This is a genomic window from Pseudomonas sp. D3 (assembly GCF_029320995.1).
In the GTDB taxonomy this organism is placed as follows: Bacteria; Pseudomonadota; Gammaproteobacteria; order Pseudomonadales; family Pseudomonadaceae; genus Aquipseudomonas; species Aquipseudomonas paraveronii.
This window is the reverse complement of sequence record NZ_CP119772.1, coordinates 5,537,571-5,595,000: the sequence shown is the minus strand read 5'-3', so window position 1 is coordinate 5,595,000 and position 57,430 is coordinate 5,537,571. Positions and strand designations below refer to the sequence as shown.

Annotated in this window: 48 protein-coding genes, 2 rRNA genes and 1 pseudogene (1 of these 51 running past the window's edge); 34 read left to right on the top strand and 17 right to left on the bottom strand. The window is 61.0% G+C overall.

Annotation, left to right across the window (positions count from 1 at the left end):
* Positions 1-241 precede the first annotated feature (241 nt).
* The 8 genes from P3S72_RS25865 to P3S72_RS25830 all read left to right on the top strand — a co-directional run bounded on the left by P3S72_RS25865 (position 242) and on the right by P3S72_RS25830 (position 15,206).
* Positions 242-3,133, top strand: a 23S ribosomal RNA gene (locus P3S72_RS25865).
* A gap of 157 nt (positions 3,134-3,290) precedes the next feature.
* Positions 3,291-3,406 (top strand): 5S ribosomal RNA (rrf, locus tag P3S72_RS25860).
* A 136-nt stretch (positions 3,407-3,542) separates the two neighbouring features.
* Positions 3,543-6,995, top strand: a complete 3,453-nt coding sequence (gene recC / locus P3S72_RS25855) for an exodeoxyribonuclease V subunit gamma (protein WP_276194890.1) — start codon at positions 3,543-3,545, stop codon at positions 6,993-6,995.
* A complete protein-coding gene (recB, locus tag P3S72_RS25850) occupies positions 6,992-10,666 on the top strand; it encodes an exodeoxyribonuclease V subunit beta (RefSeq protein ID WP_276194889.1) in 3,675 nt (1,224 codons plus the stop codon). The genes recC and recB overlap by 4 nt, the downstream gene beginning before the upstream one ends.
* Entirely contained in the window at positions 10,663-12,732 is a 2,070-nt protein-coding gene (gene recD, locus P3S72_RS25845) for an exodeoxyribonuclease V subunit alpha (RefSeq protein ID WP_276194888.1), read from the top strand. Before recB ends, recD begins: the two co-directional genes overlap by 4 nt.
* A gap of 143 nt (positions 12,733-12,875) precedes the next feature.
* Positions 12,876-13,451 (top strand): YfiR family protein, encoded by a 576-nt coding sequence (locus P3S72_RS25840; RefSeq protein WP_276194887.1) that lies wholly within the window; start codon positions 12,876-12,878, stop codon positions 13,449-13,451.
* Positions 13,448-14,710, top strand: a complete 1,263-nt coding sequence (locus tag P3S72_RS25835) for a diguanylate cyclase (RefSeq protein ID WP_247404242.1) — start codon at positions 13,448-13,450, stop codon at positions 14,708-14,710. Before P3S72_RS25840 ends, P3S72_RS25835 begins: the two co-directional genes overlap by 4 nt.
* A 4-nt stretch (positions 14,711-14,714) precedes the next feature.
* Positions 14,715-15,206 (top strand): OmpA family protein, encoded by a 492-nt coding sequence (locus P3S72_RS25830; RefSeq protein ID WP_247404240.1) that lies wholly within the window; start codon positions 14,715-14,717, stop codon positions 15,204-15,206.
* 144 nt (positions 15,207-15,350) lie between these two features.
* On the opposite strand, the gene P3S72_RS25825 is transcribed toward P3S72_RS25830, so the two are convergent.
* Entirely contained in the window at positions 15,351-15,641 is a 291-nt protein-coding gene (locus P3S72_RS25825; protein WP_247404237.1) for a DUF3077 domain-containing protein, read from the bottom strand.
* Positions 15,642-16,470: 829 nt separating this feature from the next.
* On the opposite strand from P3S72_RS25825, the gene P3S72_RS25820 reads away from it, so the two are divergent.
* Positions 16,471-16,626, top strand: coding sequence for a DUF1508 domain-containing protein (locus P3S72_RS25820; RefSeq protein WP_276194886.1), 156 nt, complete (start codon positions 16,471-16,473; stop codon positions 16,624-16,626).
* Positions 16,627-16,699: 73 nt separating this feature from the next.
* Here P3S72_RS25820 and P3S72_RS25815 read toward each other — a convergent pair.
* The 3 genes and pseudogenes from P3S72_RS25815 to P3S72_RS25805 all read right to left on the bottom strand — a co-directional run.
* A pseudogene (locus P3S72_RS25815) lies at positions 16,700-16,815 on the bottom strand (LysR family transcriptional regulator); the annotation flags it as partial.
* 23 nt (positions 16,816-16,838) lie between these two features.
* Positions 16,839-18,164, bottom strand: a complete 1,326-nt coding sequence (locus P3S72_RS25810) for a hypothetical protein (RefSeq protein WP_276194885.1) — start codon at positions 18,162-18,164, stop codon at positions 16,839-16,841.
* Between the two features lie 383 nt (positions 18,165-18,547).
* The gene (locus P3S72_RS25805) at positions 18,548-19,495 is read right to left on the bottom strand and encodes a LysR family transcriptional regulator (RefSeq protein WP_276194884.1); all 948 of its coding nucleotides are present in this window, start codon (positions 19,493-19,495) and stop codon (positions 18,548-18,550) included.
* Between the two features lie 131 nt (positions 19,496-19,626).
* Between P3S72_RS25805 and P3S72_RS25800 the strand changes: the two genes are divergently transcribed.
* Positions 19,627-21,144, top strand: coding sequence for a CoA-acylating methylmalonate-semialdehyde dehydrogenase (locus P3S72_RS25800; RefSeq protein WP_276194883.1), 1,518 nt, complete (start codon positions 19,627-19,629; stop codon positions 21,142-21,144).
* A gap of 15 nt (positions 21,145-21,159) precedes the next feature.
* Positions 21,160-22,047: a 3-hydroxyisobutyrate dehydrogenase gene (gene mmsB, locus P3S72_RS25795; protein WP_276194882.1), complete on the top strand. Its 888-nt coding sequence runs from the start codon at positions 21,160-21,162 to the stop codon at positions 22,045-22,047.
* Positions 22,048-22,094: 47 nt separating this feature from the next.
* Here the strand turns inward: mmsB and P3S72_RS25790 are convergent, their stop codons facing one another.
* Positions 22,095-22,439 (bottom strand): cupin domain-containing protein, encoded by a 345-nt coding sequence (locus tag P3S72_RS25790; protein ID WP_003230905.1) that lies wholly within the window; start codon positions 22,437-22,439, stop codon positions 22,095-22,097.
* Positions 22,440-22,839: 400 nt separating this feature from the next.
* Between P3S72_RS25790 and kynB the strand changes: the two genes are divergently transcribed.
* On the top strand, positions 22,840-23,490 hold the full coding sequence (gene kynB, locus P3S72_RS25785) for an arylformamidase (protein WP_247403642.1): 651 nt from the start codon (positions 22,840-22,842) through the stop codon (positions 23,488-23,490).
* Positions 23,487-24,344, top strand: coding sequence for a tryptophan 2,3-dioxygenase (gene kynA / locus P3S72_RS25780; RefSeq protein WP_247403640.1), 858 nt, complete (start codon positions 23,487-23,489; stop codon positions 24,342-24,344). Before kynB ends, kynA begins: the two co-directional genes overlap by 4 nt.
* A gap of 145 nt (positions 24,345-24,489) precedes the next feature.
* Here the strand turns inward: kynA and P3S72_RS25775 are convergent, their stop codons facing one another.
* The 4 genes from P3S72_RS25775 to antA all read right to left on the bottom strand — a co-directional run bounded on the left by P3S72_RS25775 (position 24,490) and on the right by antA (position 29,008).
* A complete protein-coding gene (locus P3S72_RS25775) occupies positions 24,490-25,893 on the bottom strand; it encodes an amino acid permease (RefSeq protein WP_247403638.1) in 1,404 nt (467 codons plus the stop codon).
* 73 nt (positions 25,894-25,966) lie between these two features.
* Positions 25,967-26,974: an anthranilate 1,2-dioxygenase electron transfer component AntC gene (antC, locus tag P3S72_RS25770; protein ID WP_276194877.1), complete on the bottom strand. Its 1,008-nt coding sequence runs from the start codon at positions 26,972-26,974 to the stop codon at positions 25,967-25,969.
* 151 nt (positions 26,975-27,125) lie between these two features.
* On the bottom strand, positions 27,126-27,617 hold the full coding sequence (gene antB / locus P3S72_RS25765; protein WP_276194875.1) for an anthranilate 1,2-dioxygenase small subunit: 492 nt from the start codon (positions 27,615-27,617) through the stop codon (positions 27,126-27,128).
* Positions 27,617-29,008, bottom strand: a complete 1,392-nt coding sequence (gene antA / locus P3S72_RS25760) for an anthranilate 1,2-dioxygenase large subunit (RefSeq protein ID WP_247403630.1) — start codon at positions 29,006-29,008, stop codon at positions 27,617-27,619. Before antA ends, antB begins: the two co-directional genes overlap by 1 nt.
* Positions 29,009-29,320: 312 nt before the next feature.
* On the opposite strand from antA, the gene P3S72_RS25755 reads away from it, so the two are divergent.
* Positions 29,321-30,313 carry a helix-turn-helix domain-containing protein gene (locus P3S72_RS25755; protein WP_276194873.1) on the top strand — a complete coding sequence of 331 codons (993 nt, stop codon included), beginning with the start codon at positions 29,321-29,323 and terminating at the stop codon, positions 30,311-30,313.
* 148 nt (positions 30,314-30,461) lie between these two features.
* Here the strand turns inward: P3S72_RS25755 and P3S72_RS25750 are convergent, their stop codons facing one another.
* The gene (locus P3S72_RS25750; protein ID WP_276194872.1) at positions 30,462-31,337 is read right to left on the bottom strand and encodes a LysR family transcriptional regulator; all 876 of its coding nucleotides are present in this window, start codon (positions 31,335-31,337) and stop codon (positions 30,462-30,464) included.
* Positions 31,338-31,451: 114 nt separating this feature from the next.
* Between P3S72_RS25750 and P3S72_RS25745 the strand changes: the two genes are divergently transcribed.
* From P3S72_RS25745 to catA, 3 genes are read left to right on the top strand one after another with little or no spacing between them, the layout of a single operon-like run.
* A complete protein-coding gene (locus tag P3S72_RS25745; RefSeq protein ID WP_276194869.1) occupies positions 31,452-32,579 on the top strand; it encodes a muconate cycloisomerase family protein in 1,128 nt (375 codons plus the stop codon).
* 12 nt (positions 32,580-32,591) lie between these two features.
* The gene (catC, locus tag P3S72_RS25740; protein ID WP_247400137.1) at positions 32,592-32,882 is read left to right on the top strand and encodes a muconolactone Delta-isomerase; all 291 of its coding nucleotides are present in this window, start codon (positions 32,592-32,594) and stop codon (positions 32,880-32,882) included.
* Between the two features lie 41 nt (positions 32,883-32,923).
* A complete protein-coding gene (gene catA, locus P3S72_RS25735) occupies positions 32,924-33,853 on the top strand; it encodes a catechol 1,2-dioxygenase (protein ID WP_247400147.1) in 930 nt (309 codons plus the stop codon).
* 130 nt (positions 33,854-33,983) lie between these two features.
* Here catA and P3S72_RS25730 read toward each other — a convergent pair whose 3' ends face one another.
* Entirely contained in the window at positions 33,984-34,457 is a 474-nt protein-coding gene (locus P3S72_RS25730) for an Lrp/AsnC family transcriptional regulator (protein ID WP_247400149.1), read from the bottom strand.
* Positions 34,458-34,601: 144 nt separating this feature from the next.
* Here P3S72_RS25730 and kynU point away from each other — a divergent pair, with 144 nt between their 5' ends.
* Both kynU and P3S72_RS25720 read left to right on the top strand, forming a co-directional pair.
* Complete coding sequence (kynU, locus tag P3S72_RS25725) at positions 34,602-35,852, top strand: kynureninase (RefSeq protein WP_276194865.1); 1,251 nt, start codon at positions 34,602-34,604, stop codon at positions 35,850-35,852.
* A 295-nt stretch (positions 35,853-36,147) separates the two neighbouring features.
* The gene (locus P3S72_RS25720) at positions 36,148-37,554 is read left to right on the top strand and encodes an amino acid permease (RefSeq protein ID WP_276194864.1); all 1,407 of its coding nucleotides are present in this window, start codon (positions 36,148-36,150) and stop codon (positions 37,552-37,554) included.
* Here the strand turns inward: P3S72_RS25720 and P3S72_RS25715 are convergent.
* Entirely contained in the window at positions 37,500-38,396 is an 897-nt protein-coding gene (locus P3S72_RS25715; RefSeq protein ID WP_276194862.1) for a LysR substrate-binding domain-containing protein, read from the bottom strand. The two genes, P3S72_RS25720 and P3S72_RS25715, sit on opposite strands and share 55 nt — an antisense overlap.
* Before the next feature lie 184 nt (positions 38,397-38,580).
* Here P3S72_RS25715 and P3S72_RS25710 point away from each other — a divergent pair, with 184 nt between their 5' ends.
* From P3S72_RS25710 to P3S72_RS25690, 5 genes are all read left to right on the top strand, one after another.
* Positions 38,581-39,345 carry a sulfite exporter TauE/SafE family protein gene (locus tag P3S72_RS25710; RefSeq protein ID WP_276194861.1) on the top strand — a complete coding sequence of 255 codons (765 nt, stop codon included), beginning with the start codon at positions 38,581-38,583 and terminating at the stop codon, positions 39,343-39,345.
* A 123-nt stretch (positions 39,346-39,468) separates the two neighbouring features.
* Positions 39,469-40,059, top strand: coding sequence for an NAD(P)H-dependent oxidoreductase (locus P3S72_RS25705; RefSeq protein ID WP_276194859.1), 591 nt, complete (start codon positions 39,469-39,471; stop codon positions 40,057-40,059).
* A gap of 30 nt (positions 40,060-40,089) precedes the next feature.
* Complete coding sequence (locus tag P3S72_RS25700) at positions 40,090-40,986, top strand: LysR family transcriptional regulator (RefSeq protein ID WP_276194858.1); 897 nt, start codon at positions 40,090-40,092, stop codon at positions 40,984-40,986.
* A 103-nt stretch (positions 40,987-41,089) separates the two neighbouring features.
* Positions 41,090-41,983: an NAD-dependent epimerase/dehydratase family protein gene (locus P3S72_RS25695; RefSeq protein ID WP_276194856.1), complete on the top strand. Its 894-nt coding sequence runs from the start codon at positions 41,090-41,092 to the stop codon at positions 41,981-41,983.
* Between the two features lie 127 nt (positions 41,984-42,110).
* A complete protein-coding gene (locus tag P3S72_RS25690) occupies positions 42,111-43,556 on the top strand; it encodes a SulP family inorganic anion transporter (RefSeq protein WP_276194854.1) in 1,446 nt (481 codons plus the stop codon).
* A 10-nt stretch (positions 43,557-43,566) separates the two neighbouring features.
* On the opposite strand, the gene P3S72_RS25685 is transcribed toward P3S72_RS25690, so the two are convergent.
* On the bottom strand, positions 43,567-43,947 hold the full coding sequence (locus P3S72_RS25685) for a lysozyme inhibitor LprI family protein (protein WP_276194852.1): 381 nt from the start codon (positions 43,945-43,947) through the stop codon (positions 43,567-43,569).
* Between the two features lie 248 nt (positions 43,948-44,195).
* Between P3S72_RS25685 and P3S72_RS25680 the strand changes: the two genes are divergently transcribed.
* Genes P3S72_RS25680 through P3S72_RS25665 form a run of 4 tightly spaced genes read left to right on the top strand, consistent with a single transcriptional unit; the run spans position 44,196 to position 48,281 of the window.
* Entirely contained in the window at positions 44,196-45,545 is a 1,350-nt protein-coding gene (locus P3S72_RS25680; protein ID WP_276194850.1) for a gluconate:H+ symporter, read from the top strand.
* A 12-nt stretch (positions 45,546-45,557) separates the two neighbouring features.
* Positions 45,558-46,418, top strand: coding sequence for a MurR/RpiR family transcriptional regulator (locus P3S72_RS25675; RefSeq protein WP_247399689.1), 861 nt, complete (start codon positions 45,558-45,560; stop codon positions 46,416-46,418).
* 1 nt (position 46,419) lies between these two features.
* Complete coding sequence (locus tag P3S72_RS25670) at positions 46,420-47,883, top strand: D-aminoacylase (protein WP_276194848.1); 1,464 nt, start codon at positions 46,420-46,422, stop codon at positions 47,881-47,883.
* Positions 47,884-47,912: 29 nt separating this feature from the next.
* Positions 47,913-48,281: a glyoxalase superfamily protein gene (locus tag P3S72_RS25665; RefSeq protein WP_247399685.1), complete on the top strand. Its 369-nt coding sequence runs from the start codon at positions 47,913-47,915 to the stop codon at positions 48,279-48,281.
* Positions 48,282-48,616: 335 nt separating this feature from the next.
* Here the strand turns inward: P3S72_RS25665 and P3S72_RS25660 are convergent, their stop codons facing one another.
* A complete protein-coding gene (locus P3S72_RS25660) occupies positions 48,617-50,536 on the bottom strand; it encodes a methyl-accepting chemotaxis protein (protein WP_247399684.1) in 1,920 nt (639 codons plus the stop codon).
* A 282-nt stretch (positions 50,537-50,818) separates the two neighbouring features.
* On the opposite strand from P3S72_RS25660, the gene P3S72_RS25655 reads away from it, so the two are divergent.
* Positions 50,819-51,436 carry an FKBP-type peptidyl-prolyl cis-trans isomerase gene (locus tag P3S72_RS25655; RefSeq protein WP_192300611.1) on the top strand — a complete coding sequence of 206 codons (618 nt, stop codon included), beginning with the start codon at positions 50,819-50,821 and terminating at the stop codon, positions 51,434-51,436.
* A gap of 60 nt (positions 51,437-51,496) precedes the next feature.
* Here the strand turns inward: P3S72_RS25655 and P3S72_RS25650 are convergent, their stop codons facing one another.
* From P3S72_RS25650 to P3S72_RS25640, 3 genes are all read right to left on the bottom strand, one after another.
* Complete coding sequence (locus tag P3S72_RS25650; protein ID WP_276194846.1) at positions 51,497-51,754, bottom strand: hypothetical protein; 258 nt, start codon at positions 51,752-51,754, stop codon at positions 51,497-51,499.
* Between the two features lie 159 nt (positions 51,755-51,913).
* Complete coding sequence (locus P3S72_RS25645; RefSeq protein ID WP_046382089.1) at positions 51,914-52,255, bottom strand: zinc ribbon domain-containing protein YjdM; 342 nt, start codon at positions 52,253-52,255, stop codon at positions 51,914-51,916.
* Between the two features lie 195 nt (positions 52,256-52,450).
* A complete protein-coding gene (locus P3S72_RS25640) occupies positions 52,451-53,419 on the bottom strand; it encodes a polyprenyl synthetase family protein (RefSeq protein WP_276194844.1) in 969 nt (322 codons plus the stop codon).
* Positions 53,420-53,658: 239 nt separating this feature from the next.
* Between P3S72_RS25640 and rplU the strand changes: the two genes are divergently transcribed.
* The 5 genes from rplU to P3S72_RS25615 all read left to right on the top strand — a co-directional run.
* Positions 53,659-53,973 (top strand): 50S ribosomal protein L21, encoded by a 315-nt coding sequence (gene rplU / locus P3S72_RS25635; protein ID WP_007901869.1) that lies wholly within the window; start codon positions 53,659-53,661, stop codon positions 53,971-53,973.
* A 33-nt stretch (positions 53,974-54,006) separates the two neighbouring features.
* Positions 54,007-54,282, top strand: coding sequence for a 50S ribosomal protein L27 (gene rpmA / locus P3S72_RS25630; protein ID WP_017340859.1), 276 nt, complete (start codon positions 54,007-54,009; stop codon positions 54,280-54,282).
* A 193-nt stretch (positions 54,283-54,475) separates the two neighbouring features.
* A complete protein-coding gene (gene cgtA / locus P3S72_RS25625) occupies positions 54,476-55,699 on the top strand; it encodes an Obg family GTPase CgtA (protein ID WP_247399679.1) in 1,224 nt (407 codons plus the stop codon).
* A gap of 139 nt (positions 55,700-55,838) precedes the next feature.
* Complete coding sequence (gene proB, locus P3S72_RS25620; protein ID WP_253400441.1) at positions 55,839-56,957, top strand: glutamate 5-kinase; 1,119 nt, start codon at positions 55,839-55,841, stop codon at positions 56,955-56,957.
* 16 nt (positions 56,958-56,973) lie between these two features.
* Positions 56,974-57,430 carry the 5' portion of a CreA family protein gene (locus P3S72_RS25615; RefSeq protein ID WP_017847751.1) on the top strand. The gene runs 8 nt beyond the window's last position, so the window shows 457 of its 465 coding nt (coding positions 1-457); it begins with the start codon at positions 56,974-56,976; its stop codon lies off the right edge, out of view.

Below are 57,430 nucleotides of genomic sequence, written 5' to 3'. Positions count from 1 at the left end.
TCTGAAGTTTGAGAGCTTAGAAATGAGCATTCCATCGTGATGATGGTGAATGTTGATTTCTAGTCTTTGATTAGATCGTTCTTTAAAAATTTGGGTATGTGATAGAAAGATAGACTGAACGTTACTTTCACTGGTAACGGATCAGGCTAAGGTAAAATTTGTGAGTTGCTCTTAATTGAGTATTATCGAATTTTCGGCGAATGTCGTCTTCACAGTATAACCAGATTGCTTGGGGTTATATGGTCAAGTGAAGAAGCGCATACGGTGGATGCCTTGGCAGTCAGAGGCGATGAAAGACGTGGTAGCCTGCGAAAAGCTTCGGGGAGTCGGCAAACAGACTTTGATCCGGAGATGTCTGAATGGGGGAACCCAGCCATCATAAGATGGTTACCTTACACTGAATACATAGGTGTAAGGGGCGAACCAGGGGAACTGAAACATCTAAGTACCCTGAGGAAAAGAAATCAACCGAGATTCCCTTAGTAGTGGCGAGCGAACGGGGACTAGCCCTTAAGTGGCTTTGAGATTAGCGGAACGCTCTGGAAAGTGCGGCCATAGTGGGTGATAGCCCTGTACGCGAAAATCTCTTAGTCATGAAATCGAGTAGGACGGAGCACGAGAAACTTTGTCTGAATATGGGGGGACCATCCTCCAAGGCTAAATACTACTGACTGACCGATAGTGAACTAGTACCGTGAGGGAAAGGCGAAAAGAACCCCGGAGAGGGGAGTGAAATAGATCCTGAAACCGTATGCGTACAAGCAGTGGGAGCCTACTTTGTTAGGTGACTGCGTACCTTTTGTATAATGGGTCAGCGACTTATTTTCAGTGGCGAGCTTAACCGAATAGGGGAGGCGTAGCGAAAGCGAGTCTTAATAGGGCGTCTAGTCGCTGGGAATAGACCCGAAACCGGGCGATCTATCCATGGGCAGGTTGAAGGTTGGGTAACACTAACTGGAGGACCGAACCGACTACCGTTGAAAAGTTAGCGGATGACCTGTGGATCGGAGTGAAAGGCTAATCAAGCTCGGAGATAGCTGGTTCTCCTCGAAAGCTATTTAGGTAGCGCCTCATGTATCACTGTAGGGGGTAGAGCACTGTTTCGGCTAGGGGGTCATCCCGACTTACCAAACCGATGCAAACTCCGAATACCTACAAGTGCCGAGCATGGGAGACACACGGCGGGTGCTAACGTCCGTCGTGAAAAGGGAAACAACCCAGACCGTCAGCTAAGGTCCCAAAGTTATGGTTAAGTGGGAAACGATGTGGGAAGGCTTAGACAGCTAGGAGGTTGGCTTAGAAGCAGCCACCCTTTAAAGAAAGCGTAATAGCTCACTAGTCGAGTCGGCCTGCGCGGAAGATGTAACGGGGCTCAAACCATACACCGAAGCTACGGGTATCACTTAGGTGATGCGGTAGAGGAGCGTTCTGTAAGCCTGTGAAGGTGAGTTGAGAAGCTTGCTGGAGGTATCAGAAGTGCGAATGCTGACATGAGTAACGATAATGGGTGTGAAAAACACCCACGCCGAAAGACCAAGGTTTCCTGCGCAACGTTAATCGACGCAGGGTTAGTCGGTCCCTAAGGCGAGGCTGAAAAGCGTAGTCGATGGAAAACAGGTTAATATTCCTGTACTTCTGGTTATTGCGATGGAGGGACGGAGAAGGCTAGGCCAGCTTGGCGTTGGTTGTCCAAGTTTAAGGTGGTAGGCTGGAATCTTAGGTAAATCCGGGATTCTAAGGCCGAGAGCTGATGACGAGTTAACTTTTAGTTAACGAAGTGGTTGATGCCATGCTTCCAAGAAAAGCTTCTAAGCTTCAGGTAACCAGGAACCGTACCCCAAACCGACACAGGTGGTTGGGTAGAGAATACCAAGGCGCTTGAGAGAACTCGGGTGAAGGAACTAGGCAAAATGGCACCGTAACTTCGGGAGAAGGTGCGCCGGTGAGGGTGAAGGACTTGCTCCGTAAGCTCATGCCGGTCGAAGATACCAGGCCGCTGCGACTGTTTATTAAAAACACAGCACTCTGCAAACACGAAAGTGGACGTATAGGGTGTGACGCCTGCCCGGTGCCGGAAGGTTAATTGATGGGGTTAGCTAACGCGAAGCTCTTGATCGAAGCCCCGGTAAACGGCGGCCGTAACTATAACGGTCCTAAGGTAGCGAAATTCCTTGTCGGGTAAGTTCCGACCTGCACGAATGGCGTAACGATGGCGGCGCTGTCTCCACCCGAGACTCAGTGAAATTGAAATCGCTGTGAAGATGCAGTGTATCCGCGGCTAGACGGAAAGACCCCGTGAACCTTTACTATAGCTTTGCACTGGACTTTGAATTTGCTTGTGTAGGATAGGTGGGAGGCTTTGAAGCGTGGACGCTAGTTCGCGTGGAGCCAACCTTGAAATACCACCCTGGCAACTTTGAGGTTCTAACTCAGGTCCGTTATCCGGATCGAGGACAGTGTATGGTGGGTAGTTTGACTGGGGCGGTCTCCTCCTAAAGAGTAACGGAGGAGTACGAAGGTGCGCTCAGACCGGTCGGAAATCGGTCGTAGAGTATAAAGGCAAAAGCGCGCTTGACTGCGAGACAGACACGTCGAGCAGGTACGAAAGTAGGTCTTAGTGATCCGGTGGTTCTGTATGGAAGGGCCATCGCTCAACGGATAAAAGGTACTCCGGGGATAACAGGCTGATACCGCCCAAGAGTTCATATCGACGGCGGTGTTTGGCACCTCGATGTCGGCTCATCACATCCTGGGGCTGAAGCCGGTCCCAAGGGTATGGCTGTTCGCCATTTAAAGTGGTACGCGAGCTGGGTTTAGAACGTCGTGAGACAGTTCGGTCCCTATCTGCCGTGGACGTTTGAGATTTGAGAGGGGCTGCTCCTAGTACGAGAGGACCGGAGTGGACGAACCTCTGGTGTTCCGGTTGTCACGCCAGTGGCATTGCCGGGTAGCTATGTTCGGAATAGATAACCGCTGAAAGCATCTAAGCGGGAAACTAGCCTCAAGATGAGATCTCACTGGGACCTTGAGTCCCCTGAAGGGCCGTCGAAGACTACGACGTTGATAGGTTGGGTGTGTAAGCGCTGTGAGGCGTTGAGCTAACCAATACTAATTGCCCGTGAGGCTTGACCATATAACACCCAAGCAATTTGACTACTCGAAAGAGCATCAGATTGCGGTGTGTGAAGACGAAACGAACCGAAAGTTCGAATCTCACAAAACACCGAAAGCTATCACATACCCAATTTGCTGAAGCGAGGCCAGCTGGCCACGACTCAGTACCCGAATTTCTTGACGACCATAGAGCATTGGAACCACCTGATCCCATCCCGAACTCAGCAGTGAAACGATGCATCGCCGATGGTAGTGTGGGGTTTCCCCATGTGAGAGTAGGTCATCGTCAAGATTAAATTCCAGAACCCCTGTTTGCTTACGCAGACAGGGGTTTTGTTTGTCCGCTCGAAAAGTGCGAAGAGGCTCATCGCGATAGTCTTCAGTGCTAAAGTCCACGCCTCGATTTTGCTTTTGCCAAGGAAGCCGTTATGCCGGATGCGACGCCTCTCAGCGCAGGATTCATGGTGGTTCACGGCAACCGCCTGGACGAATTGCGCAGCCTGGTGGTCAGTTGGATGCGCCGTTATCCCCTGGCCCCTCTGGAAAATGAAATCGCCCTGGTACAGAGCAACGGCATCGCCCAATGGCTCAAACTGGCCCTGGCCGAAGATCCGGAAGATGACGACATGGGCGGCTGCGGCATTGCTGCGGCGATCGACGTGCAACTGCCCGGTAGCTTCATGTGGCAGCTCTATCGCATGGTCCTGGGGCGCGACGAAATCCCGCCCAAGTCCCTGCTCGATAAAGCCCCGCTGACTTGGCGCCTGATGCGCCTGCTCCCCGAGCTGATCAATCAACCGTACTTCGAGCCGCTGCAGCGCTTCCTCACGGACGACAGCGACCTGCGCAAACGCTACCAGCTCGCCGAACGATTGGCAGACCTGTTCGACCAATATCAGGTCTATCGCGCCGACTGGCTGGAAGATTGGGCCGCTGGCCGCCATCAACTGCGTAACGGCCGAGGCGAATCCAAACCCCTCGACGCCGCGAACTGCTGGCAAGCCGAACTATGGCGTGCCCTGCTGCTGGATGTGGGGGAAGCGGGCATGGCGCAAAGCCGCGCCGGTGTGCATCAGCGCTTTATCGAACGGATCAACAGCCTTGAGCAAGCGCCGCCAGGGCTGCCTTCTCGAGTGATCGTTTTTGGCATTTCCTCATTGCCCGCGCAAGCACTCGAAGCGCTCGCCGGCCTGGCGCGCTTCAGTCAGGTCCTGCTCTGCGTGCACAACCCCTGTCGCCACCATTGGTCCGACATCGTGGCCGACAAAGATTTGCTGCGTAACGAATACAAACGCCAAGCACGCAAAGCCGGCATGCCGGTCACCATCGATCCGCAGACCCTGCACCAGCATGCGCATCCGTTGCTCGCCGCCTGGGGCAAACAGGGCCGTGACTACATTAGCCTGCTCGACAGCTACGACGATCCCAACAGCTACCGCGCTGCATTTCGCGACGGCCGCATCGACCTGTTCAGCGACAGCGAACCGACCACACTGCTCAACCAGCTCCAGGACGATATCCTCGAACTGCGCCCCCTCAACGAAACCCGTGACGTATGGCCCGCCGTCGATCTGCAGCGCGATACCTCCATCCGCTTTCACATCGCCCACAGCGCCCAACGCGAAGTGGAAATCCTCCACGACCAACTGCTCCAACGCTTCAGCGCCGACCCCGCGTTGCGTCCCCGCGACATCATCATCATGGTCCCCGACGTCGACAGCTACGCGCCGCACATTCGTGCAGTGTTCGGCCAGTTGGACCGCAGCGATCCACGCTTCATCCCCTTCACCCTCACCGACCAAGGCCAACGCGGCCGCGACCCGCTGCTGATCGCCGTCGAACACCTGCTCAAGCTCCCCGACAGCCGCTTTCCGGTCAGTGAAATTCTTGACCTGCTCGACGTCCCGGCTCTGCGCGAGCGCTTCGCCATCAAGGAACGCGACCTGCCCACGCTGCATCGTTGGATCGAAGGCGCCGGCATCCGCTGGGGCCTCAACGCCGAGCAGCGTGCCGGTCTTGGCCTGCCCCACGAACTCGAGCAAAACAGCTGGCGATTTGGTTTGCGGCGGATGCTGCTGGGTTATGCCGTGGGCACGGGTGTCGCCTGCGACGGTATCGAGCCCTACGACGAAATCGGTGGCCTCGACGCGGCCTTGATCGGTCCGCTGGTCGCGTTGCTCGACGCACTCAGCGACGCCCATCAAGCCTTGTCACAACCTGCGGTTCCGCAAGAATGGGGCGAGCGCCTGCAACGCTTGATGCAGCTGTTTTTCCTGCCCAGCAGCGAACACGATGACTACCTGTTGGGCCAGCTCGAACAGCTCAGGGAAACCTGGCTGGAAACCTGCGAGTCCGTCGGCCTGCAGGACGAGTTACCGCTCACCGTAGTCCGCGAGGCGTGGCTCGCCGGCCTTGACCAAGGGCGCCTGTCCCAGCGCTTTCTCGCCGGAGCTGTCAATTTTTGCACCCTGATGCCGATGCGCGCGATCCCGTTCAAGCTCGTCTGCCTGCTCGGCATGAATGACGGCGACTACCCCCGCGCACAACCCCCGCTGGATTTCGACCTAATGGGCAGCGACTACCGCCCCGGCGACCGCTCACGTCGCGAAGACGACCGCTACCTGCTGCTCGAAGCCCTGCTGTCAGCCCGCGACCAGCTCTACATCAGTTGGGTCGGCCGCAGCATTCGTGACAACAGCGAGCGCCCGGCATCGGTATTGATCGGCCAACTGCGCGACCATCTCGCCAGCGGCTGGCACCACGCCCAAAGCGCCGCACCGCTGCTTGACGCAATGACCCAGGAACACCCGCTCCAGCCCTTCAGTGCGCGCTACTTCCACACCGGTGACCCGCTGTTCAGCTACGCCCGCGAATGGCAGTTGCTACACGAGGTGACCGATGCGCCGGCGGACACCACCGAACTCGCCGCCCATCAACAGGAAGAACCCCTGAGCCTCGGCCAGTTGCAGGACTTCCTGCGCAACCCGGTCAAACACTTCTTCAGCCAGCGTCTGAAAGTATTCTTCGAAGCCGCCGAAGTGCCGCTGGCCGATGAGGAACCCTTTGTCCTCGATGCCCTACAACGCTACAGCTTGAGCGACAGTTTGCTGAACGCTGCGCTGAGCCAGCCCGATCATATCGACCAGGCGCTCAGCGCCCAGGCCCGTCGCCTGCAAGGCAGTGGCCTGCTGCCCATGGTCGGTTTCGGCGAGTGCCTGCGCAACGAACTGATCGAGCCCTTGCCTGGCCTGCTGCAACGCTATCAACAACTGCTGGCCCTTTGGCCCACGCCACACACTGGGGCGGAACCGATCAGTTTCGAGCATCAAGGCATTCAGCTCGAAGGCTGGATCAGCGGCCTGCATCGGCGCAGTGACGGCGGATTGTTGAGTGTCACCACGATCCCCAACAGCATCGGTTCGATCAAGACCCGCAAGTGGCATCGGCTGATTCGCCCGTGGGTCAACCACTTGGTCGCCTGCGCCTGCGGCTTGCCGTTGAGTACCGCGCTGGTGGCCAGTGACGACACCTTGCTGCTGGCCCCGCTGGAGCCCTCCAGCGCCCGGGACATCCTCGGCGACCTGCTGCTGGCCTGGCACATCGGCATGGCCAAACCGCTGCCCGTTGCGGTTAAAACCGCGTTCGCCTGGCTCGGTCAAACCGACCCGGCCAAAGCCGCGGCGGCCGCGAGTAAAGCCTACGAAGGCGATGGCATCAACACCGATGGCGAACGCCGCGAAACCCCCGCGCTCACCCGGCAATTCCCCGACTACGCAGCCCTGGTGGCCAGCGAAGAATTCGAAGGCTGGTGCGAAACCTTGTATCGCCCCCTGATCAACGCCCCCTGGCGATCACTCACTGGCGAGGAGGCCGGCGCATGAGCAGCAAACCCTTGGCCCTGGCCTTCCCGCTCAAAGGCAGCCAGCTGATTGAAGCCAGCGCTGGCACCGGCAAGACCTTCACCATTTCCGCCTTATACCTGCGCCTGGTACTCGGTCACGGCGGCGATGACGCTGGCTTCGGCCGCGAACTGTTGCCGCCGCAAATCCTCGTGGTGACCTTTACCGACGCCGCCACCAAAGAGCTGCGCGAACGCATCCGCATCCGCTTGGCCGAAGCTGCGCGGTTCTTCCGCGATGAGATCCAACCGCCCGACGCCCTGATCGCCGAACTGCGCGATCAATACGCGCCCGAGCAATGGCCCGCCTGCGCCAACCGTCTGGACATCGCTGCGCAATGGATGGACGAAGCCGCCGTTTCGACCATCCACAGTTGGTGCCAGCGCATGCTGCGCGAACACGCCTTCGACAGCGGTAGTCTGTTCACCCAGACTCTGGAAACCGACCACAGCGACCTGCTCGGCGAAGTGCTGCGCGACTACTGGCGCCTGTTTTGCTATCCGATGCACGACGATGCGCTCAACTGGGTCCGCAACAACTGGGGTGGCCCGGCCGCGCTGATGCCTCGGGTGCGCGCGCTGTTTGGCAGCGAACGGCCCACCGGTGAAAGCCGCGAGCCGGCCGAGCTGATCAGCGCGTGCCTGCAGGAACGCCGCGACGCCCTGGTCGCCCTCAAAGCGCCGTGGCAGCAATGGGCCGGCGAGTTGCGCGACCTCTGCCTGCAAGCCGTCGCCGCCAAAGCCGTCGATGGGCGCAAGATGCAAGCGCGTTACTTCGAACCCTGGTTCGAAAAAATCAGCGCCTGGGCCGCTGACGAAGCCCTCGAACAGCTGGACATCGGCACCGGCTTCACCCGCCTGACCCCGGACGGCATGGCCGAAGCCTGGAAGGGCGAGCCGCCGCATCACCCGGGCATCGACGCCATGGCCAGCCTCAAGGCCAGCCTGGATGCGTTGCCAACCCCCGACGCCGCCGTGTTGCAACACGCCGCCGCGTGGGTCGGCAAACGCTTCGAAGATGAAAAACGCCGGCGCGCCGAAATGGGCTTCGACGACATGCTGATCCGCCTCAACGCCGCCCTGCAAACCGACGGCGGCGAGCGTCTGGCCAGTGTGATCCGCGAGCAGTTCCCGGTCGCCCTGATCGACGAATTCCAGGACACCGATCCGGTGCAGTACAGCATCTTCGACAGCATCTACCGCATCGAAGAAAACCACCTCGACAGCGGCCTGTTCCTGATCGGCGACCCCAAGCAAGCGATCTACGCCTTCCGCGGCGCCGACATCTACACCTACCTGCGCGCACGCCAATCCACCACCGGCCGCCACCACACCCTGGGCACCAACTTCCGCTCCAGCCACCCGATGGTCGAGGCGGTCAACCATGTGTTCCAGCGTGCGGAAACCGGCCGTGGCGCGTTTCTGTTCCGTAAGCCGAGTGGCGAAAACCCGGTGCCGTTCCAGCCGGTGCTGTCCCAAGGCCGCAAGGAGCAACTGCAGGTCGATGGTCAGACGCTACCCGCGCTGAACCTCTGGCACCTGCCCACCGATCAGCCGATGTCCAACGCGGTTTATCGTCAGCAACTGGCCGCTGCCTGCGCCACACAGATTGTCGAGTTGCTCAACGGAGGGCAGCAAGGCAGTGCGGGTTTCCTACAAGCGGACGGCAGCTTCAACGGCGTGTTGCCGTCGGACATCGCCATCCTCGTGCGCGACGCCAAGGAAGCCCAAGCCGTGCGCGGCGAGTTGGCCGCCCGTGGCGTGCGCAGCGTGTACTTGTCGGACAAGGACTCGGTGTTCGCCGCCCAGGAGGCGCACGACCTGCTGGCCTGGCTCAAGGCCTGCGCTGAGCCGGACGTCGAACGCCCGCTGCGCGCCGCGCTGGCCTGCGTCACCTTGAACCTGTCACTGCCGGAACTTGAGCGTCTGAACCAAGACGAACTGGCGTGGGAAAGCCGCGTGATGCAGTTCCGTGGCTACCGTGCGATCTGGCGCAGCCAAGGCGTGCTGTCGATGCTGCGTCGCCTGCTGCACGACTTCAAACTGCCGCAAACCCTGATCGCCCGCAGTGATGGCGAGCGCGTGCTGACCAACCTGTTGCACCTCAGCGAACTGCTGCAACAGGCGGCCTCCGAACTGGACGGCGAACAGGCCTTGATCCGCCACCTGGCCGAACACCTCGCGCTGTCGGGGCAGGCCGGTGAAGAACAGATCCTGCGCCTGGAAAGCGACGAGCAACTGGTCAAGGTGGTGACCATCCACAAATCCAAGGGCTTGGAATACGACCTGGTGTTCCTGCCCTTCATCTGCTCGGCCAAACCGGTGGATGGCAGCCGCTTGCCGCTGCATTACCACGATGCCAACGGCAAGTCCCAGGTCAGCCTGCGCCCGACCGTCGAGTTGATTGCCCAGGCCGATGACGAGCGCCTGGCGGAAGACCTGCGTCTGTTCTACGTCGCCCTGACCCGCGCCAAACACGCGTGCTGGCTGGGTATTGCCGACCTCAAGCGCGGCAATAACAACAGCTCCGTGCTGCACCTGTCGGCCCTGGGCTATTTGCTCGGCGCCGGTGCCGCGCTGGCTGAGTCCGCCGGCTTGGCGCGCTGGTTGCTGGATCTACAGGAAGGCTGTTGCGCCGTGCATTACGCGCCGGTGCCCGAATCACAAGCCAGCCTCTTCTACCCGCCGCGTAACGAAGCCACGTTGCTGGCGCCCCTGCTGCCCAAGCGCAAGGCTGCGGAAAACTGGTGGATCGCGTCCTACAGCGCTTTGCGCATCGGCGACAGCATGAGCGCCGCCAGCCTCGAAGCGCCGGAAAGCCCACAAGCCCAGAAGCTGTTCGACGACGAACGCCTCGACCCTGACGCACCGCGTGAAGTGGCGGCGTCCGGCGGCGATATTCACCGTTTCCCACGTGGGCCTAACCCCGGCACCTTCCTCCATGGACTGTTGGAGTGGGCGGGCGAAGACGGTTTCGACGTGACCGCGCAGGCGATCGAAAAGGCCGTGGGCGCGCGCTGCAACCGCCGCAATTGGGAAGGCTGGATCATGACGCTCAGCGGTTGGCTCGGCCATCTGCTGCAAACGCCACTGCCGCTGGATAACGACCAGGTCACGCTCAGCGGCCTGCAGCACTACCAGATCGAAATGGAGTTCTGGTTCGCCAGCCATAAAGTCGACGTGCTCGCCCTCGACAAGCTGGTGTGCCAGTACACCCACAACGGCGTCTCCCGCGTCGCGGCAGAACCGGTGTTGCTCAACGGCATGTTCAAGGGTTTTATCGACCTGACTTTCGAACACGACGGCCGTTACTACGTGGCCGACTACAAATCCAACTGGCTCGGCCCCGATGATTCGGCCTACACCCAGCAAGCCATGGAACAGTCGATCCTTGAGCATCGGTACGACCTGCAATACGTGCTTTACCTGCTCGCCCTGCATCGCCAACTCAAGGCGCGCCTGGCGGATTACGACTACGACCGGCATGTCGGCGGCGCGCTCTATCTGTTCCTGCGCGGCACTCGGGCCGCCAGCCATGGGGCGTACTTCACGCGGCCGCCACGCGCGCTGATCGAGAGCCTGGACCTGATGTTCCAAGGCCAATCGTTACCGCCCAAGGCTGAGCCCGCCTGGGAACAAGGAGTGTTGCTATGAGCCTGTCGCCGTTACCGCTGGAGGCGCTGATGCCCCTCAGCCGCGCCGCCGACCTGGTGCAACTGTTCGAGCGGTGGGTCGAGCGTGGCTGGCTGCGCGCGCTGGATAAGGCGTTCGTCGGCTTTCTGCACGAACTCGATCCACAGGCCGACCCCTTGGTGTTGCTGGCTGCGGCCCTGACCAGCCATCAACTGGGCCACGGTCATGTGTGCCTGGACCTGTTCGAAACCCTCAAGGCGCCGGATTTCGCCCTGTCGCTGCCGCCGGAAGGCGACCTGCAAACCGGCGCCATGCTGCTGCCGTCGCAACTGCTCGATGGACTGGACGGCGGCCATTGGTGCCACGCCCTGGCCACCAGCCCGTTGGTCGCGTTGGCTGTCGACGGCAGCGAGGCCGCGCAAAGCCGCCCGTTGGTGCTGTGCGGAAAACGCCTGTACCTGCGCCGCTATTGGACCTACGAACGGCGCATCGACAGCGCCTTGCGCTTGCGCCTGGCCACAGAAGAAAACCTCGCCGCCGATCTGCCCCAGCGCCTGAATGGCCTGTTCGACCAAGCGCCGCCGGATGGCGTGATCGACTGGCAGAAACTCGCCTGCGCCCTGGCCACGCGTGGTGCCTTCAGTATCGTCACCGGCGGCCCCGGCACCGGCAAGACCACCACCGTGGTGCGCCTGCTCGCCCTGTTGCAGGCGCCGGCCGTGGAAGCCGGCAGCCCGTTGCGCATTCGTCTGGCAGCGCCCACCGGTAAAGCCGCCGCACGGCTCACCGAATCCATCAGCCAGCAAGTGCTGTCGCTGAAAGTGCCTGACAGCGTGCGCGAAAAAATCCCGACCCAGGTCACCACCGTCCACCGCCTGTTGGGCAGCCGCCCGGGCACCCGTCACTTCCGTCATCACTTGGGCAATCCATTGCCGCTGGATGTGCTGGTGGTGGATGAAGCCTCGATGATCGACCTGGAAATGATGGCCAACCTGCTCGACGCCTTGCCGCCCCACGCACGCTTGGTGCTGCTGGGCGACAAGGACCAGCTCGCCTCGGTCGAGGCCGGCGCCGTACTTGGCGATCTGTGCCGCGATGCCGAGGCCGGCTGGTACAGCCCCGACACCCGCCAATGGCTGCAAGCGGTCAGTGGCGAAGACCTGGGCAACAGCGGCCTGCAGGAAGACCGCGACGGCAGCCACCCGCTGGCCCAGCAAGTGGTGATGCTGCGCTACTCGCGGCGCTTCGGCGAAGGCAGCGGCATCGGCCAACTGGCGCGCTGGGTCAACCAGCAAAACGCCGAAGAAGCCCGGCGGTTGCTGGCCGCCGGCAGCCACCGCGATTTGTTCTGCGTCAGCCTCAAGGGCGAACACGACCACGCACTGGAACGCCTGGTGCTGGATGGGCCGGGCGACGGCGCCGAAGGGTATCGCGCTTACCTGAACCTGCTGCACGCTGCGCGTCCACCTGCCGACACCCCGCGTGACGACCCCGCCTGGACCCACTGGGCACAACAACTGCTGCAAGCCTTTGACGCCTTCCAACTGCTCTGCGCCGTGCGCAAGGGCCCTTGGGGCGTGGAAGGGCTGAACCTGCGCATCACCGCAGCCTTGCGTAAAGCGCGGCTGATCGACAGCGATGAGCAATGGTACGAAGGCCGCCCGGTGCTGATGACCCGCAATGATTACGGCCTGGGCCTGATGAACGGCGATATCGGCATCGCCCTGAAGCTGCCCGAAAGCGACGGCGGCTCCCACGTGTTGCGCGTGGCCTTCCCACGTAACGACGGCCAGGGCGGCGTGCGCTTTGTACTGCCCAGCCGGCTCAACGACGTGGAAACCGTGTACGCCATGACCGTACACAAATCCCAGGGCTCCGAGTTCACCCACACCGCGTTGATCCTGCCGGATGCGCTGAACCCGGTGCTCACCAAAGAGCTGATCTACACCGGCATCACCCGCGCCAAGCGCTGGTTCAGCCTGATCGAGCCACGCGGCGGGGTATTTGAGGAAGCCGTGCGGCGCAAGGTCAAGCGCCTGAGCGGGTTGATGCTGGAGTTGGGCCATGAGCCAGGAAAAACGGACTGATCGGTCCTTAGGTATTTCTGATTCGAGCGTCTGATTTTTCTGAAAAAATAGCGGGACCCTTCGAGGCGTTGCCTCGTGGGGCTTTCCGCCGCTGTGCTATCGTTGCGGCATCACCCCTCGCTAATATCTAAGAGAGTCGCTGCATGAACGTGGCTGTCTCGCCCACAGGGCATCGCTTGAGCTGGAGACACATGTTACTGGTGGCGCTGCTGTGCCTGCTCGCGCCGCGTGCTTTTGCCGAGATGGCCAGCCCCGTCGGCATGGCCGATTCCCGTGCCCAGGCGGTGACCCAGGTGGTGCTGGGCATCCTCAGTTATGCGCGCTGGCCGGTGGAACCGACGCAATTGCGCCTGTGCATCGTTGGGCCGACCCAGTACACCGACGATCTGGTCAAAGGCACCACCCAGGCCACCGGCCGCCCGGTGTTGGTGCAGCGCCTGCTGGCCGACAACCCCGATATCGTCAATGCCTGCGACGCCGTGTACATCGGCGAACTCAGTGTCGATGAGCGCAGCCGTTTGTTTGCTTCATTGATGGGCCACCCGGTGCTGAGCATCAGCGAAGGCGGCGGCCAATGCACCGTCGGCAGCCTGTTTTGCCTGCGCGTGGGCGATGAGCAGGTGTCGTTCGAGGTCAACCTCGACTCCGTGGCCCGCAGCGGCGTGCGCATTCACCCCAGCGTGTTGCAGCTGTCGCGCCGTCGAGCGCCGACGCCATGAGCAACGAAAACGTGCGACCGACGCTGCGCTCGGTCATCGGTCGCGGGCACTTGATCCTGGCGCTGGTGGCGGTGACGCTGGCCAGTGTGTCCCTGACCCTGCTCGGGGTGCTGGCGTTGCGCGTCTACGCGGAGCACAACCTGGACCTGATCGCGCGTTCCATCAATTACACCGTGGAAGCGGCGGTGGTGTTCAACGACCGTGCGGCGGCCACCGAGGCTCTTAGCCTGATCGCCGCCACCGAAGAAGTGGCCGAGGCCCAAGTCTTCGATGCCAACGGCCAGCTGTTGGCGCAGTGGCTACGGCCGGAAACCGGGATGCTGTCCCGGGTCGAACTGCAATTGGCCCACTCCCTGCTCGAACAGCCGATCAGCCAGCCGATCGTTCACCAGGGGCGCACCATCGGCAGCATTCACCTGACGGGTCACGGCGCCAGTCTGTTGCGCTTTTTGCTCAGCGGCCTGGCCGGGATTCTGATCTGCACCGCCCTCAGCGCCTGGGTCGGCCTGTATTTGGCGCGGCGCCTGTTGCGCGGGATTACCGGGCCGTTGCATAGCCTCGCGACGGTGGCCCATGCCGCGCGCGTCGAACGCGACTTTGACCGCCGCGTGCCACCGGCACAAATCGCCGAACTCGACAGCCTGGGCAACGACTTCAATGCCCTGCTGGAAGAAATGCAAGCCTGGCAAAACCACCTGCAAAGCGAAAACGAAAGCCTTACCCACCAGGCCAACCACGACAGCCTGACCGGCCTGCCCAACCGCGCGTTCTTCGAAGGCCGTTTGATCCGTGCCCTGCGCTGCGCCGCCAAGGCCAACGAGCGGGTGGCGGTGCTGTTCCTCGACAGTGACCGCTTCAAAGACATCAACGACAACTACGGTCACGCCGCCGGCGACGCAGTGCTGGTGGCCGTTGCCACCCGCGTGCGTGCGCAATTGCGCGAAGATGACCTGGTGGCACGCCTGGGCGGCGACGAGTTCGCCATCCTGCTGTCGCCGCTGCACAAGGTTGAAGATGCCCAGCGCATCGCCGACAAAATCATTGCCAGCATGGACGTGCCGATCCCGGTGCCGGGCAACACCGAAGTGTTAACCTCCCTGAGCATCGGCATCGCCATCTACCCCGATCATGGCGCCACCCCCGGCGCCCTGCTCAACGCCGCCGATGCGGCGATGTACCAGGCCAAACGGTTGTCACTGGGCGGCCAGCAAACGGCGGAGACGGAGCTCCCTGTCGTCAACGTTCACCACAGGAGTTGATCCCTTGTTCTTGACCGCACGCGTTGTGTTTATCACCTTATTCGTGGCCCTGTTGGCCCTGAGCGGCTGCCAGACCGCGCCCCCCAAAGGCCTGAGCCCGGCGCAAGTCGCGGTCCTCAAGCAACAAGGCTTCGAACCGACCGACGACGGCTGGGCGTTCGGCCTGTCGGGCAAAGTACTGTTCGGCAGCGACGTAGAAAGCCTCAACGCCCCCAGCACGGAAATCGTCGAGCGCATCGGCAAGGCGTTGCTGGGCGTGGGCATCGACCGCGTGCGCATTGACGGCCACACCGACACCTCGGGTAAAGAGAGCTATAACCAGCAACTGTCCCTGCGCCGCGCCAAAAGCGTCGCCACGGTGCTGACCCACGTGGGGATGAAAGAACAAAACATCCAACTGCGCGGCCTGGGCAGCAGCCAGCCGGTGACCGCCAACGACACCGCCGCAGGGCGCACCGAGAATCGGCGAGTGTCGATTGTAGTGAGTGCCGACTAAGCGACTCACCCGTTCCAATGTGTGAAATGCAATCAAAATGTGGGAGGGGGCTTGCCCCCGATGGCGGTGTGTCAGCCAATAGATGTGTTGGCTGTCACACTGCTATCGGGAGCAAGCTCCCTCCCACATTTATACCGTGTTCGCTTAACCGCTCGGCGTCAGCGCCTGCGTCAAGTCATCCACCACCGCCTTGCCCATCTCACACAGATAATGCGCCGCCCAGGCGTATTGCTCGCCGCGCACATCCATGGCGGCTTCCATCGCGAGTTTCTTGGCGTAGTAAAGCAGGGTAGAGGCGTGCTCCAGCGCTTCGCCGAGCGGCATGCCCGCGTTGACGCGGAACAGTGGTTTTTCGTTTTCGCCGTAGTCGCCGAAGGTGACGACGCCGAGGGTGGTGAAGGACGAAAGCGGTGGATCGGGGACGATTTTGGTCATGGTGTTTCTCTTAGGTTAAGAAGTAGAAACTGCCACGGCATGTCGCTAAACATGGAGAGGTGGCAGCTGTACGCAGGTTAGCGAACCGGTAACCTAGGAACCCGGTAGACCCCGAAGGTCTCCCGCGCACAGCCGCCATAACACGATAAAGCTGGCAAAAAATGCCAGCCGAAGTAGTTGAGGAGGTCGTATCTACGTTTCTCGGGTCGCTAAACCCAATCGCTGTTTTGCAGCGACCCGAGGAGGCTAGACACTCAAATCCTATGGCGCAATAGGGGGGAGATTCTCTAGGAATCGTCCTGCAATTTAAAGCGAATCGTCGTTGCTGGCCCTTTAATCCGCACGCAGCATCTCCAGCTCCCACCACATTAACAACACCAGGTTCCCATTCTTCACATCATTCGTCGGCTACCGTTACGGATATCTAAGGGGCCCTGTAACTCACGCCTCCCCATGTGGCTCACGGAGCACGCTTCAGACACTATTGTGTTTAGTACATACGTCTTTGGCATAAACAGTTGAGATGATCGCTGGAATGCTTTTTTGTTTGCTTGGTGGCATGAAACCTGCTGAGACGCTGCGGCAAGGGCCCCTGCGTTTGACTTTGATTGGTGCTAAAGGACCGCGCAGATAGGAAGGAAGGTTGAGGCTTTGACGAGATATCGTGAAAGCTGGCTTTTTAGTGGCAAAAGGCCTTGAAATTGTCTCTGTCGGCCCCATTTTGTGAGGGCATGGTCAGAATTTTCTGTCATGGAAGGCCAAGCAGTCTCTTCCTATAGGTTTTGGGAAAGAAGTTGGTGTTTTTACATCAAAATGCAGGTAGTCAATTATGGATAAGTGGGAATTTTACAAAGATGCAGGCGGCGAGTGGCGCTGGCGTCGAACAGCACCTAACGGCAATATCGTTGGTGCTTCTTCGCAAGGCTACGTCAACCGCTCAGACTGCCTAGCTAACGCGCAGCGAAACGGCTACAAAGGCGCTTAAGCCTTTGGATTGAGTCGGGGGAGGGCCTGCAGCCCTCCTCTGACTTGATACTCTTTTTGTGTACATGCCAGCATCAACGAGCGAAGAACCGCATCTCCCGCATCTCCGCCATCAACAACCCCTGATTCTGCTCCATGACAACGTAATCCGCGTTAACTTGCGCAAGTCCTCCCGGCAATACGTCCAGAATCAAGACGTAAAAATTTAATAGATTATTTCATATAGAAGTCGTATGCCGCCTTCACACTACTCGGAACACTGGTGGGATCTATGAGTGTTAGGGTGTGCTTAAATCGCTGTAGACATGAAGCATGGCTTAAAATTCGGCGGGCGAGAATAGTCGCTGGTGTGGCAGCGGAACCTATCATCATAGCAACCTCCCGAGGTGAAAATGAACGAATCAGTTGTTCGTAGCTTGGCACTGCTGCCCAAGAAACACCGTATCCATTTCCAATCATGCAACAAACAACTGCCTGTACAAATTGCTCTTGGATTGTCTCAGGGATAGCTCCTTGCTTTGATAACTCCAGAAGGCGTTCGGCAAAAGGTGGCTCGTTATAGAAATTGTTTGTGCCATTATGCACGTTCCACAAACGTTCGATTGCTCGATAAAAGACAGCATGTTGTTCTGATTCGTTAAGTAGTGCCAGAAGCCCCAGTTTCTCGAAGAACTGGAGTGATGCTGAATGACGAGGTTCGTCACCCTTTGCGGCATACTCGCTGTGCTTATTCACGAGATCAGATCGAAGGTCGGCAGTAAAGCCATCTTTTAGTGCGTTACATACTTCTAACGCATTAATTCGGGATTGCTCGGAAGTTTTGGGATCGCAGTAGATGCCATGAACCATAACTACTAACATTTGGCGCTGAGCATCGTGAGTTTCGGAAAGGCGCTGGACCCAAACTCCGTTCTGGTTCGCATTAAATCGCGCACCTTTAATTGCACTGATGAAAGCGCCGATGTCGACACCTCGTGGGGAGGAGGCGTCCGCGAGTGCGTACCTGACACATCTATTAAGGAATATCGTAAACTCACGATCGTTTACAGTACCAATAGTTGGGTGCGCGGCAGAAAAATTGTTTCGGACGTCACGGCACTGATCGAGAAAAAAGAAACCGTCCTCGTTGACTAAATTCAGTTTTAGCGAAAGTTCAAGGAGGCGGCTGTCTTGAAGCTCAAGTAGGTGTTTCTCTTCGAAATCAGATTGAAGGATTTGAGCGACTATAGGGAGGCCGAAATTTCGAACTTTCGTTCGGAGCTGTATAATGGCGGCGTTCCAGATGTAGTTCATCGCGCTATCGAACAAACCTGTACTCACCGCGACACACATTCTCGCAATCAATTCTCCCCGCAATGGAGCTGGGATCTCCCGAAGCTCTCTTGGTAAATCTCTCCACGCATATTCGATTTCTTCTTCGCTTGCCAGTACTGTTCTGGGAATGCCGAGTGCTGCTGTTAATGAATCTAAGGCTGGAAGAACCGTGGTTAGAAGTGCAGGAAGAATTGGTGCAGGTGGCTTCGGTACGATGGGGAGCATGTGCTTCTTCCTTGATTGTATTGGGGAAGGCGACCAGCCTATTCCCCATTGTTAGATTGTAAGTGGCATTTCGCCATTCGTGAGGCTTAAGCTATAACGTCATACGGAATTCGGCAATGCTGGTGTCCTCGATAAATGGTTTTTGACTTTATGTACCCAAGGTATTAATGGGAGAAAAACAGAAATTTTCGAGAAGTCACCTCATTGTGTCATGCTTTTGCAGGTTCCCTCTGGTGCCCTCGCTCAGGGGTAGGCCGACATAAGCATGGGGACCTATTCGCGCTTATGCTCGCCACTGTAAGAACCCTTTCGACCGTCACAACCTGTTGCCAAGTGTCTGATGAGGTCGTTAGGAATAGGTCTCCCTTACTCCTTGTAGTTCCTCAGTCTAAGAACCGCATCTCCCGCGTCTCCCCCATCAACAACCCCCGATTCTGCTCCGTCACCTCGCGTATGTAGTCCCACAACAACGTAATCCGTTTCAACTTCCTCAAATCCTCCCGGCAATACATCCAAAACTGCCGCGTAACCGCAATCTGCTCCCCGAGCACCGGCAATAACCGTGGATCTTGCGCTGCCAAAAAGCACGGCAAAATCGCCATCGACCGTCCTTGCTGCGCCGCCACGTACTGCGCGATCACGCTGGTGCTGCGCAGGCTGGCGCTGGCGCCGGGGACTACGTTGGCCAGGTACAGCAGCTCCGAGCTGAAGGCCAGGTCGTCGACGTAGCTGATGAACGGATGCTCTGCCAGATCCGCCGGGCGGTGGATGGGTGGGTGTTGGTCGAGGTAGTCCTGGGTCGCGTACAGCTGCAGCTTGTAGTCGCACAGTTTGCAGCACACATACGGCCCGTGTTCCGGGCGTTCCAGGGCGATGACGATGTCGGCTTCGCGCTTGGACAGGCTGATGAAGTGAGGCAGGGGCAGGATGTCGACCGAGATCGCCGGGTAGGTATCGACGAAGTGGCTCAGTTGCGGGGTGACGAAGAAGCTGCCGAAACCTTCGGTGCAGCCCATGCGGACATGCCCGGACAGCGCCATGCCGGAGCCGGAGACTTGTTCGCAGGCCATGTGCAAGGTGCTTTCGATGGATTCGGCGTAGCCCAGCAAACGCTGGCCTTCGTTGGTGAGGACGAAGCCGCTGGTCCGGGATTTTTCGAACAGCAGGGTGCCGAGTGAGACTTCCAGCGAACTGATGCGCCGCGACACGGTGGTGTAGTCCACCGCCAGGCGCTTGGCGGCGACGCTGGCCTTGCGGGTGCGGGCCACTTCGAGGAAAAACTTCAGGTCATCCCAGTTCAGGGCGCCCAGCGATGTGATGTTTTTTTGCATATTGGACCGGCTTTTATGTGCGTTCTTATTAGAAGTTTGCATATCTATACTCCAAAAACAGTCCGAACGCCTCATCCTCAAGGCGATTCAACGCCTTGGTTCTCTGCCTATAAATACAAATTGGAGACCACATGAACGCATCTGCCGATATTTCCGTGCAACAGGTCAAGTTGCTGATCAACGGTGAATGGGTCGAGTCAACGACCACCCACTGGCAAGACATCGTCAACCCGGCCACCCAGCAAGTGCTGGCCAAAGTCCCGTTCGCCACCGCCGATGAAGTTAACGCCGCCATCGACGCCGCCCATCGCGCCTTCCAGACCTGGAAGCTGACCCCGATCGGCGCCCGCATGCGCATCATGCTCAAGCTGCAAGCCTTGATCCGCGAGCACTCCAAGCGCATCGCCGTAGTCCTCAGCGCCGAGCAGGGCAAGACCATTGCCGATGCCGAGGGCGATATTTTCCGTGGCCTGGAAGTGGTGGAGCACGCCTGTTCCATCGGCACCCTGCAAATGGGCGAGTTCGCTGAAAACGTCGCCGGCGGTGTCGACACCTACACCCTGCGCCAGCCCATCGGCGTGTGCGCCGGGATTACCCCGTTCAACTTCCCGGCGATGATTCCGCTGTGGATGTTCCCGATGGCGATTGCCTGCGGTAACACTTTTGTCCTCAAGCCTTCCGAGCAAGACCCGCTGTCGACGATGCTGCTGGTGGAGCTGGCGCTGGAAGCCGGTGTGCCGGCCGGTGTACTCAACGTAGTACACGGCGGCAAGGACGTGGTGGACGCGCTCTGCACGCATAAAGACATCAAGGCGGTGTCGTTCGTCGGTTCGACCGCCGTGGGCACCCATGTGTACGACCTGGCCGGCAAACACGGCAAGCGCGTGCAATCGATGATGGGCGCCAAGAACCATGCGGTGGTGCTGCCGGATGCCAACCGCGAACACACCCTCAACGCGCTGGTCGGTGCCGGTTTCGGCGCGGCGGGCCAGCGTTGCATGGCCACTTCGGTGGTGGTGCTGGTGGGCGCGGCCAAGCAATGGCTGCCCGATCTGAAGGCGCTGGCGCAGAAGCTCAAGGTCAATGCCGGCAGCGAAGCGGGCACGGACGTCGGCCCGGTGATTTCCAAGCGTGCCAAGGCGCGCATCCTGGAGCTGATCGAAAGCGGCGTAAAAGAAGGCGCCAATCTGGAGCTGGACGGTCGTGGTATCCAGGTGCCGGGCTTCGAGCAAGGCAACTTTGTCGGTCCGACCCTGTTCTCGGGCGTGACCCCCTCTATGCAGATCTACACCCAGGAAATCTTCGGCCCGGTGCTGGTGGTGCTGGAGGTCGATACCCTCGATGAAGCCATCGCGCTGGTCAACGCCAACCCGTTCGGCAACGGCACCGGCCTGTTCACCCAGAGCGGGGCGGCGGCGCGTAAGTTCCAGAGCGAAATCGACGTCGGCCAGGTCGGCATCAACATCCCGATCCCGGTGCCGGTGCCGTTCTTCAGCTTCACCGGTTCGCGCGGTTCCAAGCTCGGCGACCTGGGCCCGTATGGCAAGCAAGTGGTGCAGTTCTACACCCAGACCAAAACCGTCACCAGCCGCTGGTTCGATGACGACACGGTCAACGATGGCGTCAACACCACCATCAACCTGCGCTGATTCCGGGAGACGAGCATGAAGATTGCATTTATCGGCTTGGGCAACATGGGCGCGCCCATGGCCCGCAACCTGATCAAGGCCGGCCACGCGCTGAACCTGTTCGACCTGAACCAGGCGGTACTCAAGGAACTGGCGGAGCTGGGCGGCAGCATCAGCGATTCACCGCGTGATGCGGCAAACGGCGCTGAGCTGGTGATTACCATGCTGCCGGCCGCTGCCCATGTGCGCAGTGTCTGGCTGGGCGAAGACGGCGTATTGGCCGGTATCGGTCAAGGCGTGCCGGCGGTGGATTGCAGCACCATCGACCCGCAAACCATCCGCGATGTCGCGGCGGCGGCGGCCAAGCAAGGGGTGGCTGTCGCTGATGCGCCGGTCTCCGGTGGCACCGGTGGCGCGCAAGCCGGGACGCTGACCTTCATGGTCGGCGCCACCCCGGAGTTGTTCGCCACCCTGCAACCGGTGCTGGCGCAGATGGGCCGCAACATCGTGCGTTGCGGCGACGTCGGCACCGGCCAAATCGCCAAGATCTGCAACAACCTGCTCTTGGGCATCAGCATGGTCGGCGTCAGCGAAGCGATGGCCCTGGGCGATGCGCTGGGCATCGACACCCAAGTGCTGGCCGGCATCATCAACAGCTCCACCGGGCGCTGCTGGAGTTCCGACACCTACAACCCATGGCCTGGCGTGATCGAAACCGCGCCGTCGTCCCGGGGCTATACCGGCGGTTTTGGCGCCGACCTGATGCTCAAGGATTTGGGCCTGGCCACTGAAGCTGCGCGCCAGGCGCACCAACCGGTGATCCTCGGCGCTGTGGCCCAGCAGTTGTATCAATCGATGAGCCAGCGCGGGGAAGGGGGCAAGGACTTCTCGGCGATCATCAACAGCTACCGCAAGCCCAAATAAACAAACCCTGTGGGAGAGAGCGTGCTCCCTCCCACAGGTTATTGCGGTCAAGCAAACACAAAATACTTACGCACCGTCTCAACCACTTCCCACGTCCCCTTCATCCCTGGCTCCACCACAAAGATATCCCCAGCCCGCAAATGGATCGGTTCCATGCCTTCCGGGGTGATTACGCAGTAGCCTTCCTGGAAATGGCAGTATTCCCACTTCACGTATTCCACGTACCACTTGCCCGGTGTGCAGATCCAGGTGCCCATGATCTTGCTGCCGTCTTCGCTGGTGTAGGCGTTGAGGTTGACGGTGTGCGGATCGCCTTCGAGCTTTTCCCATTTGCAGGCATCCAGGACCGGCAAGGGGTGGGTGTCGCGCAGTACGGTGATGGGCTTGGACATGATGACTCCGAGGCAAGTGAACGAGAGTCGAACCCTATAGCGTCGCAGGCAGGGTCAGTGGTCTGAACTCGACATCGGGATGCCCAGAAGCGCAGGCGAATACCACTCCTCGGGCCATGTGGAGTCAATGTGGGAGGGGCGGTGCGACGATTCGACTTGCCCCCGATGGCTGCGGATCAGCTAGCACATGTGTCAACTGACACACTGCTATCGGGGGCAAGCCCCCTCCCACATTGGGCTCGGGTGCACGCTTCAGCGTAGTTCGACGATATTTCTGAGCGTCAATGAGTCACTTCTTCGCAGTAAGTGCGAAAGATTCCCCGCTTGGCGCAGGAATTCGCAAGAAAATTCACAGCTGGCCCTCGTATCATTCACATCAGTCACGACCGAGAGCCTTGATATGAACCCAATAAAAACGTGGTGGGACATCAGCCCGCCCTTGAGTACGGCGACCCCGACCTGGCCGGGGGATACACCGTTCCAGGAAGAGCGCGTGTGGCAGTTCGGCCCGGAGTGCCCGGTGAATGTCGGGCGCATTACCTTGTCGCCGCACACCGGCGCCCATGTGGATGCGCCGCTGCACTACAGCGCGGACGGCGCGCCGATTGGCGAGGTGTCGTTGGACGTGTACATGGGCCCGTGCCGCGTGTTGCATTGCCTGGACAGCGGCGCACTGGTGCAGCCGCAGCAGTTGGACGGGCGTGTGGATAACGTGCCGGAGCGCGTGTTGCTGCGCACTTATCCACAAGCGCCGCTGACTGAATGGGATGCGCACTTCACCGCCATCGCCCCGCAGACCATCGAGCTGCTCGCCAGCCTGGGCGTGCGCCTGATCGGTATCGACACGCCGTCCCTGGACCCGCAGCAGTCCAAGACCATGGATTCTCACAACGCCGTGGCCCGTCATGGCATGGCGATTCTCGAAGGCATCGTGCTCGATGACGTACCGGAGGGCGACTATGAACTGATCGCGCTGCCGCTGCGGTTTGCCCACCTCGATGCCAGCCCGGTTCGCGCAATCCTGCGCCCGCTTGTGGAGCCCGCACGATGAGCCAATGTCCCTTCTCAGAGGATTACCAGCCGCCGGAAGAATGGCATAACGCCGAGCTGAATTTTTCCGAGTCCATGAGCTACGGCGACTACCTGGACCTGGGAAAAATCCTCAGCGCCCAGCACCCGCTGTCGCCGGACCACAACGAAATGCTCTTCATCATCCAGCACCAGACCTCCGAGCTGTGGATGAAACTGATGCTCCACGAACTCAAGGCCGCCCGCGAACACCTGCGCCTGGGCGAGCTGCCGCCGGCGTTCAAGATGCTGGCGCGGGTCTCGCGGATCTTCGATCAACTGGTACACGCCTGGGCGGTGCTGGCGACCATGACCCCGTCGGAGTACAAGGCGATTCGCCCGTTCCTCGGCCAGTCGTCGGGGTTCCAGTCGTTCCAGTACCGTGAGATCGAGTTCATCCTCGGCAACAAAAGCCCGGCGCTGTTGCGGCCTCACGCCCATCGCCCGCAATTGTTGCAAGAACTGCAGGTGGCAATCGCCACGCCGTCGCTGTACGACGAGGCGATCAACCTGATGGCCAAGGCCGGTTTGGCGATCGACCCGCAACGCGCCGAACGCGACCCGACGGCGGCGACGGTTCACGATGCGTCCGTGGAAGCGGCGTGGCGCGAGGTCTACCGCGACCCGAGCCGTTATTGGGACCTGTACCAGTTGGCCGAAAAGTTTATCGACCTGGAAGACTCCTTCCGCCAATGGCGCTTTCGCCATGTGACCACGGTGGAGCGGATCATCGGCTTCCAGCCCGGCACCGGCGGCACCGAGGGCGTGGGTTACCTGCGCAAGATGCTCGACACGGTGCTGTTCCCCGAGCTGTGGCGAGTGCGTTCCACGCTGTAAACAAAAAGCCCCGGATCACCGGGGCTTTTCATTTGGAATGCAATCAAAAATGTGGGAGGGGGCTTGCTCCCGATAGCGGTGTGTCAGTCAGTTCATCTGTAGCTGACCCACCGCTATCGGGAGCAAGCCCCCTCCCACAGGGGTATTACTGCGCGGCGGCTACCGCTTTCGCCTTACTGACGCGCAACCGGTAGGCAATGTAGATAACCCCCACCCAAACCGGCATCGCATACACCGAATCGCGAATGCCCGGGATCGCGAGCATTACGCTGATGATCATCAGCATGAACGCCAGGCACAGGTAGTTGCTGAACGGAAACCAGAAGGTCTTGAACGACGGCACCACGCCTTGCTCGCCCATGGCTTTGCGGAACTTGATGTGAGTCAGGCTGATCAGCGCCCAGTTGATCATCAACGAAGCGACCACCAGGGCGAACAGCAACTCCAGCGCACTGTGCGGCGCGACGTAGTTGACCACCACGCACAGCAGCGTCACCAGCGCCGAAATCGCCAGGGCGCGCAGCGGCACGCCTTGCTTGTTGAGCTTCATCAGCGCCTTCGGTGCATCACCTTGCTCGGCCAGGCCGAACAGCATGCGGCTGTTGCAGTACACGCCGCTGTTGTACACCGACAGCGCCGCGGTCAGCACCACGAAGTTGAGGATGTGCGCGGCGGTGTCGTTACCGATCAGCGAGAAGATCTGCACGAACGGGCTGCCGCTGTAGGCATCGCCCGACGCGCCGAGGGTTTGCAGCAGTTGATCCCACGGGTACAGCGACAGCAGCACGGTTAGCGCGCCGACGTAGAAAATCAGGATGCGGTACACCACCTGGTTGATCGCTTTCGGGATCACTTTGCGCGGCTCGCTGGCCTCGGCGGCGGTGATGCCCACCAGCTCCAGGCCACCGAACGAGAACATGATGAACGCCATCGACATCAACAGCCCCATGCCGCCATTCGGGAAGAAACCGCCGTGGCTCCACAGGTTGCTGATCGACGCTTGCGGGCCGCCGGTGCCGCTGAACAGCAGGTAGCAGCCGAGCACGATCATGCCGACAATCGCCACCACCTTGATGATCGCGAACCAGAACTCGGTCTCACCGAAGAACTTCACGTTCAGGGTGTTGATCAGGTTCACCGCGACAAAGAACACCAGCGCGCTGACCCAGGTCGGAATTTCCGGCCACCAGAACTGGATGTACTTGCCCACGGCCGTCAGCTCGGCCATACCCACCAGCACGTAGAGCACCCAGTAGTTCCAGCCCGCCAGGAAGCCCGCGTAACCGCCCCAGTATTTGTGCGCAAAGTGGCTGAACGAACCGGCTACCGGCTCCTCGACGATCATCTCGCCGAGCTGGCGCATGATCAGGAACGCGATAAAACCGGCAATCGCATAACCGAGGATCATCGACGGCCCCGCCGACTTGAGCACCCCGGCCGAACCGAGGAACAGCCCCGTACCGATCGCGCCGCCCAAGGCAATCAGCTGAATATGCCGGTTCTTCAGGCCACGCTTGAGGCCTACTGGGTTAACCATGTCATCCGCCATTAACATTCCCTTCTACTTGTTTTTCTCGGGGTTGATTGCACGCCGCGCCCAACCCCTCAGACGTGCTGAGGGGTCAGATATTACTCTGCGTGAACTTTTCGTAATACAGCTGAACGCCATCAAGTGCCTGATCCGCCAGCCATTGCTGGATGGACTCGACCATCGGAGGGGGCCCGCACACGTACATATCGGCCGAACTGTCCCGCCATTCGGCCAGGTTGAAATGCTCGGTGAGGTAGCCGCGCTTGCCGGGCCATGCGGGCGGCGGGTCGCTCAGTACTTCGGTGTAGCGAAAGTCCGCGAGCGCGGACGCATAACCCTCGATGCGCGCCGCTTCGCACAGGTCCTGCGCGCTACGCACGCCGTAGTACAGGTGTACCGGCCGCTCGCAGGCGTTGGCCGCCAGTTCATCGAGCATGCCCAGCAGCGCCGACAACCCAGTACCGCCGGCGACCAGCACCAGCGGCCGGCTGACATGGCGCAGGTAGAACGCCCCCAGCGGCGCCTCCATCAGCAACTGATCGCCGACCTGGCAACGTTCGCGCAGGTAGTTGCTCATCACCCCGTCGGGCAGCAGGCGGATCAGAAACCGCAGCTGATTGCCCGGCCGGTTGGCGAAGGAATACGAGCGCCAACTGTCGGTGCCCGGAACCGCCAGGCGGGCGTATTGGCCCGGCAGAAAGTCCAGCGCCTGTTCCAGTTGCACCTGCAGGATCGCCGTGCTGGTCGAGACCTGCCGCACCTCGCTCACCGTGCCGCGCACCTGCACCGGCCCCGGTGCGTTGCACAGGCTGGAATCGAAGTCGAAGTAGAACGTCGCATCCGACTTCACCCGGGTCTGGCAACTGAGCATCTTGCGTTGTTGCAGGTCGAGGCTGGAGAGGGCGTCCTCGTCCACATAGTCCTGGCTGTATTCGCCGCTCTCGCAGCGGCCCTGACAGGTACCACACACGCCTTCGCGGCAATCCAGCGGAATCTTGATGCCATTGCGCAGGGCCGCATCCAGCAGGATTTCATGCGCGCCCACCGGGAAAAACAGGGTCTTGCCGTCGGCAAAACTGAAGGCCACTTTGTGATTCATCCCCAGTACTCCGTGGGTTCATGTGTGAACCCCTGTAGGAGCGAGCTTGCTCGCGAAAAACTCAAGGACGCCGCGTACATTCAGGATGCCCGCGTCATCGTTGACGTCCTTCGCGAGCAAGCTCGCTCCTACAAGGGGGCGTTCGCCAGCGTTACAGGTGATAGAAATCCAGCACCGAGTTGATGGTGTCGTTGAGCAACAACGCGTGCTTGCGGGTGATCAGCCAACTGTCGCCATGGGCCTTGAGACGATAGGTCGCGTGGCCGTAGAACTGCTCCGACGTGGCCAGGCGATAGAACAGCGTGTGCCAGTTCAAGCGCACCTCCAGCGTGCCGTCCGCCTGCTCGGCGATGCGCACGTTGTGGATCAGGTGCAAGGTGCGCGGCATCGGCGTGGCCGACGCCGCCTTGCCGGTGCGCAGGCGGAACACGCGGTCTTCCAGGCCCGTGCGGTTGGCGTAATAGATCAGCGACATTTCGCGCTTGGGGTCGCGGGTGTAGACGTGTTCGGAGTCCCATTGCGGCAGGTGGAACTCGCTCTGCGGGTCGAACAACTGCACGTAGGCGTCCCAGTCCTGGGCGTCGCACAGCTCGGATTTGCGATAGAAAAACTGCTCTATCCGGTACTGCAATGGCGCATTCATCATTCCACCTCCCGCAGCTTCAGCGCGCGTTGGTCGAGGCCGTTGAGCAGGAACTGCTGCCAGTTGCGGTGCTGGTTGACGTACAGGCCTTCGTGGGTGAACTCGGTGCCGGTCATGGCGGGCTGGATGCCGAGGGCTTCGCTGTTCGGCGTCGGCCCGGTGGCCCAGCGGTGGCTACCGCGTGAGATATCGCTCCAGCGCTCCAGGCGGCCCTGGAAACCGCGCTGGGCCTCGCGAAACTCCACCAGGTCGTCCGGCGTGCCCATGCCCGAGACGTTGAAGAAGTCCTCGAACTGGCGGATGCGGTTTTCCCGGTCGGCGTCGGACTCATGTTTCACCCCCAGGCACTGGCTGATGATCTCGGTCTTGTTCCACGCCAACGGGCGGATGATGCGCAGCTGCGAGCTGATCTGGTCGAGGAAGAACAGGCTCGGGTAGATGTTCAGGTTGCGCAGGCGGTGCATCATCCACTCGGCTTTTGGCTGGCCGTGTTCTGCCACCAGGCGCGGCATGATGGTGGCGTAGCCGGAGCGCACCGTGGGGTTGGGCATGTCGCTGAACAACAGGCTGTGGCCATTGTTGAAGGCGAACCAGCCGTCGTCGGTATTTGCGTCGCCGGCGCCGAGTTTGCTGTAGTCCAGCGTCGCGCCGGCCGCGGTGCCATTGGCGGTATTGACCTGCTGGCGGTGCTGCACCGTGGCCACGTAGTTGTAGTGGACGGTGCTGACGTGATAACCGTCCAGGCCGTTTTCGTTCTGCAGCTTCCAGTTGCCGTCGTAGGTGTACGCGGACTTGCCCGGCAGCACCTCCAGCTCACCGGTGGCGGACTGGGCGACCATCATGTCGAAGAACACTTTGGCGTCGCCGAGAAAGTCTTCCAGGCTGTCGGTGCCGTTCACGTCCAGGCTGATGAATACAAAGCCCTTGTAGCTGTCGATGCGTGCTTTTTTCAGGCCGCGCGTGGCCTTGTCGAAACCTTCCGGGTATTCCCCCGGTGCCTTGACCTTCACCAGCCGGCCGTCGCTCTTGTAGCACCAGGCGTGGAACGGGCAGGTGAAGGTCGACTGGTTGCCCTTGCCGACGCGGGTGAGGGTGGTGCCGCGATGCTGGCAGGCGTTGACCAGCGCGTTGAGTTGGCCGTCGCCGTCGCGGGTGATGATCATCGGCTGGCGCCCGGCGCGCATCGTCACGAAATCGTGGTTATTCGCCAGTTCGCTTTCGTGGCAGGCGTAGATCCAGTTTTTCTCGAAGATCAGTTCCATCTCCAGGTCGAACAGTTGCGGCTCGGTGAACATGTCGCGGGCGATGCGGAACACTTCATCGGCGGGGCGAAAATCCAGGCAGCTGTCGATGAAGCTTTTCCATTGCTCGACGCTTCTTGCACCACTCATGGGACGCACCTTTTGATAATGGCTGAACGGGTAAGCCATTTAGAGGCTGCACCGAGGCGGCGGGCTATCCGCTTAATGGGCGAAGGCGGGCCGGATAGTTGGGCAGCAAATACCCACGCCGGTGCAGGACGGTGACGCGATGCGCTACTGTCATGCAGGGCGGTGCGCGCAGAAGTCGGTGGTTTATCCACATAGTCGAGCGTTGCTATCCACCCAGCAGCGAGACCGCCGCCGTGGCGCAGAACTTGCTGTCGATCTGTCACGACGCGCCGCCAGAGCGCGCAACCGCCTAACCGCCGTGGGTGCAGCCTGATGAGTAGCCATACACGCGATATCCGTATCGAACGCTTCGACCTGGAGGGCGCCCGCAGCTGGATGTCCGGCATCTGCGGGCCGCACCGCCTGGAGACGGCCACGCCCGAGCGCCTGCGTTTCCATCACAGCGCCAACGTGTTCAAGTCCCGCGCCACCACCTTGGGCGTGATCGAATACGGCACCGACGTGACCATCGACATTGAGGACGCCGAGCACTTCAGCAGCTACAGCCTGAGCCTGCCGCTGGTGGGCGAGCAGGAGTTGAGCAAGAACGGCGAGCGCCTGAGTTCCAACCGCGATCAAGGCGTGATCATCTCGCCCAACGAGCACCAGGTGCTGGCGATTTCCGGCGATTGCCGCAAGTTGCAGGTGGTGATTACCCGCGCGGCGATGAACGAGTCGCTGGAAGGGCTGCTGCAACGGCCGATTGAGGCGCCGCTGCGTTTTGAGTCGGTAATGGATGCGGTGGACGGTGCGCCGGCCTCGTGGTGGCGCATGGCGCGTTATTTCATCGCGGAGCTTGCGCGCAGCAGCGAGTTGTACGAGCAGGCGGCGTTTACCCGCGACCTGGAAAGCTCGCTGATCAAGGGCCTGATCCTCGCCCAGCCGAATAACTATTCAGAGGAACTGCGCGACGTACTCGGCGTGAAACTGCCGCACTACTTGATCCGCGCCCGCCAATACATTCACGACAACGCCCGCGAAGCGGTGCATCTGGAAGATCTGGAAGCCGCCGCCGGGGTCTCGCGGTTCAAGCTGTTCGATGCGTTTCGCAAATACTTCGCGCTGTCGCCGATGGCTTACCTGAAAAAGTATCGGCTAGGGGCGGTGCGCCAGGAGATCCTCGAACACGGCTCCACCCGTACCATCTCCGAGATTGCCCTGGGCTGGGGGTTTACGCACCTGGGGCGGTTCTCGGCGGAGTACAGAAAGCTGTTCGATGAGTCGCCGAGCCAGACCTTGCAGCGCAACCGCCTGCGCACTTTCTAAAAAACACCGCAGATCAACTGTGGGAGGGGCGGTGCGACGGTTCGACTTGCCCCCGATAGCAGTGGAACAGCCAACTTATGCATCGACTGACACACTGCCATCGGGGGCAAGCCCCCTCCCACATTTGATCACCAGTGCCTGGGAGATTTCAGATCAGTTCTTCAACCAACTGCAAACAATGACTCAGCCCCGGCGACTGATCATTCACCCGCCGGCTGAGAATAATCGGCGAGGTCGCGGTGGTTTCCACAATCGGCGTGTAGCCGATGTCCGCCCGATGCAGCACCTGCACCGACGCCGGCACCAGCGTCACGCCCATGCCCGCGCCGACCAGGCCGATGGCGGTCTGCAATTCGTTGGTCCATTGCACCACCTTGAGGCTCAAGCCGTGGGCGTCGAACAGCGCGATCACATGGTCGGCATAGCTGGGCCGTGGGTTGCCGGGGTAGAGCACGAACGGCTCGGCAGCCAGTTGGGCGAGGGTGGCGGGCGCGTCCAGCAAGGGGTGACCGGCGGGCAGCACCGCGACCAGGCGGTCCTCCACCAGCACGCGCTGGACGATGGCCGGGTCATCGATGCGAATCCGCCCGAAGCCCACATCAATGCGCCCAGCCTTGAGCGCTTCGACCTGCTGCAAGGTGGTCATTTCCGACAGCCCCAGCTCCAGCTCCAGCGCTTCATGGTTGCGCAGCCGCCGAATCAGCTCGGGCAGCACGCCATACAAGGTCGACGGCGCAAAGCCGATGCCCAGCCAGGTCTTCTCGCCCTGGCCAATACGCCGGGTGGTGTCGCAGACCTTGCCCAACTGCTCCAGCAGCACGTTGGCGTGCTCATAGAAAAACCGTCCGGCCTCGGTCAGCCGCAGCGGGCGGCCGCGCTCCAGCAGTATCACGCCCAATTCATCCTCCAATTGCTGGATCTGCCGGCTCAACGGCGGCTGGGCGATGTGCAGGCGTTCGGCGGCGCGGGTGAAGTTGAGGGTTTCGCCCAGCACCTGGAAATAGCGCAGATGTCGCAGTTCCATGACAGCTCCTTTGATACCTTGAAGGTATTGTGCGAGACCAATTCTATATTGGAACCCTGGAAAAATGCGGCACAGAATCGGCTCAAATCTATAAAGAACCCAACGGGTATAGCCATGCCGATTTGTGCCATCGAGTCGATCGAGACCATCATCGTCGACCTCCCCACCCTCCGCCCGCACAAGCTGGCGATGCACACGATGCAAAACCAGACCCTGGTGATCATCCGCCTGCGCTGCGCCGACGGCATTGAAGGCATCGGCGAAGCCACCACCATCGGCGGCCTGAGCTACGGCAACGAAAGCCCCGACAGCATCAAAATCAACATCGACCGCCACTTCGCCCCGCTGCTGATCGGCCAGGACGCGAACAACATCAATGCCGCCATGTTACGCCTGGCGCGCAGCATTCGCGGCAACACCTTTGCCAAGTCCGGTATCGAAAGCGCCTTGCTCGATGCGCTGGGCAAACGCCTGAACCTGCCGGTCAGCGAACTGCTCGGCGGCCGCGTGCGCGACGCGTTGCCGGTGGCCTGGACCCTGGCCAGCGGCAACACCGAAAAGGACATTGCCGAAGCCGAGAAGATGCTCGACCTGCGCCGTCACCGCGTCTTCAAATTGAAGATCGGTGCCGGTGAGGTCAGTGCCGACCTGGCCCATGTGATCGCGATCAAAAAAGCCCTGGGCGAGCGCGCCAGCGTGCGCGTCGACGTCAACCAGGCCTGGGATGAAGCCGTCGCCCTGCGCGCCTGCAAGGTGCTCGGCGACAACGCTATCGACCTGATCGAACAGCCGATCTCGCGCAACAACCGTGGTGGCATGGCCCGGCTTAACCGGTCGAGCCCGGCGCCGATCATGGCCGACGAATCCATCGAATGTGTCGAGGACGCCTTCAACCTGGCCCGCGAAGGCGCGGCTTCGGTGTTTGCCCTCAAGATCGCCAAGAACGGTGGCCCGCGCGCGGTGTTGCGCACCGCCGCGATTGCCGAAGCGGCCGGGATTGGTCTGTACGGCGGCACCATGCTCGAAGGCGGCATCGGCACCCTGGCCTCGGCCCATGCGTTCCTCACCCTGGACACCCTGACGTGGGGCACCGAGCTGTTCGGCCCGCTGCTGCTCACCGAAGACATCCTCACCGAGCCGCTGGTGTACCGCGATTTCCACCTGCATGTCGGCACCGCACCGGGCCTGGGCCTGACCATCGATGAAGAGCGTCTGGCGTTCTTCCGGCGTGACAACCACTAAGAGGCGCCTGCCATGTTGTTCCACGTAAAAATGAGCGTACACCTGCCCGTCGACATGAACCCCGAACGCGCCGCCAACCTCAAGGCCGAAGAAAAAGCCCTGGCGCAGCGCCTGCAGCAAGAGGGCAAATGGCGCCACCTGTGGCGCATCGCCGGGCTCTACGCCAACTACAGCGTGTTCGATGTCGACAGCGTGCAGGAACTGCACGACCTGCTGATGCAACTGCCGCTTTATCCCTACATGGCCATCGAAGTGAATGCGCTGTGCAGGCACCCGTCGTCGATCCACGCGGATGACCGCTGAGCCTGTTTTATCCCGAATAATTACAAGATGAGGATTGCACCATGTCCATCCGACTGTCCCAGACTGCCCACGCCCAACAGTTTCTCGAAGAAGCCAGCGGCAACCGCAGCGAAAGCGGCAACCCGCGCACCAAGACGCTGATCTACCGAATCCTGCGGGACACGGTGAACATCATCGAAGACCTGGAAGTCACCCCCGAAGAATTCTGGGCGGCGGTCAACTACCTCAACGAATTGGGTAAACACCAGGAAGCCGGTTTGCTCGCCGCCGGGCTCGGCCTGGAGCATTACCTGGATTTGCTGATGGACGCCGCCGACGAAGAAGCCGGCAAAACCGGCGGCACGCCGCGCACCATCGAAGGCCCGCTGTATGTGGCGGGGGCGCCGTTGTCGAAATACGAAGCGCGCCTGGATGACGGCCAGGACCCGGGCGTGCCGCTGTTCATGCGCGGGCAGGTGCGGGACACGCAGGGCAAACCGGTGGCCGGGGCGATTGTCGATGTGTGGCAGGCCAATACCGGCGGCACTTACTCCTGGTTCGACACCGCGCAGTCGGAGTTCAACCTGCGCCGCCGCATCGAGACCGATGCCCAGGGTAACTTCCGTTTTCGCAGCATCGTGCCGTCCGGCTATGGCTGCCCGCCGACCGGGCCGACCCAGCAGTTGCTCGATCAACTGGGACGCCACGGGCAGCGCCCGGCGCATATTCACTTCTTCATCTCGGCGCCGGGGCATCGGCACCTGACCACGCAGATCAACCTGTCAGACGACCCGTACCTGCACGATGATTTTGCCTACGCGACGCGGGATGAATTGATTGCCGAAATTCGCTTCAGTGACGATCAGCAATTGGCGCGGGAGTTGGGTGTGGACGGGCGTTTTGCGCAGATTGATTTTGACTTTGAGGTGCAGCTCGCCGCTGCGCCGGTAGAGCAAAAGCGCATGCAGCGGGTGCGTGCATTGGAAGATTGATCAGCACGGTCAAAAAATGTGGGAGGGGGCTTGCTCCCGATGGCGATGGATCAGCTTGCGAATCCGGCGACTGACACACCGCTATCGGGAGCAAGCCCCCTCCCACATTTTTTGACCGATGGTGCTGCGGCTATTTGCGCAGCACCAGATCCAACACCTCGTCGCGATCCTTGATCTTCTGCAACACAATCTCCGAACGGATATCCATCACCCCCGCCGTGCGGTTCAGGTGGTTCACGATAAAGTCCGAAAAGTGCTTGAGGTTGCGCGCCTGCACCCGCAGCACATAGTTGCTGGCGCCGGTAATCACGTAGGCGCTGGCCACTTCCGGCCAGCCTTGCACCTTCTGGATAAACGTCTCATGCCAATCCTCCACGTCCTGGCGCAATGACAGGTGGACGATGGCTTCCAGCTCGATCCCCAACTGCTCGGCATTCAACACTGCGCGATAGCCGCTGATGATCCCTTCGCTTTCCAGCAGGCGCAGACGGCGCAGGCAGGCGGAGGGCGACAGCGCGACTTTTTCCGCGAGTTCCTGGTTGCTGATACGGCCGTCCTGTTGCAGGAAATGCAGGAGGCGCAGGTCGGTGGCGTCGAGAATCATACTTAGAATAAATCCGCGTTTTTTCGGTTGAACTTCGAATTTCCTACAGCTTAATTAGCCTGTTGCCCACCACTTTGCACGAAAATTCTCTAAAACCTCGTTCATTATTTGCTGCATATTCCTTTATAAAAATCAGGACAGCCCATGATCACTCGAAGCCATTGCCAAGCCCTTGACGACCAGGACCGGTTGGCGGCGCTGCGTCACCAGTTCGCCTTGCCGCAGGGGGTGATCTACCTCGACGGCAACTCCCTCGGTGCGCGTCCGGTGGCAGCGCTTGCGCGGGCGCAGCAGGTGATCGCCGAGGAGTGGGGCAATGGCCTGATTCGCAGTTGGAACAGCGCGGGTTGGGCGGATTTGTCGCAGCGTCTGGGCAATCGCCTGGCGCCGTTGATCGGTGCGGGCGACGGCGAAGTGGTGATCACCGATACCACCTCGATCAACCTGTTCAAGGTGCTCAGCGCCGCATTGAGCGTGCAGCGCCAACGCCAGCCGCTGCGCAAGGTGATCGTCAGTGAAGCGAGTAACTTCCCCACCGACCTGTACATTGCCGAAGGCCTCGCCGAGCTGCTGCAACAGGGCTATTCCCTGCGGCTGGTCAACAGCCCGGACGAACTGCCTCAGGCCATTGATCAGGATGTGGCGGTGGTGATGCTCACCCACGTCAACTACAAGACCGGCTACATGTATGACATGCAGGCGCTCACCGCATTGAGCCACGAGTGCGGCGCGCTGAGCCTCTGGGACCTGGCGCATTCGGCGGGCGCGGTGCCCATCGACCTGCATCGGGCCGGCGCCGATTACGCGATCGGCTGCACCTACAAATACCTCAACGGCGGCCCCGGCTCCCAGGCGTTCGTGTGGGTTAACCCCGCGCTGGTGGACGTGGTCCGCCAGCCGTTGTCGGGCTGGTTCGGGCATACCCGGCAGTTCGCCATGGAGTCGAGCTATGCGCCGAGTGCCGGCATCGCCCGTTACCTGTGCGGCACCCAGCCGATCACCTCGCTGGCCATGGTGGAATGCGGCCTGGAGATTTTCGAACAGACCGACATGGCCAGCCTGCGCCGTAAATCCCTGGCCCTGACCGACCTGTTCATCGCGTGCGTCGAAGCCCGTTGCGCCGCCCACGGCCTGGTGTTGATCACCCCGCGCGAGCACGCTAGACGCGGCAGCCATGTGAGCTTTGAGCACCCTGAAGGCTACGCGGTAATCCAGGCGCTGATTGCCCGTGGAGTGATCGGCGACTACCGCGAGCCGCGCATCATGCGCTTTGGTTTTACGCCGCTGTACACCAGTTTCAGCGAGGTATGGGACGCCGTGGAAATCCTCGGCGACATCCTCGACAACCACACGTGGGACCAACCGCAATTCAAGGTGCGCAACAGCGTCACCTGAACAAACACAGACAACAATGGAGGAGGGGGCTTGCTCCCGATAGAGCCGTATCAGCGTGCGAATCCGGCGACCGACACACCACCATCGGGGGCAAGCCCCCTCCCACACTGAGCCTGCGCCAGACACTCAATGAATGAACACCACAGACCCCTGTGGGAGGGGGCTTGCCCCCGATGGCGGCGGATCAGTCACCCATGCATCGACTGAAAGACTGCTATCACCAGCAAGCCCCCTGCCACAGGGAGTCTGTGGCAACAGACAAATCGTGCAATCACAACAATAAGGGGCACACCACGTGACCACGCCAAACGACGGCTTTGCAGAAATCACCCACCGTGAACTGGGCCTGAGGCGCCAGCTCACTTCCGGCCAGATGAGTATGATCGCCATCGGTGGCGCCATCGGCACCGGGCTGTTCATGGGCAGCGCCTATGCCATCGGCTATGCCGGGCCCAGCGTGCTGGTGAGTTACGCCATCGGTGCGTTGATCACCTTGCTGCTGATGGGCTGCCTGGCGGAGATGACGGTGGCCCATTCCACCTCCGGCTCCTTCGGTGCTTATGCCGAGTTCTACATCAGCCCGCTGGCCGGGTTCCTGGTGCGTTATGCCTATTGGGCGGCGATTGTGCTGGCGGTGGGCGCCGAGGTGACGGCGGTGGCGATGTACATGAAGTACTGGTTCGCCAACGTGCCGGAGTGGGTGTGGATCGTGTCGTTTTCCAGCGTGCTGATCCTGCTCAATGCCATCAGCGTGAAAACCTTCGGCAACTTCGAATACTGGTTCTCGACGATCAAGATCAGCGCCATCGTCGGCTTCATCCTCCTCGCGGTGTACGTAGTGTTCGGCTCCGGCAACCCGCAGTACGGCGTGCAGAACTACACGGCCCACGACGGCTTTTTCCCGCATGGCTTGAGCGGCATGTGGATCGCCGTGATCGTGTCGATCTTCAGCTACCTGAGCGTGGAGATGATCGCCGTGGCGGCCGGTGAAGCGGCCGACCCGGAGCAGGCGGTGAAGAAGGCTTTTCGCGCGACCATCGTGCGCCTGGTGGTGTTTTACCTGCTGACGTTGGCGCTGATGTTGGCCATCGTGCCGTGGAACCAGGCCGGGCAGGCACAGAGCCCGTTCGTCACGGTGATGCAGACCATCGGCATTCCCGGCGCCACCGGGGTGATGAATTTCGTGATTCTGATCGCGGCGCTGTCGGCGATGAACAGCCAGCTCTACATCACCACGCGCATGATGTTCAGCCTGTCCCGCGCCGGCTTTGCGCCCACGTCCATGGGCGCGTTGAGCAAGAGCGGCATCCCGCTGAACGCCTTGTTGCTGTCCAGTTCGGGCATCGCCCTGGCGACCCTGCTTAACCTGATGTACCCGGAAAGCGCGTTCACACTGATGATGGCGATCTCGATGTTCGGCGCGATCTTCACCTGGTTCATGATCTTCCTGACGCACCTGTTCTTCCGCCGCTATCGCAAGCGTCATGGCGGGGCGAAGTTGTCGTTCCAACTGCGCCTGTTTCCCTACAGCACGCTGCTGGGCCTGGTGCTGATGGGCGCGGTGATGATCACCACGTATTTCACCGACGCGTTCAAGATGACCCTGGTGTTCGGCGTGCCGTTCCTGCTGATTCTGTCGGCGGTGTATTACGGGTTTTTCCGCAAGGGCAGGGCCAAGGCGTCGAGCAAGGCCCTGGCATAACCCGGCAGGTGTTCGAACGAGCGCGCGCATAACAGCAACGTTCGACAGGCCCAATCTTCTCGCAACGGTTGGGCCTTGAAGCGCTGCTCCAACGGCCAACGCGCCAGCGCCGCTTGGGGCACGATCCCCAGGCCCGCGCCGCGTGCGACCATGCGCATCACCCCATCAAAGCCCTCGGCCCGGATGCGCGTTTGCAAGCGAAACCCCGCGTGCAACGCCTGTTCTTCCAGGTACACCGCCAACGCGCTGTGGGCGGCCAGGCCCACATAGTCGTAATGCAGGCTGTCGATAAAACTCACCGTACTTGCCGCCAACGGATGCTCCAACGGCATGATCAGCACCAGCGGATCGTCGCGAAACGCCAGGGTCTGCAAGCCGTGGGTGTCCACCGCGTCGGAGATGATCCCCAGGTCTGCGGTGCCCTGGCGCAAGGCCTGGGTGATGCGCAGGCTGGGCAGTTCCTGCAGGTCGATATCGAGGTTGGTGTGCTCGCGCAGAAAATCCGCCAGTAGTTCCGGCAGGTATTCGCTGAGGGCGGTGGTGTTGCACAGCAGGCGCACCTGGCCTTTGACGCCGTTGGCGTACTCCGCCAGGTCCTGTTGCAGGTGCTCGGCCTGTTGCAGCAACAGCCGGGCATGACGGGCCAGGGCGCGGCCAGCGGCCGTGGGCGTGACGCCACGGCGGCCGCGTTCGAGGCATTCGACGCCCAGCGCGGCTTCCATCGCGCGGATGCGCGCGCTGGCGGCGGCCAAGGACAAGTGGCTGCGGCTGGCGCCGGCGGTGATGTTGCCCGCGTCGAGGATGTGCAGGTAGAGGCGCAGGTCGATCAGGTCGAAGTGCATGGCTGGAAGATTTCCTTTCGCTGGACTGGCGCTATCGCGAGCAAGCCCGCTTCCACAGTTGGAATGCATTTCAACTGTGGGAGCGGGCTTGCTCGCGATGGCGGCATCAGCCTCACGCAAAACAAGAGGCTGCCTCAGTATATGGTGAATTTTCGCGCCCAGCGATAAGCCCCACACTCGGCCGATGACAACCTTCCTCGCGTTCTACCAAAACCTCGGCACCGCCCTGACCCTGCTGGTGATCGGCACCTTCCTGCTGGCTGGCACCGTCAAAGGCGTGATTGGCCTGGGCCTGCCCACCGTCGCCATGGGCATGCTCGGCCTGGCTATGTTGCCGGCGCAGGCTGCGGCGTTGCTGATCATCCCTTCGACGGTGACCAACCTTTGGCAACTGGCCTTCGGCGGCCACTTGAGCGCGTTGCTCAAACGCTTGTGGCCGCTGTTGCTGCTGATTTTCCTCGGCACCGGGTTGGGCTCGTTGTGGCTGGGAATGGGCGGTGGCGATTGGGTGGTGCGCGCGTTGGGCGCGGCGTTGCTGGTGTATGCGTTGAGTGGACTGTTGCTGCCCACATTCAGCGTAAAGCCCGCAACCGAGCGCTGGTTGGCGCCGGTGTGTGGGCTGGTCACCGGCCTGATCACCTCGGCCACCGGCGTCTTCGTGATTCCTGCGGTGCCGTACCTGCAAGCGTTGGGTTTGAGTCGCGATCAGTTGGTGCAGGCGCTGGGGTTGTCGTTCAGCGTGTCGACATTGGCGCTGGCCGCCGGGTTGGCCTGGCGTGGCAGCCTCGGCGGCGGCGAAATCAATGCCTCGCTCTTGGCGCTGGCGCCGGCCTTGCTGGGGATGTGGCTCGGGCAGGTATTGCGCCAACGGATCAGTGCCGGGTTGTTCAAACGGGTGTTTTTTATCGGCATGGCGCTGTTGGGCGCGCATCTGTTGATCAGTGGGTAAAGGCAATAATAGATTCGAATTCGTGATTTTTAGTCAAATGTATTTTGCCGCGCCAAGGCTTATTCCGCACAAGGCGCATCGATACCCTGCCTTCAGACATTTTTAATCTTAAGGCGCTCCTCCATGAAAAAAGTCCTGTTGCTCAACGGCGGTAAACAATTCGCCCACTCCGACGGTCGCTACAACAGCACCCTGCATGACGCCGCCGTGGCGGTACTCGACCGTGGCGGTATCGACATCAAGGTCACGCATATCGACGAAGGCTACGACGTGGCCGAAGAGGTCGCCAAATTCCTCTGGGCTGACGTGATCATCTACCAGATGCCCGGCTGGTGGATGGGCGCGCCGTGGATCGTCAAGAAGTACATCGACGAAGTCTTCACCGAAGGTCACGGCAGCCTCTACGCCAGCGATGGTCGCACCCGTTCCGACGCGTCGCAGAAATACGGCAGCGGCGGCCTGATCCACGGCAAGCAGTACATGCTGTCGCTGACCTGGAACGCCCCGCAGCAAGCCTTCGACGACCCGAGCGACTTCTTCGAAGGCCAAGGCGTGGACGCGGTGTACTTGCCGTTTCACAAGGCCAATCAGTTCCTCGGCATGACGGCCTTGCCGACGTTCCTCTGCGTGGACGTCATGAAGCGCCCGGCCATCGACGCTGACGTGGCGCGCTACGAGCAGCATCTGGCGCAGGTGTTCGACCTCTCGGTGTAAGCTGCGCTGTGCCGATAAAGAGGACAGCCTGTGAAAGCCCGATCCGATGAATTACAGATCTTCGTCAGCGTGATTGAGTGCGGCTCGATTTCCGCTGCGGCGGAGCAGGTCGGGCAGACGCCGTCGGCGCTCAGCCGCACCTTGTCGCGCCTGGAAGCCAAACTCGACACCACGCTGATCAACCGCACCACGCGGCGCATGGACCTGACCGAGGAGGGCAAGTATTTCTTCGAGCAGGCCAAGGTGATCCTGGCGCAGATGGATGAGCTGGAGGAGCGCTTGTCGTCGCGCCAGAAAAAACCGGCGGGGCGGTTGCGCATCAATGCCGCCGTGCCGTTCATGCTGCATGGGATCGTGCCGTACATCGCTGAGTTTCGCGGGCTGTACCCGCAGATCCAGCTGGAGCTGAACAGTGATGACTTGATCATCGACCTGTTGGAGCAGAGCACCGACATCGCCATTCGCATCGGCGCGCTGGCCGATTCCACCCTGCATGCGCGGTCCCTCGGCTGCACCCCGCTGCATATCCTTGCCAGCCCGGCCTATCTCAAGCAATACGGCACGCCGACCACGGTCGCCGAGTTGGCCGAGCACACCTTGCTTGGCTTCACCCAGACCGAGACGCTCAACCACTGGCCGCTGCGCCACGTGGCGGGTGACCGCTGGCTGATCCAGCCCGGCATTGCCGCGTCCAGCGGCGAAACCTTGCGACAACTGGCGCTCGAAGGGCAGGGCATTGGCTGCCTGTCGAACTTCATGACCAGCGCAGACATCGAGGCCGGGCGCCTGGTGCCGGTGCTGGAGGCGTTCAACAGCGGTTATCGCCAGCCGATCCACGCGGTGTATTACCGCAACTCGCAACTGGCCTTGCGCATCCAATGCTTCCTGGACTTCATCCAGGCCAAGCTGGCGCGGTACGCCTGCTGATTCGTGACCTGCACGCAAGATTGAATTGGGCAATACGGTCTTATTCAACAGGGATGGGGCCTTGATACTGGGCCCATCACTTACTCAGTCAGGAGAGACCGCCATGAACGTATTCGTTACCGGCGCCGCTGGTTTTATCGGCGGTTCCATCGCCACCGGCCTGGTCAAGGCCGGCCACCATGTGACAGGCCTGGTGCGCAGCGCCGATCAAGCCGCCGAGATGACGGCCCTGGGCATCACCCCGGTCATCGGCACTCTGGATGACCGTGCGGTGTTGACCGAACAGGCCACGCAGGCCGACGCGGTGATCAACGCCGCCAGCAGCGACCATCGCGCGGCCGTGGAAACGCTGCTGGCAGCCTTGAAAGGTTCGAACAAACCGTTCCTGCACACCAGCGGTTCGAGCATCGTCGGCGATGCATCGGGCGGCAAGGCCAGTGATGTCATCTACTTCGAAGACCACCTGCCGGAACCGACTGTCGACAAGGCCGCCCGTGTCGCCATCGACAACCGGGTGCTGGCTGCCGCCCAAGACGGCGTGAACTCGGCGGTGATCTGCAACACCCTGATATACGGCCACAGCCTGGGCGTGAAGCGTGACAGCGTGCAATTGCCGCGCTTGCTCAAGCAGGCGCGCAAGAGCGGGGTGGTGCGCCATGTCGGCACAGGGCAGAACATTTGGTCCAATGTGCATATCGAGGACGTGGTCGCGCTCTACCTGCTGGCGCTGGAGAAGAACGTACCGGGCACGTTCTACTTCGTGGAAAGCAGCGAAGCGGCGTTTATCGACATGACCACCGCCATCGCCGATGCCCTGAACCTGGGCAAACCGCAGGATTGGCCCCTGGCCGACGCCGAAGCCGAATGGGGCTATGAAATGGCCAACTACGGCCTGGGCTCCAACAGCCGCGTGCGCGGCAAGCATGCCCGTGAACTGCTGGGTTGGGTGCCCAAGCGCACGTCGGTGGTGGAGTGGATTCGCCGCGAAATGGTCTGATACCCCTCTGCGCTTTTGTGGCGAGGGAGCAAGCTCCCTCGCCACAGGGGTATGCACAATCGCTGGCCCCACCGCGCCCAATTCCGTACCATTCCCCGCCTTATTCCCCGCAATGCCCTGGTACCTCATGAACCTCACCCGTCTTCGCGCCGACGCCCTGGCCGGCCTCACCACGTCTTTTGCCTTGCTGCCAGAATGCATCGCCTTTGCCCTGGTGGCGCACCTCAACCCGCTGATGGGCCTCTACGGCGCGTTCATCATCTGCACCCTCACGGCGTTGTTCGGCGGCCGGCCGGGGATGGTTTCTGGCGCGGCAGGGTCGATGGCGGTGGTGATCGTCGCGCTGGTGGTGCAACACGGCGTGGAGTATTTGCTCGCGACGGTGCTGCTGGGCGGGTTGATCATGCTGGTCTTCGGCCTGCTGCGCCTGGGCAAACTGGTGCGGATGGTGCCGCACCCGGTGATGCTGGGGTTCGTCAACGGCCTGGCGATCATCATCGCCCTGGCGCAGTTGGAGCATTTCAAAAGCGCTGATACCTGGCTCAGCGGCACGCCGCTGTATGTGATGAGCGGCCTGGTGCTGGTGACCATGGCCATCGTCTACCTGTTGCCGCGCCTGACCCGTGCGGTGCCGCCGGCCCTGGTGGCGATCCTCGGCGTGGGCCTGGCGGTGTACCTGCTGGGCTTGCCGACGCGCACGCTGGGCGACATGGCCCACATCGCCGGTGGCCTGCCGAGCTTCGCGCTGCCGCAGATCCCCTGGACCCTGGAGACCCTCGGCATCATCGCGCCCTACGCATTTTTGATGGCGATGGTTGGCCTGCTGGAAACCCTGTTGACCCTGAATCTCACCGACGAAATCACCGAGAGCCGCGGCTATCCCGACCGTGAGAGCGTGGCCCTGGGCGCCGCGAATATGCTCTCGGGCCTGTTCGGCGGCATGGGCGGTTGCGCCATGATCGGGCAAACCGTGATCAACCTCAGCTCCGGCGGGCGCGGGCGTTTCTCCGGGGTCTTGGCCGGGGTGATGATCCTGTTGTTCATTCTGTTTCTGTCACCGCTGATCGAGCGCATTCCGCTGGCGGCGCTGGTGGGGGTGATGTTCGTGGTGTCGCAGCAGACCTTCGCCTGGGCGTCGCTGCGGGTGATCAACAAGGTGCCGCTCAACGACGTGCTGGTGATCATCGCGGTGACCGTGATCACCGTGTTCACCGACCTGGCCACGGCCGTGTTGTGCGGGATCGTGATCGCGGCGCTGAACTTCGCCTGGCAACAGGCGCGGGAGTTGTATGCGGATGAACATCTGGAAGCGGACGGCAGCAAGCTCTACCGCGTGCATGGCACCTTGTTCTTTGCCTCGACCACGCCGTTTTTGAACTGCTTTGACCCTGCGAACGACCCGGCAGCGGTGACGCTGGATTGCCGTCACCTGAGCGCTGTCGACTACTCCGCGATTGCCGCGCTGATGACCTTGCGCGAGCGCTACAGCAAGGCCGGCAAGCATCTGCGCGTGCTGCATTTGTCCGAGCGCTGCAAGAAGCTGCTCAAGCGCGCCAAGGTCCATCACGACTGATTGTGAGGGATCACGGCCCGACCAGGTCTTCCAGTTCCTGGGCGCGGGTCTGGGTCATGTCCAGCACGCAGCCGGTGCCGTTGACCTGATCAATGCTGCCGCCGGTGGCACTGCCGGCAAAGGCGCAATTGGCATCGCGGTACTTTATCCACAGGCGCTGCACCTCCTGCAATTGCTGCTTGCGCGCACCTTCCTGGGCGGCGAGGGCGGTCTTGTAGGCGGTGTTCAGGCGCGTGTCCTGCACTTTGGTTTGCTGGGTGTTGCACTTGACCATGTCGACGGTCGTGTTGGCGCTGTCCATGCATTTCTTCAGTGCGGCGTTGTCGGCGGCCGACGCGCTGCTGCACAGGGCGAGCAGCACGGCGCTGGCGGCGAGGGAGGTGCGGATCATGAGCGAGTGTCCTGGATGTCGGTGGGTGCGCATTTTAAGACTCAAGCGCGCGTGTTGAGTTTCCAGCCTTTTCTGAACTTGATGTAAGAACACCCCCTGAATTTTCATGCGCCGCTGTCGGGCATGTCCCAACGCGACAGCGCTTATCTGTGGGCGAAAATTACTTTCATAAAAATTGAAAATGCTCCTCGGTAATGATTTATGAGTTTCACAACCCATTCGACGTGAGCCTTTCCGAGGAGTACCGCATGGCCGCATCACCGGGCTTCGGGCTATTGGCATACGCTGCCATCGCCATCATTGCTTTGATCGTGCTGATTGCACGTTACCGACTCAACCCGTTTATCGTCATCACCCTGGTGTCCATCGGCCTGGCGCTGATGGCCGGGATGCCGGCGGACTCCATCATGGGCTCCTATGAGGCGGGCGTCGGTAAAACCCTGGGGCATATCGCCCTGGTGGTCGCGCTGGGCACCATGCTCGGCAAGATGATGGCTGAATCCGGTGGCGCCGAGCAGGTGGCGCGCACGCTGATCAACCGGTTTGGCGAGCGCAATGCCCACTGGGCGATGGTGTGCATTGCCTTTCTGGTGGGGCTGCCGCTGTTTTTCGAGGTCGGTTTTGTGTTGCTGGTGCCGATCGCCTTTACCGTGGCGCGGCGCGTGGGGGTGTCGATCCTGATGGTCGGCTTGCCGATGGTCGCCGGCCTGTCGGTGGTGCATGCGCTGGTGCCGCCGCACCCGGCGGCGATGATGGCGGTGCTGGCGTACAACGCCTCGGTCGGGCAGACCGTGCTCTATGCGATTTTGATCGGCATTCCCACGGCGATCATCGCCGGCCCGCTGTATGCCAAGTTCATCGTGCCGCGCATTCACCTGCCAGCGGAAAACCCGCTGGAACGCCAGTTCATCGAGCGCAAGCCGCGCAGCCGGTTGCCGAGTTTCGCCCTGACCATGGGCACCATCCTGTTGCCGGTGGTGCTGATGATGATCGGCGGCTGGGCCAACGTGATTTCCACCCCCGGCAGCGGTTTTAACCAGTTCCTGTTGTTTATCGGCAACTCGGTGGTCGCGCTACTGGTTGCGACCCTGGTGAGTTTCTGGACCCTCGGCCTGGCGCAAGGTTTCAACCGCGAGTCGATCCTTAAGTTCACCAACGAATGCCTGGCGCCGACCGCGAGTATCACCTTGCTGGTGGGCGCGGGCGGCGGTTTGAACCGGATCTTGGTCGACGCCGGCGTGACCAATGAAATCCTCGGCCTGGCCCATGCCTTCAACCTGTCGCCGCTGGTGATGGGCTGGCTATTCGCCGCGTTGATGCGCATCGCTACCGGGTCGGCCACCGTAGCCATGACCACCGCTTCCGGGGTGGTCGCGCCGGTCGCGCTGGGCCTGGGTTATCCACACCCTGAACTGCTGGTGCTGGCGACCGGTGCGGGTTCGGTGATCTTTTCCCACGTCAACGACGGCGGCTTCTGGCTGATCAAGGAATACTTCAATATGAGCGTGATCCAGACCTTCAAGACCTGGACCGTGTTGGAGACCCTGATTTCAGTAGTTGCCTTCGGTCTGACGTATGGTCTGTCCTGCATCCTGTAATCCGGAGACCCCATGGACATCCTCTACCAGATCCGCGCCCGCCAGGCGTCTTTCAGTGCCGGCGAAGGGCGTATCGCCAAGCTGATGCTCGATGACGTGGGCTTTGCCGCGTCGGCCAGCCTGGAAGAGTTGTCCCAACGCGCCGAGGTCAGCACCGCCACGTTGTCGCGGTTTGCGCGCAGCGTCGGTTGCCGGGATTTGCGCGACTTGCGCCTGCAATTGGCCCAGGCCAGTGGCGTGGGCAGCCGCTTCCTGGACCCGGCGGGCAAGCCTGAGCAGTCGGGGTTTCATCGGCAGATTCTCGGCGATATCGAGGCGACGTTGCGTCAGCATTTGTCGGGGTTCAATCAAGCCGGTTTCGTCGATGCGGTCAGCCTGTTGGGCAAAGCGCGGATGATCCACGCGTTTGGCATGGGCGGCCCGTCGAGCCTGTGCAGCGATGAGTTGCAAGTGCGTCTGGTGCGCCTGGGCTACCCGATTGCCGCCTGCCATGACCCGGTGATGATGCGCGTCACGGCGGCGACGCTGGGGCCGGAGCATGCGTTGATCGTCTGTTCGCTCAGCGGTCTCACCCCGGAGTTGCTGGACGTGGTGGCCCTGGCGCGCAACTACGACACGCCCGTCGTCGCCATCACCCTGGCCGGCTCCCCCCTGGCCGAGCTGGCGGATGTCGTACTGGCGCTGCAACCGGCCGAAACCAGCTTCATCTACAAACCCACGGCGGCGCGCTACGGCATGCTGCTGGCCATCGACCTGCTTGCCACCGAACTGGCGCTGGCCATGCCGGATGACAACCAGGAACGCCTGCGCCGCATCAAGCTGGCCCTCGACGACTATCGCGGCGGCCCTGACAGCCTGCCGCTTGGAGACTGATATGCAGTACGACACGCTGATTCGCCAGGCGCTGATCATGGATGGCCGCAACACGCCTGGGTATGTCGCCGATGTGGGGCTGCGCGACGGGCGTATCGAGGCGATCGGCGACTTGTCGGCTGCGCTGGCCGAGCAGGCGATCGACGCCCGAGGCCGGGTGTTGGCGCCGGGGTTTATCGATGTACACACCCACGATGACACGGTGGTGATCCGTCAGCCGCAGATGCTGCCCAAGCTCAGCCAGGGTGTGACCACGGTGATTGTCGGTAACTGCGGCATCAGCGCGTCGCCCGTGCGTTTGCGCGGTGAGCCGCCGGACCCGATGAACCTGCTGGGCCGGCGTGAGGCGTTCACCTATCCACGATTTGCCGATTACCGCGCCGCCGTGGAAAGCGCCCACCCGGCGGTCAACGTCGCGGCGCTGATCGGCCACACGGCGCTGCGCAGCAACCATATGGACGACCTGCACCGCAGCGCCACGCCGGATGAAATCGCCGCGATGCGCGTGCAGTTGCGCGACAGCCTGGAAGACGGTGCCCTCGGGTTATCCACCGGCCTGGCCTACGCCAGCGCGTTTAATGCCGAGACCGATGAGGTGCTGCAACTGAGTGAAGAACTGACGGCCTATGGGGCGGTGTACACCACCCATCTGCGCAGTGAGTTCGAACCGGTGCTGGAGGCCATGGACGAAGCGTTTCTGATCGGTCGGCATGCCCAGGTGCCGGTGATCATTTCCCACCTAAAGTGTGCAGGTGCGGGTAACTGGGGGCGTAGTCCGCAGCTGTTGGCGGCGCTTGAGCAGGCGGCGAAAACCCATCCGGTGGGGTGTGATTGTTATCCCTATGCGGCGAGTTCTTCGACCCTGGATCTCAAGCAGGTCACCGACGCGTTTCGCATCACCATCACCTGGTCGACACCGCACCCGGAAATGGGCGGACGCGACTTGCAGGCGATCGCGGCCGAGTGGGACGTTTCGCTGATGGACGCCGCCCGCCGCCTGCAACCGGCGGGGGCGGTGTATTACGGCATGGACGAGGCGGATGTGCGCCGTATCCTCGCGCATCCGCTGTCGATGGTCGGATCGGATGGCTTGCCCGAAGATCCGTTCCCGCATCCGCGCTTGTGGGGCGCGTTTCCACGGGTGTTGGGGCATTTCAGTCGAGACGTTGGGCTGTTCCCGCTGCACACGGCGGTGCATAAGATGACCGGCTTGTCGGCGGCGCGATTCGGCTTGTCCGAGCGGGGCGAAATTCGTGTAGGGCACTGGGCCGACTTGGTGTTGTTCGATCCGCTGCGCGTGCGCGATGTGGCGGATTTCGAGGCGCCGCAGCAGGCCGCGCAAGGGATTGATGGCGTGTGGGTCAACGGCGTGTTGAGTTATTGCGACGGACAGCCAAATGGCCAGCGGCCGGGGCGGTTCCTGGCGCGCAGTGGGGATTTGCGGGGTGGGTTTTCGACTCTATAGTGGGCGCTCTTACACACGGAGCGGTTGCCATGCACTTAGGAAAAGTCACCCCCATCCTGCGGATTTTCGACGAGGCCAAGGTGTTGGAGTTCTATGTCGGTTTTCTGGGGTTCACTGTCGATTGGCAGCATCGCTTCGAGGCGAATTTTCCGTTGTACCTGCAGGTGTCGTTGGGTGAGTGCGTGCTGCATTTGTCCGAACACCATGGCGATGCTTCGCCGGGTGCGGCGGTGCGGATTCAGGCGCAGGGCGTAGACGCGTATCAGCAGCAATTGCAGGGCAAGGACTATCGTTTTGCCAAGCCAAGCGTTGAAGAAATGCCCTGGGGTTCGCGGGAGATGAGCATCCGCGATCCGTTTGGCAATCGGCTGGTATTTGTCGAGGAGGGCGAGGGCTGAGGGGTAAAGCGCAGGCAATAAAAAACCGCCTTAGTAGGGCGGTTTTTTTGTGCAAGCCCAGTTTCGGCTGAGGTTGCGTTCTAACAGGAAGCGTTGACCCGTATCCAAAGGCTCACATGTTCCGGTAAGTGCGCTGGAGGTAAGGCCCAACTCATGGAGGGCCGAGTATGTCTAAGTTTGCACGACGTACGTGGAACCTCGTCGTGAATGCCTGTGGCGAGGGAGCTTGCTCCCGGTGGGGCGCGAAGCGGCCCCTACTCAAGTTGATTCAGGTAACGGTTTGGGCTGCTGCGCAGCCCAACGGGAGCAAGCTCCCTCGCCACAATGATTGCGCTTTACACCCGGAAATGGCTGACCATCTGCTGCAACTGGCTACCCAGCCGTGCCAGTTCCACGCTCGACTTGGCCGTCTCGTCACTCGCGGTGGCGGTCTGTTCCGACACGTCACGCACGTTGATGATGCTGCGGCTGATCTCTTCGGCCACGGCGCTTTGCTCTTCGGCTGCCGCTGCAATCTGCTGGTTCATCGACTGGATATTCGACACCGTGCGGGTGATGTTTTCCAGGGATACGCCGGCCTTGCGCGTCAGCTCGACACTGCTGTCGGTGAGGCTGCGGCTGTTGTTCATCACCGCCGCCACCTGCTGGGTGCCGTTCTGCAAGCCGGCCACCAGGCCTTCGATTTCTTCGGTGGATTTCTGCGTGCGCTGGGCCAGGCCACGCACTTCGTCGGCGACGACGGCAAAGCCACGTCCGGCTTCACCGGCACGCGCTGCTTCAATCGCGGCATTGAGCGCCAGCAGGTTGGTCTGTTCAGCCACGGCCTTGATCACGTCCATTACGCTGCCGATCTTGTTGCTCTCTTGTTGCAGATGGGTCATGGCGTCGGTGGAGCGCGCCACTTCGGCGGCCAGGCGTTCGATCTGGGCGATGGCTTCAGCCACCACTTTGTCGCCTGCGCGGGCTTGGCCATCGGCATCGGCAGCGGCCCGGGAGGCCTGCTCGGCGTTGCGCGCGACTTCCTGCACGGTGGCGGTCATTTCGTGCATGGCGGTGGCGACTTGATCGGTCTCGATCTTCTGGCTATTCACGCCGGCGCTGGTCTGCTCGGTCACGGCCGACAACTCTTCGGCGGCGCTGGCGATTTGGGTCACGCCGTCGCGAATACCGCTGATCAACTCGCGAAGGGTCGTGCCCATGCGCTGGATGCCTTGTTGCAGCACGCCCAGTTCATCACGGCGGGTGACCTGGATATTGTGGCTCAGGTCGCCGGAGGCAATGCGTTCCACCACGGCCAGGGTTTCCTGGATCGGGCGCGTGATCTGGCGGGTGATGACAAGTGCCGCGATGATGCCGACCAGCAACGCCAGCAAGGTGCTGATCAATTGCAGGCTGCGGGCCTGGGCGCTTTCGGCGTCGCGACGTTCGAGCTGGATGTCGTAGAGCTTATCGCTGATGGTGACGATGTCGGCACCTTGGGTGGTCATTTCGGCGCGTGCTGAGACGATATTGGCGTTAGCCGCTTTGTAGTTCTGCACCGCACTGCGGTAGGCGCCGAGGGCGCTTTCCAGTGCGCTGAGCGCGGCCTGTTGGCTGCTGCCAAACACGGCGCCGAGGCCTTTCAAGCCGTTGATGGCTTTTTCGATTTGTGCGGCGGCGCGGGCTTCGGTGTCGGCGTTGACATTGCCGGTGTAGCCGCGCACTTCGTAGCGGGCCAACTGGAACTCTTGCTTGGCATGGGTCACGGCCTGGTACTGGGTGAAGCGCTCGGGGCTGTCGGGCACCTGCTGCACGCTGCTGTCCAACGCGTCGATCTGGGCGTTGGCGATGTCGGCCTTATCACCCATGACCTGGCGCGCAGCATTGCCGTTACGGTAGGCCTCACGCATTTTGTTCAGCGATTGCTGATAAGCCGTGATGACGGCTTTCTGGTCGTTGAGCAGCTTGCGGTTTTCCGGGCTCTTGAAGCTGTCCAGGAGTTTTTGCTGCTGGGCGGTGAAGGCATCCAGGCTGGTCTGTACGTTCTGCGCCACGCTCTCATCGCCGTTGGCCAGCATGTATTGCAGGCGCACGATGCGCAGCTTGGTCAGGGCGGCATTGAGTTGGGTGATGTCGCTCATCCAGTTGCTGCGGTCGATCAGGCTGCCCAGGCTGGTCCAGCCGGTCAGCGCGAGGATCGAGGTGAGGATAAGTACCAGGCCGAAGCCCAGGCCCAGTTTGAGGTTGACGCTGATGTTACCGAACCAGCTGTTCATCGAGTGCTCCGCAAAAATGATGTTTGTCTGCTGGACGGTGGTGTTGTTGTTTGAGCCAGCCAAGGTGTTTAGGCCATATCGGCGGGCGCACGGGAAACTGAAACGTTTAATTAGTTATTGCGATGCACGGAGCCCGGCATCACCGACCACCGGCGCCAGGCAGGCATGACGTGGCTGGCGCTCATCCCGTACTCACATTCTGTGCTAGTCTGCTGGCCCTTTTAGTTCTGGGCGGTGCCGGAAAACAGTGTTTTCAGCGCTGCTCTACAGCGGAGCCTCTTCATGTCCGAAGTTAATCTGTCCACCGACGAAACCCGCGTCAGCTACGGTATCGGCCGTCAGTTGGGCGACCAACTGCGCGACAACCCACCACCGGGCGTAAGCCTGGACGCGATCCTGGCTGGCCTGACCGACGCGTTCGCCGGCAAGCCAAGCCGTGTTGATCAAGAGCAAATGGCTGCCAGCTTCAAGGTCATCCGCGAAATCATGCAAGCCGAAGCGGCTGCCAAGGCTGAAGCCGCGGCAGGCGAGGGCCTTGCGTTCCTGGCGGAAAACGCCAAGCGTGATGGCATCACCACTCTGGCTTCCGGCCTGCAATTCGAAGTGCTGACTGCCGGTGAAGGCGCCAAGCCGACCCGTGAAGACCAAGTGCGCACTCACTACCACGGCACCCTGATCGACGGCACGGTGTTCGACAGCTCCTACGAGCGCGGCCAGCCTGCAGAATTCCCGGTTGGCGGCGTGATCGCTGGCTGGACCGAAGCCCTGCAACTGATGAATGCCGGCAGCAAATGGCGCCTGTACGTGCCGAGCGAACTGGCTTACGGCGCTCAAGGCGTTGGCAGCATTCCGCCGCACAGCGTTCTGGTGTTTGACGTCGAGCTGCTCGACGTTCTGTAAGACCTGCTGATTACCTGTTGGGAAGAGCCTGCTCGCCCCAACAGGGTTTTGCGCGGTTGCTCATGGGTGAAACTTGCCATTGGGCTCCGTCACCGGGCGCAACGCTCGGGCATAGCAGAACAGAAACAGATTGCGCACCACTTCCTTCAGTACACCGGGTTCACTGGAACTCAGGCCATTCACGTCCAAGTCGCCCTGGTCCTGCAGTTCATTGAGCGCTTCTTCCTCCAGCACCGCACAGACTTCCCCGGTTTCCCGATGAAGGATCCGTAGGTAAGGGTGTGGGCGGTCCAGCCAGGCATCTATCAAATAAGTCATGGTCGTTCTCCTTGATAAGTTTCAATGAGAATAATTCTTATTCGTAGAATAGCAAGTGCCTATTGGCGGTTTCTGGTTTTTTCTGTGTGGGTATTGCGCGCGATCAACAGCGAGGGCGAAACGCCATCCCACGGCGGGCGCGGGATGGAAGCCGCAGGATCAGACCTTGCGGACGAACTCGGACTTGAGTTTCATCGGGCCGATACCGTCGATCTTGCAGTCGATATCGTGATCGCCGTCGCACAGGCGGATGTTCTTGACCTTGGTGCCGACCTTGACCACCAGGGAGGTGCCCTTGACCTTGAGGTCTTTGATCACGGTGATGGTGTCGCCGTCCTGCAGGACGTTGCCCACAGAGTCTTTCTTCACGGTTTCATCGCCGGCCACTTCGGCCTCGCCAGTGGCGGACCACTCATGGGCGCATTCCGGGCAGATCAGTTGGGCGCCGTCTTCGTAGGTGAATTCGGAATTGCATTTCGGGCAGGGTGGCAAAGTGCTCACTAAAGCTCCTTAAAGGTCAGGATGGCTAAAGTCGCACATTATATAGGGAATTGTAGGGAGGCAGGGCGCGGTCTTGGATTGGTAATACAAACTAAATGTGGGAGGGGGCTTGCCCCCGATGGCGGTATTCCAGTCGATACAGTTGGCGACTGATACTCCGCTATCGGGGGCAAGCCCCTCCCACATTTGGTATTTCTAGTGCGTGCGCGCGACCGCGAATTCACTCAGCTCAACCAGGGCGTCCCGGTATTCGCTGGCGGGGAGGGCGTCCAGGCATTTGATCGCACGGGCCACGTAGTCACGCGCCAGTTGTGCGGTGTAGTCCAGGGAGCCGGAGGCTTCCACGGCAGCGCGGATGCTTTCCAGGTCTTCGATCCCGCCTTTCTGGATCGCCTTGCGCACCAGGGCCGCTTGTTCCGACGTGCCTTCGCGCATGGTGTAGATCAGCGGCAAGGTTGGCTTGCCTTCGGCCAGGTCGTCACCGACGTTCTTGCCCAGGGTTTCGGCGTCGCCACGGTAGTCGAGCAGGTCATCTACCAGTTGGAACGCCACGCCCAAGTGATCGCCAAAGGTGCGCAGGGCTTCGGCCTGTTCGGCCGTGGCTTCGCATAGGGCAGCGGCGCTGTGGGTCGAGGCTTCGAAGAGCATCGCGGTTTTGCCGCGAATCACTTCCATGTAGGTTTCTTCGGTGGTGCTGGCGTCACGCACCTTCGACAACTGCAGCACTTCGCCTTCGGCGATGATGCGCGTGGCCTGGGAAAGAATCTTCATCACCTGCATCGAGCCCAGTTCGACCATCATTTCGAACGAGCGCGAATACAGGAAGTCGCCGACCAGCACGCTCGGGGCGTTGCCCCACATGGCGTTGGCGGTCTCGCGACCACGGCGCATGCCGGACATGTCGACCACGTCGTCATGCAGCAGGGTCGCGGTGTGCAGGAATTCGATAGTGGCGGCCAGCAGGCGCAGGTCATCGCCTTCGCGGCCCAGGGCCTTGCCGCACAGCAACACTAATAAAGGACGCAGGCGCTTACCGCCCGCCGACGTAATGTAGTCGCCAATTTTGGAGACCAGCGGCACTTTAGACGTCAGCTGCTGCTTGATGATGCCGTCGACGGCGCTAAAATCGTCCGCGACCGCGCGGTAGAAAGCTTGGGGTTGCATCAGCGACAGTCGCTCCAGAAGGGTTGCGCGGCATGCTAGGACCCTGACCCCGCAGTGTCAAGGCGCGATAGACAGCCTCTTGCAACGCGTCAACGCCTTGCGTACAATCGCGCACCCTGAACTTCCTGGGCAGCACCTGCCTTACGCAATTGCATTCGGGACGTCCATCCCATGCAGCCATGCCAGCCAATACCTCTTCTTATAAAGCGCTGGGTGAGCAGGATTATCGGAGAAATACCATGTCGTATGCAGTAATTGTTACTGGTGGCAAGCAATACAAGGTCGCCCCAGGTGAATACCTGAAGATCGAAAAACTGGAAATCGCTACCGGCGAATCCGTTACTTTTGATCGCGTTCTGTTGGTCGCCAATGGCGATGACGTGAACATCGGCGCTCCAGTTGTTCCTGGCGCTACCGTTGTGGCTGAAGTGATCTCCCAAGGTCGTCACGATAAAGTCCGCATCATCAAGTTCCGTCGTCGTAAGCACCACATGAAGCGTATGGGCCACCGCCAGTGGTACACCGAGATCAAAATCACCGGTATTCAGGCTTAATTTCAGCCTAATCCTCACTAGGAGAATTGACTCATGGCACACAAAAAAGCTGGTGGTAGTACCCGTAACGGTCGCGACTCAGAAGCCAAACGCCTTGGCGTGAAGATGTATGGCGGCCAGGTTATCATTCCGGGCAACATCATCGTGCGTCAGCGCGGCACCCAATTCCACGCCGGTTACGGTGTTGGCATGGGTAAAGATCACACTCTGTTCGCTAAAATCGACGGCGTGATCAAGTTCGAAGTAAAAGGCGCCTTCGGTCGCCGTTACGTGAGCATTGTCCCGAAGACTGAAGTCGTCGCGGCATAATTACGTAGTTGCTGGAAAAGCCCTGTCTCGCGACGGGGCTTTTTCGTTTGTGGAGTGAGTCTCTTGCAAAGCTGTTTGTAATGAGCTCAAGCGCTGGATTTGCGGTCGTTGATTGAGGTCGCTGCGCTCATTTTTGCAAGAGTCTTATGTCTTGGTTTCTTAAGCTCGTCCGTGCGGCGAGAGGCGTTTTGTTATGAAGTTCGTTGATGAAGTTTCCATCCGAGTAAAAGCAGGCGACGGCGGTAACGGTTGCATGAGTTTCCGTCGCGAAAAGTTCATCGAAAACGGTGGCCCCAACGGCGGTGACGGCGGTGACGGCGGTTCCATCTACATGATGGCCGACGAAAACCTCAACACCCTGGTGGACTACCGTTACACCCGGCACTTCGATGCCGAGCGTGGTTCCAACGGCGGCAGCACCGACTGCACCGGTAAAAAAGGTGAAGACATGGTGCTGCGCGTACCGGTCGGCACCACGATCATCGATTCCGCGACCCAGGAAGTGATTGGCGACCTGACCAAGGCCGGCCAGAAGCTGATGGTTGTGCAGGGCGGCTGGCACGGTCTGGGTAACACCCGATTCAAGTCCAGTACCAACCGTGCGCCACGCCAGACCACGCCGGGCAAGCCTGGCGAGCAGCGTGACCTCAAGCTGGAAATGAAAGTACTCGCCGACGTGGGCCTGTTGGGCCTGCCAAACGCTGGCAAAAGTACCTTCATCCGCTCGGTCTCGGCCGCCAAGCCGAAAGTCGCCGACTACCCGTTCACCACCCTGGTGCCAAACCTGGGCGTGGTCAGCGTCGACCGTTGGAAAAGCTTCGTGGTCGCCGACATTCCCGGCCTGATCGAAGGTGCTTCCGATGGCGCGGGCCTGGGGATTCGCTTCCTCAAGCACTTGTCGCGTACCCGTTTGCTGCTGCACCTCGTCGACATGGCGCCGCTGGATGACACCAGCGCACCGGACGCCGCCGAAGTGATCGTCAGCGAGCTGACCAAGTTCAGCCCGGCCCTGGCCGAGCGTGACCGCTGGTTGGTGCTGAACAAGTGCGACCAGATCCTCGAAGAAGAACACGAGGAGCGCGTCAAGGAAATCGTCGATCGCCTGGAATGGACCGGCCCGGTCTATGTGATCTCGGCCATCGCCAAAGAAGGCACCGAGCGCCTGACCCGCGACATCATGCGCTACCTCGAAGACCGCGCTGACCGCCTGGCGGCCGACCCGGTGTTCAAGGCCGAACTCGCCGAGCTCGATCAGCAGATCGAAGACGAAGCCCGTGCCCAGTTGCAAGCGCTGGACGACCAGCGTGCCCTGCGCCGCAGCGGCGTGAAGTCGGTCCATGACATCGGCGATGACGATTGGGACGAAGAAGACGTGGATGATGAAGACGGTCCGGAAATCATTTACGTGCGCGACTGATTCGTTGCAGTAAACTTAAGCGCCGCTCACTTGAGCGGCGTTTTGGTATCTGGGTATATCTGTAGTCACGAATGTAGTCACGAATAACGTTATGGGCGGCGCTGGGTCGCGTCGAGCCCTCTAACCAAGGTTGAAGATGATGCGGAGCAAAGTGGCAGGTGCGCAGCGCTGGGTCGTAAAGATCGGAAGTGCGTTGCTGACGGCAGATGGCAAGGGGCTGGATCGCGCAGCCATGAGCGTGTGGGTCGAGCAGATGGTGGCCTTGCATGAGGCCGGTGTCGAGTTGGTGCTGGTCTCGTCCGGAGCGGTTGCCGCCGGGATGAGCCGCCTCGGCTGGACCGCGCGACCCAGCGCGATGCACGAACTGCAAGCCGCTGCCGCGATCGGCCAGATGGGCCTGGTGCAAGCCTGGGAATCCAGCTTCGCCGAGCACGGCCTTCACACGGCGCAGATCCTGCTGACCCACGACGACCTGTCCGACCGCAAGCGCTACCTCAACGCCCGCAGCACCCTGCGCGCGCTGGTGGAGCTCAAGGCGATCCCGGTGATCAACGAGAACGACACGGTGGTCACCGACGAAATCCGGTTCGGCGACAACGACACCCTGGCCGCGCTGGTGGCCAACCTGGTGGAGGCCGACCTGTTGGTGATCCTCACCGACCGCGACGGTATGTTCGACGCTGACCCGCGCAACAACCCCGACGCCAAATTGATCTACGAAGCCCGCGCCGATGACCCGGCGCTGGACGCCGTGGCTGGCAGCGTCGGTGGGGCCTTGGGCCGTGGCGGCATGCAGACCAAGCTGCGTGCGGCGCGCCTGGCTGCGCGCTCTGGCGCGCACACCATCATCGTCGGCGGGCGCCTGGAGCGCGTGCTCGACCGTCTCAAGGCCGGTGAGCGCATCGGTACGCTGCTGTCGCCGGAGCGCGGCATGCTGGCCGCGCGCAAGCAGTGGCTGGCCGGGCATTTGCAGACCCGTGGCACGCTGGTACTCGACGATGGCGCCGTGGCGGCGTTGTCCCAAGGCCACAAGAGCCTGCTGCCGGTGGGCGTCAAGTTGGTGCAGGGCAGCTTCCGCCGTGGTGAGATGGTGGTGTGCGTGGCGCCGGACGGTCGTGAAATCGCTCGTGGCCTGGCCAACTACAGCGCGCTGGAAGCGCAGAAAATCATCGGGCAGTCATCTGACGCGATTGTCGGTCTATTGGGTTACATGGCGGAACCGGAACTGGTCCACCGCGACAACCTGATCCTGGTTTAAACGAAAGGAATACACGATGCGTGTGATGAAGGGATTGCTCGGCCTGCTGCTGGCCATGCCATTGTTGGCCTCGGCCGAAGAGATCGGCCAGGTGTCGACGGTGTTCAAGTTTGTCGGCCCCAACGACCGGATCGTGGTCGAAGCCTTCGATGACCCCAAGGTCGATGGCGTGACTTGCTACCTGTCGCGTGCCAAGACCGGCGGCGTCAAAGGCGGCCTGGGCTTGGCCGAAGACCGCTCTGAGGCGTCGATTGCCTGTCGTCAGGTCGGGCCGATCCGCTTCAAGGGTGAACTCAAGGATGGCGACGAAGTGTTCAAGGAACGCACGTCGCTGGTGTTCAAGACCATGCAGGTGGTGCGCTTCCTCGACAAGAAGCGCAATACCCTCGTCTACCTGGTCTACAGCGACCGCCTGATCGAGGGCAGCCCGCAGAACGCCGTTACCGCGATTCCGATTTTGCCGTGGCCGACCG

What these genes read in the sequence shown, in the direction of transcription:
- recC (WP_276194890.1), top strand. Translation starts at nt 3,543, where the DNA reads ATGCCGGATGCGACGCCTCTCAGCGCAGGATTCATGGTGGTTCACGGC.
- recB (WP_276194889.1), top strand. Translation starts at nt 6,992, where the DNA reads ATGAGCAGCAAACCCTTGGCCCTGGCCTTCCCGCTCAAAGGCAGCCAG.
- recD (WP_276194888.1), top strand. Translation starts at nt 10,663, where the DNA reads ATGAGCCTGTCGCCGTTACCGCTGGAGGCGCTGATGCCCCTCAGCCGC.
- P3S72_RS25840 (WP_276194887.1), top strand. Translation starts at nt 12,876, where the DNA reads ATGAACGTGGCTGTCTCGCCCACAGGGCATCGCTTGAGCTGGAGACAC.
- P3S72_RS25835 (WP_247404242.1), top strand. Translation starts at nt 13,448, where the DNA reads ATGAGCAACGAAAACGTGCGACCGACGCTGCGCTCGGTCATCGGTCGC.
- P3S72_RS25825 (WP_247404237.1), bottom strand. Translation starts at nt 15,641, where the DNA reads ATGACCAAAATCGTCCCCGATCCACCGCTTTCGTCCTTCACCACCCTC.
- P3S72_RS25820 (WP_276194886.1), top strand. Translation starts at nt 16,471, where the DNA reads ATGGATAAGTGGGAATTTTACAAAGATGCAGGCGGCGAGTGGCGCTGG.
- P3S72_RS25810 (WP_276194885.1), bottom strand. Translation starts at nt 18,164, where the DNA reads ATGCTCCCCATCGTACCGAAGCCACCTGCACCAATTCTTCCTGCACTT.
- P3S72_RS25805 (WP_276194884.1), bottom strand. Translation starts at nt 19,495, where the DNA reads ATGCAAAAAAACATCACATCGCTGGGCGCCCTGAACTGGGATGACCTG.
- P3S72_RS25800 (WP_276194883.1), top strand. Translation starts at nt 19,627, where the DNA reads ATGAACGCATCTGCCGATATTTCCGTGCAACAGGTCAAGTTGCTGATC.
- mmsB (WP_276194882.1), top strand. Translation starts at nt 21,160, where the DNA reads ATGAAGATTGCATTTATCGGCTTGGGCAACATGGGCGCGCCCATGGCC.
- P3S72_RS25790 (WP_003230905.1), bottom strand. Translation starts at nt 22,439, where the DNA reads ATGTCCAAGCCCATCACCGTACTGCGCGACACCCACCCCTTGCCGGTC.
- kynB (WP_247403642.1), top strand. Translation starts at nt 22,840, where the DNA reads ATGAACCCAATAAAAACGTGGTGGGACATCAGCCCGCCCTTGAGTACG.
- kynA (WP_247403640.1), top strand. Translation starts at nt 23,487, where the DNA reads ATGAGCCAATGTCCCTTCTCAGAGGATTACCAGCCGCCGGAAGAATGG.
- P3S72_RS25775 (WP_247403638.1), bottom strand. Translation starts at nt 25,893, where the DNA reads ATGGCGGATGACATGGTTAACCCAGTAGGCCTCAAGCGTGGCCTGAAG.
- antC (WP_276194877.1), bottom strand. Translation starts at nt 26,974, where the DNA reads ATGAATCACAAAGTGGCCTTCAGTTTTGCCGACGGCAAGACCCTGTTT.
- antB (WP_276194875.1), bottom strand. Translation starts at nt 27,617, where the DNA reads ATGAATGCGCCATTGCAGTACCGGATAGAGCAGTTTTTCTATCGCAAA.
- antA (WP_247403630.1), bottom strand. Translation starts at nt 29,008, where the DNA reads ATGAGTGGTGCAAGAAGCGTCGAGCAATGGAAAAGCTTCATCGACAGC.
- P3S72_RS25755 (WP_276194873.1), top strand. Translation starts at nt 29,321, where the DNA reads ATGAGTAGCCATACACGCGATATCCGTATCGAACGCTTCGACCTGGAG.
- P3S72_RS25750 (WP_276194872.1), bottom strand. Translation starts at nt 31,337, where the DNA reads ATGGAACTGCGACATCTGCGCTATTTCCAGGTGCTGGGCGAAACCCTC.
- P3S72_RS25745 (WP_276194869.1), top strand. Translation starts at nt 31,452, where the DNA reads ATGCCGATTTGTGCCATCGAGTCGATCGAGACCATCATCGTCGACCTC.
- catC (WP_247400137.1), top strand. Translation starts at nt 32,592, where the DNA reads ATGTTGTTCCACGTAAAAATGAGCGTACACCTGCCCGTCGACATGAAC.
- catA (WP_247400147.1), top strand. Translation starts at nt 32,924, where the DNA reads ATGTCCATCCGACTGTCCCAGACTGCCCACGCCCAACAGTTTCTCGAA.
- P3S72_RS25730 (WP_247400149.1), bottom strand. Translation starts at nt 34,457, where the DNA reads ATGATTCTCGACGCCACCGACCTGCGCCTCCTGCATTTCCTGCAACAG.
- kynU (WP_276194865.1), top strand. Translation starts at nt 34,602, where the DNA reads ATGATCACTCGAAGCCATTGCCAAGCCCTTGACGACCAGGACCGGTTG.
- P3S72_RS25715 (WP_276194862.1), bottom strand. Translation starts at nt 38,396, where the DNA reads ATGCACTTCGACCTGATCGACCTGCGCCTCTACCTGCACATCCTCGAC.
- P3S72_RS25710 (WP_276194861.1), top strand. Translation starts at nt 38,581, where the DNA reads ATGACAACCTTCCTCGCGTTCTACCAAAACCTCGGCACCGCCCTGACC.
- P3S72_RS25705 (WP_276194859.1), top strand. Translation starts at nt 39,469, where the DNA reads ATGAAAAAAGTCCTGTTGCTCAACGGCGGTAAACAATTCGCCCACTCC.
- P3S72_RS25695 (WP_276194856.1), top strand. Translation starts at nt 41,090, where the DNA reads ATGAACGTATTCGTTACCGGCGCCGCTGGTTTTATCGGCGGTTCCATC.
- P3S72_RS25690 (WP_276194854.1), top strand. Translation starts at nt 42,111, where the DNA reads ATGAACCTCACCCGTCTTCGCGCCGACGCCCTGGCCGGCCTCACCACG.
- P3S72_RS25685 (WP_276194852.1), bottom strand. Translation starts at nt 43,947, where the DNA reads ATGATCCGCACCTCCCTCGCCGCCAGCGCCGTGCTGCTCGCCCTGTGC.
- P3S72_RS25680 (WP_276194850.1), top strand. Translation starts at nt 44,196, where the DNA reads ATGGCCGCATCACCGGGCTTCGGGCTATTGGCATACGCTGCCATCGCC.
- P3S72_RS25675 (WP_247399689.1), top strand. Translation starts at nt 45,558, where the DNA reads ATGGACATCCTCTACCAGATCCGCGCCCGCCAGGCGTCTTTCAGTGCC.
- P3S72_RS25670 (WP_276194848.1), top strand. Translation starts at nt 46,420, where the DNA reads ATGCAGTACGACACGCTGATTCGCCAGGCGCTGATCATGGATGGCCGC.
- P3S72_RS25665 (WP_247399685.1), top strand. Translation starts at nt 47,913, where the DNA reads ATGCACTTAGGAAAAGTCACCCCCATCCTGCGGATTTTCGACGAGGCC.
- P3S72_RS25660 (WP_247399684.1), bottom strand. Translation starts at nt 50,536, where the DNA reads ATGAACAGCTGGTTCGGTAACATCAGCGTCAACCTCAAACTGGGCCTG.
- P3S72_RS25655 (WP_192300611.1), top strand. Translation starts at nt 50,819, where the DNA reads ATGTCCGAAGTTAATCTGTCCACCGACGAAACCCGCGTCAGCTACGGT.
- P3S72_RS25650 (WP_276194846.1), bottom strand. Translation starts at nt 51,754, where the DNA reads ATGACTTATTTGATAGATGCCTGGCTGGACCGCCCACACCCTTACCTA.
- P3S72_RS25640 (WP_276194844.1), bottom strand. Translation starts at nt 53,419, where the DNA reads ATGCAACCCCAAGCTTTCTACCGCGCGGTCGCGGACGATTTTAGCGCC.
- rplU (WP_007901869.1), top strand. Translation starts at nt 53,659, where the DNA reads ATGTCGTATGCAGTAATTGTTACTGGTGGCAAGCAATACAAGGTCGCC.
- rpmA (WP_017340859.1), top strand. Translation starts at nt 54,007, where the DNA reads ATGGCACACAAAAAAGCTGGTGGTAGTACCCGTAACGGTCGCGACTCA.
- cgtA (WP_247399679.1), top strand. Translation starts at nt 54,476, where the DNA reads ATGAAGTTCGTTGATGAAGTTTCCATCCGAGTAAAAGCAGGCGACGGC.
- proB (WP_253400441.1), top strand. Translation starts at nt 55,839, where the DNA reads ATGCGGAGCAAAGTGGCAGGTGCGCAGCGCTGGGTCGTAAAGATCGGA.